The organism is Pseudomonas cuatrocienegasensis (genome assembly GCF_900110925.1).
Classification (GTDB): Bacteria; Pseudomonadota; Gammaproteobacteria; order Pseudomonadales; family Pseudomonadaceae; genus Aquipseudomonas; species Aquipseudomonas cuatrocienegasensis.
Window position 1 is genome coordinate 1 of the sequence record NZ_FOFP01000020.1, and the last position, 56,647, is coordinate 56,647.

Here is a 56,647-nt window from a genome sequence, read left to right on the forward strand (position 1 = left end):
CGCTGTGAGGCGTTGAGCTAACCAATACTAATTGCCCGTGAGGCTTGACCATATAACACCCAAACAATTTGATGTTTGCGTGTCTCTATGAAGACTGCAACAGCCGAAAATTTGCAAGACTACAAACCACGACATCACATACCCAATTCGAGGCAGCGTACTGCATCAGCAGCACGGTACCTCAGCTGAATTGCTTGACGACCATAGAGCATTGGAACCACCTGATCCCATCCCGAACTCAGTAGTGAAACGATGCATCGCCGATGGTAGTGTGGGGTTTCCCCATGTGAGAGTAGGTCATCGTCAAGCGCCTATACCGAAACCCCAGCACTTTACAGTGCTGGGGTTTCTTCTTTGTGCGCGGGAAAAGTGGTTTGGCTTCGTGCCTGCCTCGGCCTGGTACGGCCCTGATTGCTTGAAGGGGAGGTGCTTGCCTAGTCGGGTTCGCAGTGTGCAAGCTCAATTGCGTTGAAAGCAAAAAAGGCCCTGAGTCTACACTCAGGGCCTTTTGCTATGCGTCTGTTCAATCACGCAGGTGTTGGTATCAGGTGGCTATCTAAGTTAGCCACCTGATACTTGATCAATCTCCCCGGTACTCGCAACCACTGGTGCAGGTTTCATGGATGCGTATGCGAGAAAGCTCCGGCAGAAGCGGTTTTAGTTCCTTCCAGATCCACTTGGCCAGGACTTCGCTTGTGGGGTTTTCGAGGCCTGGCAGATCATTCAGGTAGTTATGGTCGAGCTGCTCATAAAGCGGTTTGAAGATCGCCTTTATCTCGGAGAAGTCGCGAATCCATCCGGTATGAGGGTCAACCTCTCCTTCGATATAAATCGCTACGCGGAAGGAATGCCCATGTAGGCGTCCGCACTTATGTCCGGCGGGGACATGAGGCAGCCGGTGGGCCGCCTCGAACATGAATTCTTTGAACAGTTCCAAAGCATCTCTCTCTGCTGAATCGACACGGTAAAGTCTGTCGGTTGCATGGTACCAGTGCCTTGCCCGCTTTGCCCTGATCAAGGATTACTGGGTTTGAGCTTGATTGCGCTCCTGCCGATAGATGCTGACTGCTTGATAAACGGCCTTGCGCAGGCGATTTATGCCTCCGATCGGGCGGTGTTCCGGCAGGGCATGCCAAGGGTTGAATGCCAGGTTGTCGCAGAAGAGATTTTGCTCGCTGCTATCGAAGTCTTGAGCAGGCAGTGTTATCAAGGCCACGGTCTGGAAGGGTGAGATGGACTCGTCCCACTCGACGCTTGGGTCTTCGATGGGCATGTAATATTGTGGATTCTGTTTTTGTACCTGAAGCGCGAAGCACGCCGGGCTTCGATCCAGGGAGAGTTGCTGGTACAGCGAGCTGCGCAGGAAGTTGGGCAGGTCGGTATTGGGTGCCGGTAAGCTGTAATTTGGGCAGTTTTCCGCTGCCGGAATCACCCGGTATTTGATGTTGTGTGGGCCCAGCTTGAACGGTGCGATGGAGTTATAAGTGGTCTGCACTGGCGTTTGCGGGGCGGGTGATAGTGTTTTCAACGCAATGATCAAGTGGCGAACTTCCCAACTGCGTGGGTCCCAGCTGGGAAAGAAGGCGAGTACTTTCTTGCCGTCTGCTTGGGCGGCGAAATTGCTCTGATATTCGGCGACATCTCGGACGAAGAATGCGGGATGGTTGAACATCACGAAGTCTTGTTCGTTTGCATGTTGTGGGCTGGCGAGAAGCTTGGTCCCCGGCACATCGAGCAATTTGATGGCCATCCCCCGTGCGTCGCGCGCGCGGTCGAATTGAGGGTAGGCATTGCCGTTGGATAGACGAACCCAGGCTTGCCAGGTCTTGCCAGGCTCCTGCAATACCCCGTGTCGCAAGTCAGGGGCGAGATCCTGGAGGACGCTGACCTCGGCTTTCAGGCAACCATGGGCTTTGGCGTGAGCGTCACGCAAGACACGAGTATTGTCGCGGTGCTGTTCAACAACACGAATCGCGTCCTCGATGATGGTCTGGGTATAGCGGTCTTCATCAAGTGGTATTTGTTCTTCGCTGGATACCGGCCCTGAGAACTTCCAGCTGTAGTACGCCGTACCCAGCCCCCAGCCCAATCCTGCAACTACTACGAGCGTCAGCGTGAGTTTTGCCAGCCAACGTCCGAGCCAGAGCCATAGTTTCTTGAGCATCGGTGATTCCTTGTATGAAAGGTCCTGATATCACTCAGTTCTGACAGCTGGGGCCTGGTGTCCAGGGGCGTGCCGGTACGACGTCGAGCCTGCTTTCCAGGTCAGGGTTTCCTAGTACCTTGAGGTATTCGATCAGCGCCCAGCGCTCATGGGGCTGCAGTGCCCGGCCGATGACGCCATCCTCACGGCAGCCACTGCGGAACTCATGGCCACGGTTACCGTTGCCGGTAATGCGGGTGTCGAAAAGAAAGCCACCTGGGAATTTCGTACTGTCGAAGCCGATATATTTCGGGTCGAATTCGAAGTTGCCTACCCAGAAGGTGGTCTGTCGTTCGGATACCGGCGAGAGCAGTTGGAACAGTGTGGGCACTGAGCCATTGTGTAGGAAAGGGGGCGTTGCCCAGATGCCATCGAGTGGGCGCGGTTTGTAACCGCGAATCTCCTGGACGCCGATTGGTAGGCCGTAACCGTCCATGCTTGCCCGCTCGGCACCGCTGATGCCTGCGTCGCGGTAAGCGCGATCTTCGACATAGGCGGTAATGTAAGCCAAGCCCTTGGCGCTGGAAATGCTGGCAAGGTCAAGATCCTTGCTTGATCCGTCGGGCAGCAGACGGACATCCAGGCGGCTCAGTTCTTCGGTGGTCCAGCCCAACTTGCGCAGGTCGAAACGGTGATCGGCGATATTGTCTGCGGTCGTAGGGTCAGTACCGACTTCTTGAGTGGAAATGACGCGCATGTGCCATTCTGGGTCGCGATCTGGTGCCATGCGCCTGTCAGCAGGGTTCACCGGGTGGGGGGCGTGGCAATAGGCGCAGTTTTCCTGGAACAGGGCCCGACCCTGACTGGCCATCGGTAAATCAACCGCCCCAAGAATGGCCTCTGGCCACGTCGGCGGTTTGAGCTGCTTGAGGGTTTCTTCCAGCGTATGCAGGTCGCGCAGGCGCACACTTGAGGCATAGCGATCCTCTACCGCAACCGGTGAGCCATCGGTGTTGAGTAAATGCAGAGTCGCCCCTACACCGAGTGCCTCGCCAACGTTGCGCGCCATAGGCTGCATAGCCGAACCATTCCATTGTACCCAGTCGAACTTCCAGATATCCCATAACTGCGGGTAGCTGACGGGGGCGTTCGCCACCCGGTAATTACTCGGGTCAATGGAATCGCCGAATACACTGTTGGCGATCCTCCCGAAAGCATCAGTGCGACCAAAGCCTTCTTCGGTGGGATAGAGTCCGCGATGCCAGTCGTTGTAGGCCGTGCCGAGCAGGCGGTCGAGTACAGTCTTGAACTCTGCCCGCAGTACGTCATACCCACTGTCGTACTCATCGCCCAGAACAACTCTGGCGAAGCGACGAAATTTGAGAGGGTTGTAATAGGTGAACGCCATGCTCATGCCAAGAGCCTGGCCAAAGCTGCCTCCGCGCAAGGTAGGTACGGTGGAGGCCAGCGAGTGCAGGGCGGCGCCACCATCAATGCGGATGGCCTGGCCCTGGTAGCGCAGCTCGCCGGTGTGGCAGGCGGCGCAACTGATATCCAGGTATTCGACACCGCTTTCGTCATCGGCATGTCGGGCGAAGCCAACAGGCAGGTTACCAGGGTTGACGGCACTCGGCTGTTGTTCTGGTTCGATAAGAAAACCAAAGCGCGCGAGATAGGCGGGGTCGGTGAAGCGTTCGCGACTAAAGGGTTTTTCCAGTGCCTGGAACCAAGCGTATTGCAGGCCTTTTACCTGGGTGCCTTGTGGCGTGTAGTAGTAGGTCTGGCGTTGTTCGGTGCTCCACTGTCCCAGATAGTGAAGTTTGGAAGGAGGCGCATACGCTGGCAGATTGGGATAGGCCACGAAGTACAAGGCGACGGCCAGGCCCGCGAGGATGAGCAGCAGGATGGCGTAAATGATCCGGCGCAGCGTACGCATACTCACATCCTTGTTGATAATGATGTTCGCTGACGTTATGCGAAGTTCGAGTAGCTGGCAAGCTGCCATGATTCTGGAAAGGTGCAGCGCTCTGCTCTGCGCTTGCTCAGTCTCTCAGGTACAGTGACAGCACAGTCACATCCTTCGGAGAGCTTAAAGAAGATGCATCCTTTCAATGCCACCACGCCACCTCGATTGGCAAGCCTGCTGGGCTATGCAGGCCTGGTTCCCTTCGTCAGCGGTGCCTTGGGGCTCTGGCTGACACCATTGGCGTGGCGTCCTTTCGTGCTTGATGCCTTGCTTGATTATGCGGCAGTAATTCTGGCGTTTATGGGGGCCATTCACTGGGGCTTGGCGATGCGTGCCGAGGCAAGCGATACCCGCGCGAATATGCAGCTCGGTCTATCTGTCCTGCCGCCATTGCTGGGCTGGTTGGCGGTCGCGGGGCTGCCGATAATGCTGGCGTTCCCCTTGATGCTCCTGGCCTTTATCGCGCTCTACCTGGCAGATCTGCGCGCCGTCAAACTGGGTTTGGCACCCTGCTGGTACCCGGCTTTACGCAGGCCCCTGACGGTGGTGGTCAGCCTTAGCCTGGTGCTTGCCTGGATAGGTGCGTTTGCAGCCTGAAAGCCTCAGATACGGAACTGGCCGAGTAAACGGTTGAGCTGCTCGGCCAGTTGCCCAAGTTGTCGGCTCGCCCCGTTCGACTGTTCTGCCGCTTCGGCACTTTGACGGGCCAGGCCGTGAGCCTGGGTGACGTTCTGGTTAATATCCTCGACTACATGGCTCTGCTGCAGGGTGGCGCTGGCGATAGACGCGTTTAGCCCGGTCAGATTACGCAGCGACTGTGCGATCTGCTCCAGGCTCTCGCCTGCCTGACGTGCCTGCTCGACTGTCAGTTGTGAGGCGCGACTGCTTTCGTTGATGATTTTTACTGCCGCCTCGGAGTTACCCTGCAGGCGCTCGATCATGCCCTGGATTTCGGCTGTCGATTGCTGAGTACGCTGGGCCAGTAGGCGTACTTCATCGGCGACCACGGCAAACCCACGTCCCTGCTCACCGGCACGCGCCGCCTCGATTGCCGCATTGAGCGCGAGCAGATTGGTTTGTTCGGCAATCGAACGAATTACCTCCAGTACGCCGCCGATTTGATTGCTCTCGTTGGCCAGGGTTTGAATGACCTCGACCGATTGGGCCACGGTTTCCGAAAGCTGGCCGATCTGTCGCAGGCTGGTAGAGATGTTGCGTTGACCAAGGTTCGCCTGGTCTTCAGCGCTGCGTACCTCGCTGGATGCATGTTCGGCATTGCGCGCCACATCCTGTACGCCATGGGTGACCTGATTGATGGCTGTCGCCACCAGTTCCATTTGCTGGGCCTGCTGCTGGCTGTAACTGTACGTCTGGTCGGCGAGGGTATCGAGCGAGCGGGCAGATCGCTCCAGGGCTCCAGAGGCCTCAAGGGATTGTTGGACCACGGCGCGCAGCTTTTGAGTAAAGCCGTTGAAGTGCCTGGCCAGCGCGCTGAGTTCGTCGCTGCCATTGGCGTCAAGCGAGCGGGTCAGGTCACCTTCGCCACTGGCAATGCTGGCCATGGCGTCCACGGCCTGTTTCAGCGGTCGGGCGATGCTGCGTGCGATCAAGAGCACCAGCAGCGCCAACACAAGCGCGATGCCTACGCCGATGGCAATGGCGTGGAGTGCCTGGTTACGAAATTCGGCCTGGACATCATCGACATAGACGCCGGAGCCGACGATCCAGCCCCAGGGCTTGAACAGCTCGACATAGGATATCTTGGGGACAGGCTCGCTAGCGCCAGGCTTTGGCCAGCGGTAATCGACCTGACCGCCGCCGTCATTGCGGCTTAAACGCACCATCTCGTTGAACAAGGCCTTGCCGTCTGGGTCCTTGTACTCAGACAAATTTTGCCCTTCGAGCTTTGGGTTGGTGGGGTGCATGACCATTATGGGGGTCTGGTCGTTGATCCAGAAGTAGTCCTGAGCGCCGTAGCGCATGCCGCGCAAGACGTCCTTGGCCTGGGTTTGAGCTTGCTCACGGGTCAGCGCGCCTGCTGTTTCCAGTCCGTGGTAATAAAGCAGTACACCGCTCGCAGACTGCACCACATGGCGTGTCTTTTCGCCCTTGGCGGCATACAACGCCTGGTGTATCTGTGTCAGCATGAATGCTCCAAGAAGGCTGAGCATAAGAATGGCAAGACTCAGTATCAGCAGCAGGCGGCGGCTAATCGGTAATTGGCGCAGGCTATTCATAGCCATCTCCCGGCGGCAGGGGGCGTAATAAGAGTACTGCCCGTTTTTCGATCACCGGCATGCCGGGTTTATTGGGGGCTGTTGCCATTTCCTTCGCGGCAACGCGGCTTGCTACGAAACGGCAACAGACTCTAGAGTGTGCCCCGCTTTGCCTCGCGGCGGCTACCGGTCATGCGTTGCACAAGCCGAAAGCTGGGCATTTTGAATGGTAATCATGACTTTGCGCTGCCAACTGGCGGCCTTCTAGGAGTTTAAATGGATCTGTGGTTGGCCTTTCAGGCCCTGATTCTGGGTGTTGTCGAGGGTATTACCGAATTTTTACCGATCTCCAGTACCGGCCACCAGATCATCGTGGCCGATCTCATCGGCTTTGGCGGTGAGCGGGCGATGGCGTTCAATATCATCATCCAACTGGGGGCGATCCTCGCGGTGGTGTGGGAGTATCGGAAAAAAGTGCTGGGTATCGTCATAGGGCTGCCGCGTGAGCCCGGCGCGCAACGCTTTACCCTCAATCTGTTAGTGGCTTTTTTGCCCGCAGTGGTGCTTGGCGTGCTGTTCGCCGATCTAATCCATACCTACCTGTTCAATCCCATTACCGTGGCGGCAGCCTTAATTGTCGGTGGTGTGGTAATGCTCTGGGCCGAACGCCGGTCGCACCAGGTTCATGCTGAAACGGTAGATGACATTGGTTGGCGCGATGCCCTGAAAATTGGTTTTGCCCAGTGCCTGGCGATGATCCCAGGCACCTCTCGTTCGGGGGCAACCATCATCGGCGGGCTGCTTTTCGGTCTGTCGCGCAAGGCGGCGACCGAGTTCTCGTTTTTCCTGGCGATGCCGACCATGGTTGGCGCGGCGGTGTACTCGGGCTACAAGTATCGCGATCTGTTTCAACCGGCGGATCTACCCGTATTTGCCATTGGTTTTGTCACCTCGTTCATTTTCGCCATGATTGCCGTGCGGGCGTTATTACGCTTTATCGGCAACCACAGTTATGCAGTGTTTGCCTGGTATCGGATCGTTTTCGGCTTGCTGATCCTGGCGACCTGGCAATTGCATCTGATCGACTGGAGTACGGCTCAAGGCTAAATGCGAGTGCCTGCATTCGCCGTATCGGCAAACGGCCTTTGCCATAGTGCGTGGAAAAGGAGATCGCCATGCTGACGCTCGACCATCAACTGCTGCCCATCAACGGTATTCAACTGAGCCTTTACCTGGCCGGCCCTGAAGATGGGCCGCCGGTGTGGCTTCTGCATGGTTTTCCGGAATGCTGGCAATCGTGGCGTCATCAGATTGAACCCCTGGCCGCCTCGGGCTATCGCGTATTGATCCCGGAAATGCGTGGCTATGGTCGCAGCAGTGCGCCTGAGGATATCGAGGCTTATGACCTGTTAACGGTCTGTAGCGATATACAGGCTGCCATGGCGCATTTTGGCCAGTCTCAGGTCTGTGTTGTCGGGCATGACTGGGGCGCGCCTGTGGCTTGGCACCTGGCATTGCTCGAGCCGCAGCGAGTGAAGGCCGTCGTTGGCATGGCGGTTCCCTATGGCGGGCGGCCCAGGCAGCCGGCCACGACACTTATGCGCCAGCTGTATGCCGAGCGTTTCCACTACATCCTGCATTTCCAAACGCCGGGGCTAGCTGAGGCCGAGATGGATGCCGATCCGGCACGCACTCTGCGGATGATGATGCACAACACCTCAGCCGCTGTGCCCAAGGATTTCTTTCTACAGGACAAACCGGCCAACGCTGGCCTGTTCGATGGGTTAGAGGACCCGGGCACGCACCCTCACTGGTGCAGTGATGCGGCCTTTGCCGTGTATGTGCAGACCTTCGCCACGCAGGGTTTTCGTGGTGCGCTGAATTGGTATCGCAACTTCGAGCGCAACTGGCAGCGCACCGAGGCATTGGCCGAACGGATTATCGAGCAGCCTGCTTTGTTTTTACTGGGCGATCTCGACCCGGTCGGCACATTGGAGGCCTACACGCTCAGGCAGATGCCGAGCCGCGTCCAGTATCTTGAGCAGCACCTGCTGAAAGCGTGCGGCCACTGGATACAGAATGAGCAGCCTGAGCGGGTTAATGAGCTGTTGCTGGCGTTTTTGCGACGCCACTATCCGGCGCAAGCCTGCTAGCGGGTTTTGGTTCTGAGGGGTGTAATGGAAGTTCGCGGGCACGTAACGCGCTGGGATGATGACAAGGGCTTCGGCTTTATTGCCCCAGAGCAGGGCGGTGCAGCTGTATTCGCGCATATTTCCGCCATGCGCGATGAGCGGCGGCCACGAGTGGGTGATCGGGTGCTGTTCGTGCCGGGCGCGGGCGAGGGTGGCCGGCCCCGTGCGCAGCATATTCGCATCGAAGGTGAGCTGAGCCTGGATCAACCGCTTATCCGTAAGCGCCCCGTTCGCGCTGCTCGAATCACCAGCGGCTCACCTCGTGGTCGGGGTAAGCCGCAACCCGTCGTGAGCGCATGCTGGTTGGTTGTGTTGGCCTGCCTGATTGTGCCGATTGCCGGGGTTTGGCACCTGGCAGGTAGCCTGGGAGGGCCTTGGTTGCTGGCCTGGTATCCGGCGATGAGTCTGATCAGCTATCTGCAATACGCCCACGACAAGCGGCAGGCGCAACGCAACGGTTCGCGCGTGGCCGAGCGTAGCCTGCACCTGATCGAATTGGCAGGCGGCTGGCCCGGGGCTCTGCTGGCCCAACAGCACCTGCGCCATAAGACACGCAAGTTGTCTTATCAGGTGACTTTCTGGCTGATTGTGCTGGTTCACCAGCTTGCCTGGCTGGATGCACGCTGGGGCGGGCAGTTGCTCTGGCGCTGGTTACAACCGCTGTTCGGCTGAGCCTTGATCGAGGAGCAAGCTGGCTTGCCGGTAGCGGGGCAGGCGCCTGACCACCAACTGATGTGCGGCCATGAGTAGCGCTCGCAGTTCGCTATCCGCCAGCGGCGGCTGACTGGCGGCCATACTGATCCAGTGCGCCCGGGCCAGGTATGGCGCCGGACGAATACCGGGGCGGTCGGTATGAGCGAGAAAGCTGGTGTGCTCGACCTTGAACGACAGGCTGTCACGGTAGGGATCGATCATCGCAAACATGCGGTTACCCGCTACTGAAAAGACGCGCATGCCGCGCCATTTGAGGTCCAGTTGCACGCCTGGGAGTGCCAGGCAGTAATGCTCGAGTTCATCTTTGGTCATGGCTATCTCTCAGATTAGGGGGGAGGCCACTGGCACCTTTCCATCGACTGCGGCGAAGGCCTCGCTCAAATGTTCGATCCAGGCACGTACCGCAGGCAGCATGCCGCGTCTGTGGGTATATACCGCCTGCAGGTGGCCGCCGGGCAGCGTCCACTCGGGGAGCAGCCGTAATAGGCGTCCGTCCGCGAGTTCCTGCGCACAGTCGAGCTGCGGCAGCATGGTAAAGCCCAGGCCCGCTATGGCGGCTGTCTTGCGGACGATGAAGTTGTCGATTCCCAGGCGAGCGTCGAAGGTCATGTCGCGTCGCTTGCCAGCGGCATTCACCAGGCGATGATGAATGCGCCGATCATTCTCCAGGGCGCCAAGTGCGGGCAATTGCAGCAGGTCATCCGGGCTGCGGATATCACGCCCTGCCAGTAACGCCGGTGCTGCGACCAGAAAGGCCTGTGCCGGCATCAGCCGGCGGGCGATCAGGTTTGGATCTTCATCGTCCTGGTTACGCACTCGGATGGCGACATCGACCCCCTCGTTGATCAGGTCCACGGGGCGATTGACCAGCAGCATGTCCAACTGCACTTGCGGGTAGGCGGCGAAAAAACGGCTGATGATCGTCGGCATCATGTACTGCGCCAAACCCACGGGGCAGGAAACCCGCAGGCGTCCACGGGGCGCGGCTGTCAGGTTGGCCACACTGTCTTCGGCCTGCTCGGCTGCCTGCAGCATGGCCTGGCAGTGACGTAGGTAGCCGGCGCCGACATCGGTCAGGGCCAGGGTGCGGGTGGTGCGCTGCAGCAGGCGTGCGCCCAGGCGGTCTTCAAGTTCGGCGATCCGCCGTGACAGGCGCGATTTGGGAACCCCCAAGATCCGACCGGCCGCAGCAAAACCTCCTGCTTCGACGACTTTGGCGAAATAGAACAGATCGTTGAGGTCGTGCATGGCTATTGTCCTGCCGGTAGGACGAACTATCGCATTTGTGAGGACTAATCGGCCATTGGATTCATGCGTAGTCTTTATCCATCGTCATCGCCGCCCGGCGATTCCTGTTCGGAGACTTCCATGAAACTTCTGCACCTCGACACCAGCATCCTGGGTGATGCATCCGCTTCCCGTCAGCTTGGCGCTGCCGTAGTGAGCGCCTGGCAGGCCGCTGAGCCACAGGTACAGGTCAGCTACAAAGATCTGACCGCAAGCCCGTTTCTGCATTTGTCCGGTGCCAGCCTGGCTGCTACCGGTACGCCCGAAAGCGAACGGGATGCTGCTCAGCAACTCGAAGCCAACCACTCGAGTGACGCCTTGGAAGCCTTTCTGGCAGCCGATGCCCTGGTTATTGGCGCGCCCATGTACAACTTCACCATTCCCTCACAGCTCAAGGCATGGATCGACCGTATTGCCGTTGCCGGCAAGACCTTTAGCTATACCGAGAATGGCCCGGTAGGCCTGGCTGGTGGCAAGCGGGTAGTGATTGTCGCCACCTCCGGCGGTGTACATACCGGCCAGCCGAGTGGCGCGGCCCATGTCGATTACCTGAAGCTGCTGTTAGGCTTTCTGGGGATTACCGATATCCAGGTGGTCACGGCCGAAGGCCTGGCCTATGGTCCGGATGCGCGTACTGCCGCACTGCAAGGTGCTCACGCGCAGATCGACGCGCTGTTCAGCGCCTGAGTCGGCACGGCGCCTGGTCATCAGGCGCCGGGTTTACGGGCTGCAGGTCCGTTCCAGGGTCTGTAGCAGCACCTGCACCTTGGTGATCGACTCCTGATACTCGGCCTGCCAGTTGGAGTCGGCCACGATGCCGCCGCCGCCCCAACAACTGATTCGGCCGTCGCGTGCGAGCAGGCTGCGGATGGCGATCGAGCTGTCCATCTCGCCGCGCACATCCAGATACAGCAGTGAGCCGCAGTAAAGTGCGCGGCGTGTGGGCTCCAGTTCGTCGATGATCTGCATGGCGCGGATCTTCGGCGCACCGGTGATCGAGCCGCCTGGGAAACTGCCGGCGATCAGGTCCAGGGCATCCTTGTCTGGCGCCAGCTCGCCGGTCACGGCGCTGACCAGGTGATGCACATTGGGGTAGCTTTCCAGGGCGAACAGCTCCGGCACCTTGACCGAGCCGGTACGGCAGCTACGGCCCAGGTCGTTACGCAGCAGGTCGACGATCATCAGGTTTTCCGAGCGGTCCTTGAGGCTGGCGAGCAGGGCGCTGGCCTGGGCCGCGTCACGCTCACTGTCCGCATCACGCGGTCGGGTGCCCTTGATCGGACGGGTTTCCACCTGCCCTTGGGCGACGCGCAGAAAGCGCTCTGGCGACAGGCTGAGAATGGCTCCGCCATCGGCCAGCGCCTGAAAGCCGGCAAAGGGTGTGGGGCACGCCTGGCGCAGCAACCCATAGGCCACCCAAGGATCGCCCTGGTAACGTGCGCTGAAGCGCTGGGCGAAGTTGACCTGATAGCAATCACCCGCCTGGATATACGCCTGAATACGCTCGATGGCCCGGCGGTAGGCTGGCGCGTCGATGTCGGCAGCGAAAGGCGCCTGCAGGCGAAACTCGGCGTCAGCAGCCTCAGTCGGGGCTTCGAACAAACGGATAAGGCGTTCACGCTCGTTTGCCGGCAGTGCCGGGTGGAACATCAGCTGGCTGCAACTGTGCAGGTGATCGGTAATCAATGCCCAGGCATACAGGCCGAACTGTGCATCAGGCAGGTGTAGGTCATCCTGCGCCTGTTCCGGCATTTGCTCCAGGCGACGGCCAAAGTCATAGCCGAGGTAGCCGATCAAGCCGCCGAGAAACGGCAGTTCGCTGGCCGTGGGGGCCTGCGCCGGTCCCAGTTCAGCCAGACCCTGGCGCAAGCGCTGCAGAAAAGCCGGCCCTGACTCGTGTGGCAGTGGGGTCAGCGTTCTCTGCGGCCAGGCGCTGAGGATATCGAAACGACCGCGCAGCGCGGCGGGGCGTCCGGCATCGAGCAGGACCGCGCCGGGCGCATGGCGCACGCGATCAAAATAGGCGGCGGGGTCGCAGCGATAGGGCAGTGGGTGGACGTGGCAGCTAGGCATGCGGGAGGGTCGACCGGATACGGAACGCGATTGTAGAACGGCGTCTATCGGTAGCCTAGGTGGCCAACCTTGGCTATCGATTCAGGTGGCAGTAGCGGGCATGGCGCCCGATACTGCCGGTCAATCAGAGCGGCGCGGCTGGGATATGGCCGAACAGTTCCTGGGCAAAGCGCATGCGTTCCTCGGGCGTTTCCTGAATACCTTTGGCAGCCAGCTCTGCCAGACGGGCCTCGACGGCATGGGCGCGATGGGTCAGGCCGCAGTCGTTGGCAATCTGGATATTCAGGCCGGGACGGGCGTTGAGCTCCAGAATCAGCGGGCCTTTTTCCTGGTCCAGCACCATGTCCACGCCGATATAGCCCAGGCCACACAGCTCGTAGCAACCAGCGGCCAGGCGCATAAAACCATCCCAGTTCGGCAGTTGCACGCCGTCCACCGCGTTGGTGGTATCCGGATGCTTGGTGATCTTGTTGTTTAGCCAGGTACCGCGCAGGGTCACCCCAGTGGCCAGGTCCACGCCGACACCGATAGCGCCTTGGTGGAGGTTGGCCTTGCCGCCGGACTGACGTGTTGGCAGACGCAGCATGGCCATCACTGGGTAGCCCATCAGCACGATGATGCGGATGTCCGGTACGCCTTCGTAGCTGATGCTTTTGAAGATCTGGTCGGGGGTAACCCGGTACTCGATCAGCGCGCGATCACGATGGCCGCCCAGGGAATACAGGCCAGAGAGGATGCTGGAGATCTGCTGTTCGATTTCCTCATGGCTGATGATCTTGCCGGAGACTGTCCTGTAACGGTCCTCGAAGCGGTCGGCGATGACCAGAATACCGTCGCCACCGGCACCCTGCGCCGGCTTGACGACAAAGTCAGGGCGGTCGCCGATGATCTCACGCAGCTTGTCGATGCCTTTCTCGGTGTCGATCACGCCATACATTTCCGGCACATTGATGCCGGCCTGGATGGCGCGTTCCTTGGTGATGATCTTGTCATCCACAATGGGGTACAGGTGCCGTTTGTTGTACTTCAGCACGTAATCCGCATTGCGCCGGTTGATGCCCATGATGCCCTTGGCTTCAAGGGCCTTCCACGTCTTGATCAGGCCGAACATGGTCTTAGTCCTTGAGGAAGGCTTTGAAGCGGAACAGTTCGGTCAGGCGATAGCCGCGATAGCGACCCATGGCCAGCATGAACCCCACCAGAATCAGCAGAATCGCCGGGAAGGTGAAGACGAAGTAGACCAGTTCCGGCACGCTCATCAGCAGGTGGGCGAGGGTGGCCGCGAACAGGGTACCGACGGCGACCTTGAATGCATGGCTGCCGCCGCGCTCTTCCCAGGTGATCGACAGGCGCTCGATGGTCATGGTCAGAATCACCATCGGGAACAGTGCCACCGACAGACCGCGCTCCAGGCCAAGCTTGTGGCTGAACAGGCTGATCACCGCGATCAGCACCACAACGAAGGTCAGTACCACCGATAGGCGCGGCAACATCTGCAATTTCAGGTGTTCGAGGTAGGAGCGCAGTGACAGGCCCGCCGCCGTAATCACGGTAAACAGGATGATGCCGAAGCCCAGCTGGGTTTCGCGGAAGGCCAGGGCGATCAGCACCGGGGTAAAGGTACCCAGGGTCTGCAGGCCGCCAAGGTTGCGCAGAATAAGGATCACCAGCACGCCGATGGGGATCATCACCATGATCATAAAGGTCTGCTGGGTCTGCAGCGGCAGACCATACAGCGAGTATTCGAGGAAATCGGCGTCGGTGTTTTCGTCGGTCAGCTTGGCCAGGCGGATGGCATTCATCTCGCTGTTGTTCAGGCTAAAGCTGACCTGAGGCTGGCGGCCACCTTCGACACTGACCAGCGGTTCGTCGCCCGTCCACCAGACCATACGGTCAGTGGGCAGGCCCTGCTCGCCGGTTTCCGGGTTGAAGTACAGCCAGCGATCACCGTTGAAGCTGCGCAGCCACAACTCCGGGCTCTGCTGGATTTCTGCAGCCAGGCGAATGGTGTGCACGCGCTGCATCGGCACGTGGGCGATGGACAGCAACAATTCGATAGCCTGGGCCTTGTTGGCAGTCGAGGCATCGCCGCCCAACAGCAATTTGGCGTTGTCGTCGTTTTCGTTGTTAACGCGCTTGATGGTTTCGCTGATGAAGGTTTCGACGTCTGCCGAGTGCTGGCGGATCGGCGCGAGCAGTGCTTCAGCAGCGATCTTCTCGGCACCTTCCACAGGAATGCTGTCGCGGAAAATCGGGCCACTGGCCTTGGCCTGCTCGCCGCTGTAACGCTTGGTCAACACCAAACGGTAATAGAGAGTCTGTTTGCCGCTGGCGCGACGGGCCGACCAGGTCACCTTGCGGTTGCCTTCAGCGCGGTTGACGCTTACCCCGTAGTTGTTGGAGATGAAGCTCTCGTTGAGGCTGACGTAATCCTGGTTCAGGGGCGGCACGAACATCTGCAGCTTGACCGGTTCACGCGGGTTGGCCTGGAACTCGACTCTGGCATCGATGTTCCACAAATCGTCCGTCTCGTCCTCGGTCATGGGGATGCCAAGGATGAAGATTTGGTAGGCCGTAATCAGAATGCCCAGGCTCACCAGGAGCGTGATCAGGACTTTCAGATGCAGGTTAAGAGAGCGCATGGGAATTACTCGCCAGGGTTTGCGTCGGTGGTACAGGCAGGTTTCCCCGCTGCGTATTTAAGGCTTGGGTCGATCAGTGCGTCGAAACGTTGCAGCGCATCGGAGCCAATCAGAAGCGGGTATTGGAACGCGCTACGGTCGGTCAGGTTCAGTTCGATGGTGCGTAAGGCGCCACCCATGCAGACATCCATCTCGATTACCGGGCGAGCCGTGTAGCTCTTGTCCTCATCGGGATTGTAGTCGCCGGCACGCCGTTTGATCTTGCTGATACGCGCCAGGGGACGTTCGATAGGGTGGGCGTGGGCATCGTCGATGGCCAGATAGAAACGTACCCAGGTTTCCCCGTCGCGTTTGAAGCGCTTGATATCGCGAGCACTGAGAGAGGCAGTTTGTGCGCCGGTATCGAGCTTGGCGGCCACGCGCTGGTCGATATCGAGCAATTGCACGTATTCGTTGAGTCCGTAGACCGTCTTCTCGGAAGCGATGCTCGGAGTGGGCAGTAGCGCGAGGCTGAGCAGCAGGGCGAAGGGTTTAAGTCTCATAAATCCTGTTAGGTGCAGCGCATCAATCAAGCAAAGGCCCGCGAGGCCTGATATGCACCTGCGATCCCGACGTAAAGGAGTCTAGCAAGGTGCACCGAAAACGCGCGGCGGGCGGTGAAGTGGCGGCATCTTAACACGCAGTCCTCCCTGCCGGCAGGCGCTTAGGGCGTTTGTGCTGGCATTTATAACTTATTAGACGCTCCAGTTATTTAAGACGATTGTCGACACTGTGCGTTGCGCGATTGACCGTGTGGCGGCTTGAGCGTAGATTTTCTCTAATTGAAGTGGAAGGTGTCGACAATATGCTGGATGAGCATGTGGTAGAGGCTAGTCCGCAAGGTGAGTCGGAAACCTTGTCCGAGCACGTATTTCGGCGTATTCAGGCCGCGATCGTCAAAGGCGAGATTGCCCCGGGCAGTAAGATATCCGAGCCAGAGCTGGCGCGGACCTATGGCATTAGCCGCGGGCCGCTGCGTGAGGCAATCCATCGGCTCGAGGGTCAGCGTCTGCTGGTGCGCATCCCCCATGTAGGGGCGCGGGTGGTCTCGCTCAGCCATGCCGAACTGGTCGAACTCTATGAGATTCGTGAATCGCTGGAGGGCATGGCCTGTCGCCTGGCTGCCGAACGCATGACCCAGGCCGAGATCGACGAGCTGCGCCAGGTGCTCGACTTGCACGAGCAGGATGCGGCCTTCAAGGCAGGCGTTGGCTATTACCAGCAGGAAGGTGATTTCGACTTCCACTACCGGATCATTCAGGGCAGCGGCAATAAAACCCTGGCCCAGATGCTCTGCGGCGAGCTCTATCAACTGGTGCGCATGTACCGCCTACAGTTCTCCGCCACGCCCAATCGGCCGCGCCAGGCCTTTGCCGAACACCACCGTATTCTTGATGCCATCGCCGACCGAGACGGCGAGCTGGCCGAATTATTGATGCGCCGCCACATCGGCGCCTCCAAGCGCAATATCGAGCGCCATTTCTCCCTAAGCATGGGGTTGAACGCGCCTACCCAGACAGCCAAACCACGAGGTGAGTCATGAGTCAGCTTTCCCCAGGCCAGCGTTTCCGTCAGGCGCTTGCCGAAGAGCAGCCACTGCAGGTGATTGGCGCGATCAATGCCAACCATGCCTTGCTGGCCAAGCGCGCGGGTTTCAGGGCCATCTACCTGTCCGGTGGCGGCGTGGCGGCGGGTTCCTTGGGGCTGCCTGACCTGGGCATCAACACCCTGGATGACGTGCTCACCGACGTACGCCGGATTACCGATGTCTGCGACCTGCCGCTGTTGGTCGACATCGACACCGGCTTTGGCCCCAGCGCGTTCAATATCGAGCGCACGGTCAAGAGCCTGATCAAGGCCGGCGCCGCGGCTGCGCATATCGAGGATCAGGTCGGCGCCAAGCGTTGCGGTCATCGTCCTGGCAAGGAGATTGTCAGCACCGAGGAAATGGCTGACCGGGTCAAGGCCGCTGCCGATGCCAAGACCGATGCGAGCTTTTTCCTGATCGCCCGCACCGACGCCATCCAGGCCGAGGGCGTGGATGCCGCGATCGAGCGCTGCCTGCGTTATGTCGAGGCCGGTGCCGACGGTATTTTCGCCGAGGCTGCCTATGACCTGCCGACCTACAAGCGCTTTGTCGATGCGCTGAACGTGCCGGTGTTGGCCAATATCACCGAATTCGGCGCCACCCCGCTGTTCACCCGCGACGAACTGGCCTCGGTCGGCGTGGCCATCCAGCTTTACCCGCTGTCGGCGTTTCGCGCCGCTAACAAAGCTGCGGAAAGTGTCTACATCACGATTCGTCAGCAGGGCCATCAGCAGGATGTCATCGAAATGATGCAGACCCGGGCTGAGCTGTACGACCGCATCGGCTATCACGCCTTTGAGCAGAAGCTCGATGCCCTGTTTGCCGCAAAAAAGTGATAGCGATCTAGAAGAACAACAAAGATCCGAGGAGATAAGCATGAGCGCCACCGACACCACCCCGGGCTTCAAGCCAAAAAAATCCGTCGCCCTGAGCGGTACCACTGCCGGCAACACCGCCCTGTGCACCGTCGGCCGCAGCGGCAATGACCTGCATTACCGTGGCTATGACATCCTTGATGTCGCCACCACCTGTGAGTTCGAGGAAATCGCCCACTTGCTGGTGCACGGCAAGCTGCCCAATGCCGCCGAACTGGCCGGCTACAAGGCCAAGCTCAAAGCCCTGCGCGGCTTGCCCGCGGCACTGAAAATCGCCCTGGAGCAACTGCCGCCCTCGGCCCACCCGATGGATGTGATGCGCACCGGCGTTTCGGTGCTCGGCTGCCTGCAGCCGGAGAAGGATGACCACAACCATCCCGGCGCCCGCGATATTGCCGACAAGTTGATGGCCTCGCTGGGCTCCATGCTGCTGTACTGGTATCACTTCAGCCACAATGGCAAACGCATCGAGGTGGAAACCGACGATGACTCCATCGGTGGCCACTTTCTGCATCTGTTGCACGGCGAGGCGCCCCGTGAGTCCTGGGTGCGCGCCATGCACACCTCGCTGATCCTCTATGCCGAGCACGAATTCAACGCCTCCACCTTCACCTCGCGGGTGATCGCCGGCACCGGTTCGGACCTGTTCAGTTGCATCGCTGGCGGCATCGGCGCATTGCGCGGGTCGAAGCACGGCGGCGCCAACGAAGTGGCCTTCGAGATCCAGAAGCGTTATGACAATGCCGATGAGGCCGAGGCCGATATTCGCGCCCGGGTGGAGAAGAAGGAAGTGGTGATCGGCTTCGGTCACCCGGTCTACACCGTGGCGGACCCACGCAACAAAGTGATCAAGGAGGTCGCGCAGGAGCTGTCGGCGGAGCAGGGCAATACCAAGATGTATGACATCGCCGAGCGCCTGGAGAGCACCATGTGGGAGATCAAGAAGATGTTCCCCAACCTCGACTGGTTCAGCGCGGTCAGCTACCACATGATGGGCGTGCCCACCGCCATGTTCACCCCGCTGTTCGTGATTGCCCGCACCTCGGGCTGGTCCAGCCATGTGATCGAGCAGCGTATTGACGGCAAGATCATCCGCCCCAGCGCCAACTATGTCGGCCCGGAAGACCTGACCTTTGTGCCGCTCAAGGATCGCCCATGAGCATGAACAGTCAATACCGCAAGCCGCTGGCCGGCACCGTGCTGGATTACTTTGACACCCGCGAGGCGGTCGATGCCATCAGCCCAGGCGCTTACGCCAAGCTGCCCTATACCTCACGGGTGCTGGCTGAGCAGTTGGTGCGCCGCTGCGACCCGGCCATGCTCAACGATGCGCTCAGGCAGCTGATCGAGCGCAAGCAGGATCTGGATTTCCCCTGGTACCCGGCTCGCGTTGTCTGCCACGACATTCTTGGCCAGACCGCCCTGGTCGACCTGGCCGGCTTGCGTGACGCCATCGCCGAGCAGGGCGGTGACCCGGCCAAGGTCAATCCGGTAGTGCCGACCCAATTGATCGTCGATCACTCCCTGGCCGTGGAATTCGCCGGCTTCGACCCCGATGCGTTCGAGAAGAACCGCGCGGTGGAGGAGCGCCGCAACGAGGACCGCTTCCACTTTATCGAGTGGACCAAGACCGCGTTCAAGAACGTCGATGTGATCCCTGCCGGCAACGGCATCATGCACCAGATCAATCTGGAAAAAATGAGCCCGGTGATCCAGGCGCGTGGTGGCATTGCGTTCCCGGATACCTGCGTCGGCACCGACTCGCACACCCCACACGTCGATGCCCTCGGCGTGATCGCCATTGGTGTCGGCGGCCTGGAAGCCGAGACCGTGATGCTCGGCCTGCCTTCGATGATGCGTCTGCCCGATATCGTCGGCGTCAAACTGGCCGGCAAGCGCCAATCCGGGATTACCGCCACCGATATCGTCCTGGCGCTGACCGAGTTTCTGCGCAAGGAGCGCGTGGTTGGTGCCTGGGTCGAGTTCTTCGGTGAAGGGGCAGACAGCCTGTCCATCGGTGACCGTGCAACCATCTCCAATATGTGCCCGGAATACGGCGCTACGGCGGCGATGTTCTATATCGACCAGCAGACCATCGACTACCTCAAGCTCACCGGGCGTGAACCGGAGCAGGTGGCGCTGGTGGAGCACTACGCCAAGACCACCGGTCTATGGGCGACCGCGCTTGAAACAGCCGAATACGAGCGCGTGCTGAGCTTCGACCTGTCGACCGTGGTGCGCAACATGGCCGGCCCGAGCAATCCGCACAAGCGTCTGCCGACCTCGGCACTGCATGAGCGTGGCATTGCCGACGAGGCCAAACTGGCCGCCGGCAAGCTGGAAGAGGGCGAGGGTCTAATGCCGGACGGCGCGGTGATCATCGCCGCCATCACCAGTTGCACCAACACCTCCAACCCGCGCAACGTGGTCGCCGCCGGCCTGCTGGCGAAGAAGGCCAATCAGTTGGGCCTGTTGCGCAAGCCGTGGGTCAAGACGTCCTTCGCGCCGGGTTCGAAAGTCGCCAAGCTGTACCTGGAAGAGGCTGGCCTGCTAAGCGAGCTGGAACAGCTGGGTTTTGGCATCGTCGCCTACGCCTGCACCACCTGTAACGGCATGTCCGGTGCGCTGGACCCGGTGATTCAGCAGGAGATCATCGACCGCGACCTCTACGCCACTGCTGTATTGAGCGGCAACCGCAACTTTGACGGGCGCATCCACCCTTACGCCAAGCAGGCGTTCCTGGCCTCGCCGCCGCTGGTGGTGGCCTACGCCATTGCCGGTACCGTACGTTTTGATATCGAGCAGGATGTGCTCGGTCACGATCCGAGCGGCAACCCGATCACCCTCAAAGACCTGTGGCCGAGCGACGAAGAAATCGACGCCATCGTCGCCTCCTCGGTGAAGCCTGAGCAGTTCCGGCAGATCTACATCCCGATGTTCGATTTGGGCACCGTCACCGAAGCCGAGAGCCCGCTGTACGACTGGAGCCCGATGAGCACCTATATCCGCCGTCCGCCATACTGGGAAGGCGCGCTGGCCGGTGAGCGCACGCTCAAAGGCATGCTGGCGCTGGCGATCCTGCCGGACAACATCACCACCGATCACTTGTCGCCGTCCAACGCCATCCTGCTGGACTCGGCGGCGGGTGAGTACCTGCACAAAATGGGTTTGCCGGAAGAAGACTTCAACTCCTACGCCACCCACCGCGGTGACCACCTGACCGCGCAACGCGCCACCTTCGCCAACCCGCAGCTGGTCAACGAAATGGCTGTAGTTGATGGTGTGGTGAAGAAGGGCTCGCTGGCCCGTGTCGAGCCGCAAGGCCAGGTGATGCGCATGTGGGAGGCGATCGAAACCTACATGAACCGTAAGCAGAACCTGATCATCGTCGCCGGTGCCGACTACGGCCAGGGCAGCTCGCGTGACTGGGCGGCCAAGGGCGTGCGCCTGGCGGGTGTGGAGGTGATCGCGGCCGAAGGTTTCGAACGTATTCACCGCACCAACCTGGTGGGCATGGGCGTGCTGCCGGTCGAGTTCAAGCCGGGCACCACTCGCCTGACCCTTGGCCTCGACGGCACCGAGACTTACGACATCCAGGGCGATGTGTCGCCACGTTGCGACCTGACCCTGGTGGTCAATCGCCGCAATGGCGAGGTGCTCAAGGTGCCAGTGATCTGCCGCTTGGACACTGCAGCCGAGGTCCATGTGTACAAAGCAGGTGGTGTGCTGCAGCGTTTTGCCCAGGACTTTCTCGAAGGCGCCGTCGCCTGACTCCGTAGGGTGGATGGCGCTTTTCCATCCACCGTTCTCGCGCACCGACGGTGGATTGGTGAAGCGTGATCCACCCTGCGGCAATTTCACTCTTCAGCCAGGACCAAGCCATGGCTCATCCATCCCAGACTAGAATCCCCGCTACCTATATGCGTGGTGGCACCAGCAAAGGCGTGTTCTTTCGCCTGCAGGACCTGCCTGAGCGCTGCCAGGTGCCGGGCGCCGAGCGCGACAAGCTGTTTATGCGCGTTATCGGCAGCCCTGACCCCTATGCTGCGCAAATCGACGGTATGGGCGGCGCCACCTCCAGTACCAGCAAGTGCGTGATTCTGTCGGCAAGCAGCCAGCCGAATCATGACGTCGATTACCTCTACGGTCAGGTCTCCATCGACAAACCCTTTGTCGACTGGAGCGGCAATTGCGGCAACCTGTCCACCGCGGCCGGTGCTTTTGCCATTCACGCCGGGCTGGTCGATCCGGCGCGCATTCCTGAAAACGGTGTATGCGCGGTGCGGATCTGGCAGGCCAATATCAACAAGACCATCATCGCCCACGTTCCGGTCAGCAATGGCCAGGTGCAGGAAACCGGCGATTTCGAGCTGGATGGCGTGACATTCCCGGCGGCCGAGATCGTACTGGAGTTCCTCGATCCGTCTGACGATGGCGAGGAGGGCGGTTCGATGTTTCCCACCGGCAACCTGGTCGATGACCTTGAGGTGCCGGGTGTCGGCACCTTCAAGGCAACCCTGATCAGCGCCGGTATCCCCACCGTGTTCGTCAATGCCGAAGAGATCGGCTACAGCGGCACCGAGTTGCGCGAGCAGATCAATGGCGACCCCGAGCAATTAGCCCGTTTCGAGAAAATCCGCGTGGCCGGTGCCCTGCGCATGGGGCTGATCAAAAGCGCGGAAGAAGCCGCGACCCGCCAGCACACGCCGAAGCTCGCCTTTGTCGCTAAACCCAAGGATTACCTGTCATCCAGCGGCAAAACGGTGCACGCCAGTGAGGTCGATCTGCTGGTGCGGGCCCTGTCCATGGGTAAGCTGCACCACGCGATGATGGGCACCTGTGCGGTGGCCATCGGCACTGCAGCGGCTATCCCTGGGACCCTGGTCAACCTGGCCGCCGGTGACGGCGCACGCGAGGCGGTAAGCTTTGGCCACCCCTCCGGCACCTTGCGAGTGGGTGCCCAAGCGACACTGGTCGGCGGTCAATGGGCGGTGACCAAGGCGATCATGAGCCGCAGCGCGCGGATTTTGATGGAGGGGAGTGTGCGCGTGCCGGGCGATTCGTTCTGAGGGGAGATTAGAAAAGACTCGATGTTTTCGAGTCTTTTCTTTTTATATCAGTAGCTTGTTGGGATTACTTGAGACGCCGTTCCACGCCCTTTTCCACCAGAATCTTCGCGGAGATCTCTTCCACCGAAAAATGCGTGGAGTTGATGAAGTTGATGTTCTCGCGGCGGAACAGGCCTTCGACCTCGCGCACCTCGAACTCGCACTGGGCGAAACTCGAATACCGGCTGTTGGGCTTGCGTTCGTGGCGGATGGCGGTCAGGCGGTCGGGGTCGATGGTCAGGCCGAACAGCTTCTCCTTGTACTTTTTCAGGGCCGCCGGCAGTTGCAGGCGCTCCATGTCATCTTCGGTCAGCGGGTAGTTGGCGGCGCGAATGCCATACTGCATGGCCATGTACAGGCAGGTCGGGGTCTTGCCGCAGCGCGAAACACCGACCAGGATCAGGTCCGCCTTGTCGTAGTAATGGGTGCGAGCACCATCGTCGTTGTCCAGGGCAAAGTTCACCGCATCGATGCGTTCCATGTAATTGGCGTTGTGGGCGATGGAGTGGGACTTGCCGACCGAGTAAGACGAGTGCGAGCTGAGCTCCTGCTCTAGGGGGGAGAGGAACGAGGAAAAGATGTCGATCATGAAGCCTTCGGATTGTGCGAGAACTTCACGGATCTCCTGGTTGACGATGGTGTCGAAAATGATCGGGCGCGATCCGTCTTTCTCGGCAGCATTATTGATTTGTTGTACCATGGCGCGCGCTTTTTCAACGCTATCGATATAAGGGCGCGTGAGCTTGGTGAAGGTGATGGTTTCGAACTGCGCCAACAGACTCTGACCCAGGGTTTCGGCGGTGATACCGGTGCCATCGGAGATGAAGAAAGCGGTTCGTTTCATTTGCGCCATGGGCCTTAAGCTGGGAGTCTTTCTTGGCTATGATAGGCCCGCGTTCGCCGGCCTGTATGGGTCGGCATTGTTACTCATTTTCCAGGGCCAAGCCATAATCGTGCGGGCATGTTCCGCGAAGTACAACGGTCCTTCGAGCTTTTCCAACACCTCAGTGGAGAGATCACCTTGGTAGAGTACGTAGTTTCCCTCGATAAGCTCGGCAATCACGATGTCGAGCACGTAGGGGGCAAGAACGCCTCCCTGGGCGAGATGATCAGTAACCTCGCTGGCGCCGGTGTATCGGTACCTGGCGGTTTCGCTACCACTGCCCAGGCCTACCGCGATTTTCTTGAGCAGAGCGGCCTGAATGCGCAGATTCATGCGGCTTTGGATGCCCTGGATGTCGACGATGTCAACGCCCTGGCCAAGACCGGGGCGCAGATCCGTCAGTGGGTCATGGATGCCGAGTTCCCCCATGAGCTCAATGAGCAGATCCGCACCGCTTTCGCGGCCATGGCCAATGGCAACGACAATATGGCCGTCGCCGTGCGCTCCTCGGCTACCGCCGAAGACCTGCCGGATGCCTCCTTCGCCGGTCAGCAGGAAACCTTCCTCAACATCCGTGGTGTGGAAAACGTCATCCGCGCCGCCAAGGAAGTCTTCGCCTCGCTGTTCAATGACCGCGCAATTGCCTACCGCGTGCACCAGGGCTTCGACCACAAACTGGTCGCTCTGTCTGCCGGGGTGCAGCGCATGGTACGTTCGGAAACCGGCACTGCCGGTGTGATGTTCACCCTGGATACCGAATCGGGTTTCCGTGACGTGGTGTTTATCACCGGCGCTTACGGCCTGGGCGAAACCGTGGTGCAGGGCGCGGTCAACCCGGACGAGTTCTACGTCCACAAGCAAACCCTGGAAGCGGGCCGCCCGGCGATCCTGCGCCGCAACCTGGGTAGCAAAGCGATCAAGATGATCTATGGCGAAGAAGCCAAGGCCGGTAAATCGGTCAAGGTGGTCGACGTCGAGCGCGCCGAGCGTGCGCGCTTCTGCCTGAGCGATGCCGAGGTCAGCGAGCTGGCCAAGCAGGCCATGATCATCGAGAAGCACTACGGCCGACCGATGGACATCGAGTGGGCCAAAGATGGCGACGACAACAAGCTGTATATCGTCCAGGCCCGTCCCGAGACGGTGAAAAGCCGTTCCAGTGCCAATGTCATGGAACGCTACCTGCTCAAGGAGACGGGTACCGTGCTGGTCGAAGGTCGCGCCATTGGTCAGAAGATCGGTGCCGGCAAGGTGCGGGTGATCAACGACGTATCGGAAATGGACAAGGTCCAGCCGGGCGACGTACTGGTCTCCGACATGACCGACCCGGACTGGGAGCCGGTGATGAAGCGCGCCAGCGCCATTGTTACCAACCGTGGCGGGCGTACTTGCCACGCGGCAATCATCGCCCGCGAACTGGGGATTCCGGCCGTAGTCGGTTGCGGCAACGCCACCCATGTACTGAAAGACGGTATGGGCGTGACGGTTTCCTGTGCCGAGGGCGACACCGGTTTTATCTTTGAAGGCGAACTGGGTTTCGATATCCGCAAGAACTCGGTCGATGCCATGCCCGATCTGCCGTTCAAGATCATGATGAACGTCGGCAACCCGGACCGTGCTTTCGACTTCGCTCAACTGCCGAACGAAGGCGTGGGCCTGGCCCGTCTGGAATTCATCATCAACCGCATGATCGGCGTGCACCCCAAGGCGCTGCTGAACTTCGCCGGCCTGCCGCCGGAAATCAAGGACAGCGTCGAGAAGCGCATTGCCGGCTACGACGATCCGGTCAATTTCTACGTCGAGAAGCTGGTCGAGGGCATCAGCACCCTGGCTGCGGCGTTCTGGCCGAAGAAGGTCATCGTGCGCTTGTCGGACTTCAAGTCCAACGAATATGCCAACCTGATCGGCGGCAAGCTCTACGAGCCGGAAGAAGAAAACCCGATGCTCGGCTTCCGTGGCGCCTCGCGCTATATCAGCGAGGCCTTCCGCGATTGCTTCGAGCTGGAGTGTCGGGCGCTGAAGAAAGTGCGCAACGAGATGGGCCTGACCAACGTCGAGATCATGGTGCCGTTCGTGCGTACCCTGGGTGAGGCCAGCCAGGTGGTCGACCTGTTGGCGGCCAACGGTCTTGCCCGCGGTCAGGATGGCCTGAAAATCATCATGATGTGCGAGCTGCCGTCCAACGCCATCCTGGCCGATGAGTTCCTTGAGTTCTTCGACGGTTTCTCCATCGGTTCCAACGACCTGACCCAGCTGACCCTGGGCCTGGACCGTGACTCGGGAATCATCGCGCACCTGTTCGATGAGCGAAATCCTGCAGTGAAGAAGCTGCTGAGCAACGCCATTCAGGCCTGTAACAAGGCCGGCAAGTACATTGGTATCTGTGGCCAAGGCCCGTCGGACCATCCGGACCTGGCCAAATGGCTGATGGAGCAGGGCATCGAAAGCGTGTCGTTGAACCCGGATTCGGTGCTCGACACCTGGTTCTTCCTGGCCGAAGGCCAGCAGAGCTGATCGGTTCGCTGTCTCCTTAATCCAAGGGCAGGGTCGAACCTGCCCTTTTTTGTGGTCTGCCTTTGCTGGCCTGATCCTTAAGACCGTCTCAGTGCGGCCTGGAAAATTGCCCGTGGCGATTTTTTGTACCCGAGTCGAAGAAGATGCTAAGCAGCAGTGAGCTTTTCCCCGTCGCCCTGATCAGTGCCGAGCTGCGGGGTGATCTGAGCGAGGACGTCTATCGGCTCAAGCCTGGCAACAGCCCCGACCCCAGTGTCGAGCTGGCGCTTACGCGTCTTGGGCTCGCTAGCGCCGAGTTGACGGGGGGTGTGGTGGCGCGGGGCATGCCTGTGGTGCTGATCCCAGGCAGCTTTTCCAACCGGCGTTTCTGGTATTCGCCCAAAGGTATCGGCCTGGGGGCGTTCCTGGCGCGGGCGGGTTTCGATGTGTGGATCGCCGAGATGCGAGGGCATGGACTGTCACCGCGTAACCTGGATTATCGGCGCAATCGCGTGAGCGACTACGTGCGCTACGACCTGCCTGCCATTAGCGCTTTCGTGCATGAGCAAAATCCGCAGCCGGCTCACTGGTTGGGGCATTCGCTGGGCGGCATCATCCTCGCGGGTGCGCTGGGTGGTCAGCACCTGGATCAGGCGAAAGTCGCCTCGGTAGCACTATTTGGTAGCCAGATCAGTCGTACTTACTGGCCGCTGAAAATACCACCGCTGGAGTGGGGCGCTAGGCTGGTGCTCAAGCGCTTTGCCGCGCTGTCCGGGCCGCGCTTGAGGCGTGGGCCGGAAGATGAGCCGATTGGTCTGGCGTTGGAGAGTCTGCGCTGGCACGGTCTGTTCGGCCGCTTTGGCGAGCGCGAGCATGACTGGTGGGCTGGCCTGGGGCAGGTGCAGGTGCCGGTACTGGCCGTCGCGGCCGAGGGGGATTTGCAGGACCCGCCCTGGGCTTGCCAGCGTCTGCTGGAGCAGTTTGGCGCAGCACAGGCTCGCTATCTCTGTCTGGGGCGTAAACAGGGTTTCAGCGAGGATTTCGGGCATGTCGAGATGCTGGTCAGCAAGGCCGCACAGCATGAGGTCTGGCCGCTGGTGCAGCGCTGGTTGCTGGCTCCGGGTAATGATGCGCTGTGCTTGACCGAAGGCGGTTCCACGGTCACGGCGAGCGTTTCATCCGGGAACTGATGCCGCTAAGATGACGCGCTGTTCCGTTTCAGTCATTTTGCGTTTTGCTTACCGTCTTTTCTGAATTGAGGAGCTTCCCATGCACTACAGCACCCCTGATCTCTGCGATGCCTACCCGGAGCTTGTGCAGGTCGTCGAGCCGATGTTCAGCAATTTTGGTGGGCGCGACTCATTTGGCGGGGAGATTGTCACGGTCAAATGTTTCGAAGACAACTCGCTGGTCAAGGAGCAGGTCGAGCTGCCGGGTCACGGCAAGGTGATGGTGGTCGATGGTGGCGCTTCCATGCGCCGTGCGCTGCTCGGCGACATGCTGGCGGAGAAGGCGGCGAAGAATGGCTGGGAAGGCATTCTGGTGTACGGCTGCGTGCGCGACGTCGATGTGCTGGCGCAGACCCATCTGGGTATACAGGCGCTGGCCAGTCACCCGATGAAAACCGACAAGCGTGGGATTGGCGACCTCAACGTAGCGGTTACCTTTGGCGGCGTGACCTTTCGCCCAGGCGAATACCTGTATGCCGATAACAACGGTGTGATTGTTTCCCCCTCAGTGCTGACGATGCCGGAATAAACCCGTGCAAGATTTACCAACCCCGGAACAGAGCACGCCCCCACGCGGCCTGGTGCATGCCTATATTCTCGACGGCCTGGGTGGGGGACGTCCGGTCACCCGTGAACAGCTCAATGCTCTGGTCCTGCGAGAGGGGCAGAGCCTCTGGTTGCACTGGGACCGCGGCCATCCGCAAACCCAGGCCTGGCTGAGGGCCGAAAGTGGCTTGAGCGAGTTCGCCTGCGATCTGCTGCTAGAGGAAAATACCCGCCCGCGCAGTCTGAGCGTGCCGGATGACGCCATGCTGCTGTTCTTGCGCGGGGTCAACCTCAATCCGGGGGCCGAGCCTGAAGACATGGTGTCGCTGCGTATCTTCGCGGATGAGCAGCGGGTTATCTCTCTGCGCCTACGGCCCTTGCGCGCGACCGAGGAACTGATTGCCGACCTGCTGGCCGGAGTGGGGCCGAAAACCGCGTCCGAACTGCTGCTGAGCCTGGCGCATTACCTGACGGACAAGGTCGAGTCGCTGGTCGCTGAACTCTCCGAGCAAGTCGATGAGCAGGAGGAGTTGATCGATTCCGATGCCCAGGCCCAGCCCGACCATGATCGTTTGCTGCACATGCGTCGGCGCGCTGCCGGCTTGCGGCGGTTTCTTGCGCCACAGCGGGAAATATTCGCCCAGCTCGCGCGGAACGGGCGCGCCTGGTTTGTCGCAGATGACAGCGATTACTGGAACGAACTGCACAACCGGCTCACCCGTTACCTCGAAGAATTGGACCTTAGCCGGGAGCGGGTAAGCCTGGTGCTGGAGGTCGAGAATCGGCGCATGGATGTGCGTATGAACCGCATCATGTACCGCTTCGGGGTGATCACTGGGGTCTTCCTGCCAATGAGTTTTCTCACCGGGTTGCTGGGGATCAATGTCGGCGGCATGCCGGGTTCGGATAGCCCCTACGGTTTCCTCGTGGCGTGTCTGTTGATGCTCGTTCTGGGGCTCGGCCAATGGTGGCTGTTCCGCCGCTTGCGCTGGCTCTGATGTGACTTGCCCAGCCCTGGTTTCGTCTAGCCGAGACGTCTAGTGAGGTACCTGATGCACGATCCATTCGAAGAATCCCTGCGCGATTTGCTCAAGGCGCCATCGTCCCAGCACGATGACGATGCCTGTCTGCATCGGGTATTGAAGACCGCCAACCGGCAGGTGGGCGTGGGCGATCTGTTCGGCTTGCTGGGCAATTGCCTGGGGGCCGTAATGATTGCCCTGAATAGCGGTTCTGCACACATCGCTCCGGTTTCGCGCCGCGCTACCTCCCGTTTTACTGATAAGGCCGACTGAAATGGAACTCGATCCCTGGACTCAAAGCCTGATTACTGCCATGACTGCGTTGTGGACCAAGGTGGCGAGTTTCATCCCCAACCTGTTTGTTGCATTGATTCTGGTGCTTCTGGGCTTCGTCGTGGCCAAGCTGCTCGATACCCTGCTGTCCAAGTTACTGGGCAAAGTCGGTCTGGATCGGCTGATGGCGGGGACTGGGATGACCAAGTTGCTGGGGCGTGCGGGCATCCAGGTGCCGGTCTCCACCCTGATCGGCAAGATTGTCTACTGGTTTGTCCTGCTGGTGTTTCTCGTCTCGGCGGCTGAGTCGCTGGGGCTTGAGCGCGTATCGGCCACACTTGATGTACTGGCGTTGTACTTGCCCAAGGTCTTTGGGGCGGCGCTGGTGTTGTTGGCCGGTGTGCTGCTGGCGCAGTTGGTCAGCGGGCTGGTGCGTGGTGCTGCCGAAGGCGTAGGGCTGGATTATGCCCATGGCTTGGGCCGCATTGCCCAAGGGCTGGTGATCATCATCAGCATCTCCGTGGCCATTGGTCAGTTGGAAATCAAGACCGATCTGCTCAATAACGTCATTGCCATCGTGCTGATTTCTGTCGGCCTGGCAGTCGCTTTGGCGCTGGGTCTGGGCAGCCGCGAAATCGCCGGGCAGATTCTCGCAGGGATTTATGTGCGAGAAATCTATCAGGTTGGCCAGCATGTCCAGGTTGGCGAAGCCGAAGGCCAGATCGAGGAAATCGGCACGGTCAAGACCATCCTCCTGACCGAGGAGGGCGAGCTGATTTCGGTGGCCAACCGTACCTTGCTTGAGCAACGGGTAAGCAGTCGCTGAGGGTCAATCCCTGTTAATGTATGCCGCCTGCTGACACCCGCCCTGGGTGTCAGCCGTTTTCGTTCAGTCTGTCGGCCCGACCTGCTTTGAATACAACCCAACCGCTGTCCTTGCGCTACGACCCTAGAGAGCTCTCCGACGAGGAGCTGGTGGCGCGTGCGCACGACGAGCTGTTTCACATTACTCGTGCATACGAAGAACTGATGCGCCGCTACCAGCGCACGTTATTCAACGTTTGTTCGCGTTATTTAGGGAACGAACGTGACGCGGACGATGTCTGTCAAGAAGTCATGCTTAAAGTGCTTTATGGGTTGAAGAACTTCGAGGGTAAATCGAAGTTCAAAACTTGGCTTTACAGCATTACTTATAACGAGTGCATTACTCAGTACCGTAAGGAGCGACGCAAGCGTCGACTGATGGATGCGCTCAGTCTGGATCCGCTGGAGGAAGCCTTTGAAGAAAAGGCTCCCACCGTGGAGGAGCGTGGTGGCCTGGATCGCTGGCTGGTGCATGTGAACCCGATTGATCGGGAAATTCTGGTGTTACGTTTTGTCGCAGAACTGGAGTTTCAAGAGATCGCCGACATCATGCACATGGGTCTGAGTGCCACCAAAATGCGCTACAAACGGGCATTGGACCGTTTACGCGAAAAGTTCTCAGGTGTTACCGAAAGTTAACCTCCAATAAATAAACCGGGGGTGAAGGGTAACTTCTGTTAAACTAATCGCCGATTTACGGGTCTACTGATCCGCAAGTCATCAATCATGAAGTGGGGATTTAACGGAATGAAACTGAAAAACACCTTAGGCGTTGTCATTGGCTCGATCGTAGCCGCTACTTCCATGGGCGCGCTGGCTCAGGGCCAAGGCGCTGTCGAGGTGGAAGGCTTTGCTAAGCGTTATTTCACCGACAGCTCGCGTGACCTGTCCAACGGCAACCTGTTCGGTGCCTCTGTTGGCTATTACCTGACTGACGATGTTGAACTGGCTCTGTCCTACGGCGAGTACCACGATATTCGTTCGGAAAACAACACCGGCAACAAGAACATCAAGGGCAGCATGACTGGCCTGGATGCCATCTATCACTTCGGCACCCCGGGTGTAGGCCTGCGTCCTTATGTTTCCGGTGGCTTCGCTCACCAGAGCATCAGCAACGTACCGCCGCGCACTGGTCGTGACCACACCACCTTCGCCAACATCGGTACCGGTGTGAAGTACTACTTCACTGAAAACCTGTACGCACGTGCTGGCCTGGATGGCATGTACAACATCGACGACGGCGAAGCTGAGTGGGCTGCTGGCGTGGGTGTCGGCATGAACTTCGGTGGCAGCACTCGTCGTGTTGCTGAAGTCGTCGAAAGCGCTCCTGAGCCGATGCCAGAGCCGGTTGCCGCTGTTGAAGAGCCTGCCCAGGTTGTTCGCGTTGAGCTGGACGTCAAATTCGACTTCGACCGTTCGCAGGTTAAAGAAGAAAGCTACAGCGACATCAAGAACCTGGCTGATTTCATGAATCAGTACCCGCAGACTTCCACCACCGTTGAAGGTCATACCGACTCCGTTGGTACCGACGCCTACAACCAGAAACTGTCCGAGCAGCGTGCAACCGCCGTTCGTAACGTGCTGGTTAACCAGTACGGTGTTGATGGTCAGCGCGTGAACGCTGTTGGCTACGGCGAGTCCCGCCCGGTTGCCGATAACGCCACCGAAGCTGGTCGCGCGGTTAACCGTCGCGTAGAAGCTGAAGTAGAAGCCCAAGCCCAGTAAGGTCTTTGGTGGATGGAAAAACCCGGCCTCGGCCGGGTTTTTCTTTGCCTGAAGAAAAGTGCTTCAGGCGCTTGCAGCCATTACCTGAGGCTGCCTAGCGCTTGCCACTTCGCCGATCACCAGAACGGCGGGGCTTTTAAGCTGGAAGTCCAGGGCATCCTGTTGCATGGCGTGCAGGGAGCTGCGGCATTCGCGTTGCTGTGGCAGGGAGGCGTTTTCGATCAGCGCCACCGGCATATCGGCGCGCATACCGCCGGCCAGCAGGCTTTCGCGGATTTGCGCCAGTTTCGCCACGCCCATATACACCACCAGCGTGGTGCCGCCCTGGGCCAGAGCGGCCCAGTTGAGCGTGCTGTCGTCCTGGGTGTGCGCAGTGACCAGGGTTACGCCGCGGGCCACACCGCGCAGGGTCAGGGGAATCCCGCACTGGGTCGCGCCGGCTAATCCAGCGGTTATGCCGTTGACCATTTCCACTTCAATGCCGTGGGCGCTGAGCCAGTCGACTTCTTCACTGCCGCGGCCGAAGATGCAAGGGTCGCCGCCTTTCAGGCGTACCACACACTTGCCTTGGCGGGCGTAGCGCAGCATCAGGCGATGGATAAAGGCCTGGGGCGTGGAGCGGCAACCTCCGCGCTTGCCCACCGGCACCACCCGGGCATTCGGGCAGTGCTCCAGCACGGCCGGGTTGACCAGGTCGTCGATCATCACGATATCGGCCCGATTGAGGGCTTTTACCGCCTTGAGGGTCAGCAGTTCCGGATCACCGGGCCCTGCGCCTACCAGCCAGACTTTTGCGCTCATACGGCATTCCTCGCGTAGGGTGCGCTGTGCGCACCAAATTGTTGGGGTTGGTACGCATGGCCTAGGCGGCCCCGCGCACCCTACGGTTATGCATTGACCGCTATTGGCGCAGTGGCCAGCAGCCGCTTGATTTCCGGGACGCAGGAGCCGCAACTGGTGCCGCACTTGAGTTCCTGCTTGAGGCCGTCGAGGTCGAGGCCGCTTGCGATTCCGGCGCATACCGCGTCCTGGCTGACATTCAGGCAATTGCACAGGGTCTTGCTGGCTTTCCTGCCGCTGGTTGCACCCGGTGGGGTGGACAGCGGTGCGAGCAGCCAGCGGCGCAGGTCGGCATCGGCCTGACCTTCGCTCCACAGGCTTTTCAGCCAGTCGCGGGCGGCAGTTTCCCCGGCCAGGCGGATGGCGGTGATGCGACCGTCCTCGATGCGCACGCGCTTGCCGACCGCTTTACGCGGGTCGTCATAGGCCAGCACCGGGCCTTCGTGCACACCAAGCAGACGATCAATCTGCGCCAGCAGCTCTGGCTCGGGAGCCACGGCGCAGGCGGCGCGGATCAGCAGAGCGGGGCGCTCGCGTCCGGTCAGGTTGAGGTTGGCGTAGGCAAAACCTTCGAACAGCGGGCGCAGGGCTTCGAAACGCGTCTGCACCTGGTCTTCGGCCAGGGCAAAGAAGGTCCAGGGTAGCTCGACCTTTTCCACCTCGACCCCGGCGTGCTTGAGTTCCGGCTGCTTGGACAACGGATCGAATGCCGGCTGGGTCAGCACATTGGTGCCCAGACCTTTGAGAAAACGGTTGCCCCAGTGCATCGGCAGGTAGGCCTGGCCGGCACGTATGCTGTCGTCGGCCTGTACCGGCAGAATCAGGCTGCCGCGACGGCTGCGGACCTTGATCAGGTCGCCGCTTTGCAGGCGACGGCGGCGCATCTCTTCCGGGTGCAGGCTGAGCACGGCCTCTTCAACATGACCGAACAGACGCGCGGCGGTGCCGGTGCGGCTCATGCCGTGCCACTGGTCGCGCAGGCGGCCGGTGTTAAGGGTCAGGGTAAAGCGCGCCTCACGTTTTTCCTTGGGCGCACGGTAAGAGTCGGCATGAAACTGCGCGCGACCATTGGCAGTGGGGTAGCGACCGTCGCCGTAGAGGCGTGGCGTACCCTGGGTGGCGCCGGCCGGGAACGGCCATTGCTGGGGACCTTGGTTATCCAGAATCGCGTAGCTGAGCCCCGAGAGGTCGAGGTCACGCTGGGCGGTCAGGTGTTTGTACTCCTCGAACAGCCCTTGCGGGTGGTCGAAGTCGAACAGGCTGGGCAGGCCGGGGCGGAGCAGTTTTTCTAAACGACGGGCGAAATCTGTGGTGATCGCCCAATCCGGCCGCGCCTCAGCGGGCGCTGGCACGGCGCTGCGTACATGACTGACGCGGCGTTCGGAGTTGGTCACCGTGCCTTCCTTCTCGCCCCAGCTGGCGGCGGGCAGCAGCAGGTCGGCGTAGTGGCAGGTCTCGGTGGTGAAAAAGGCTTCCTGCACCACCACGAATGGGCAGGCGGCCAGGGCTTCATGCACCTTGTTCTGATCCGGCATGGACTGCGCCGGGTTGGTGCAGGCGATCCACAGGGCCTTGACCTTGCCGACGCGCACTGCTTCGAACAGTTCGATGGCGCTCAGCCCGGCACTGGCCGGCAGCGCGTCGACGCCCCAGTACTGCGCGACTTCGGCGCGGTGCTCGGCACTACCGGCCTCGCGATGGCCGGGCAGCAGGTTGCTCAGGCTGCCGGTTTCGCGACCGCCCATGGCATTCGGTTGGCCGGTAAGGGAAAAGGGGCCAGCACCGGGTTTGCCGATCTGCCCGGTGGCCAGATGCAGGTTGATCAGCGCGCTGTTTTTGGCGCTGCCGCTGCTCGACTGGTTAAGGCCCATGCACCACAGCGAGAGGAAGCTCGGCGCGCTGCCAATCATCCGCGCGCATTGCTGCAGGCTGTCCTGGCTAATGCCGCATATCTCGCTGACCATCTGCGGGCTGTAATCGCGTACCAGGGTCTTGAGGGCGTCGAAACCTTCGGTGTGGGCTTCGATATAGGCGCGGTCGATCCAGCCTTCCCACATCAGGATATGCAGGATGCCGTGGAACAGGGCGACATCGCTGCCCGGGATGATCGGCAGGTGCAGGTCGGCCAGCTCGCAGGTGTCGGTGCGCCGTGGGTCGACGACGATGATCTGCATGTCCGGGCGCTTGGCCTTGGCTTCTTCCAGGCGGCGAAACAGCACCGGGTGGGCGTAGGCCATATTGCTGCCGGCGATCAGCAGGCAATCGCTCTGCTCGATGTCCTCATAGTTGCACGGCGGCGCATCGGCTCCCAGGCTGCGCTTGTAGCCGACCACAGCCGACGACATGCACAGGCGCGAGTTGCTGTCGATATTGTTGGTGCCCACCAAGGCTCTCGCCAGCTTGTTGAAGGCGTAGTAGTCCTCGGTCAGCAATTGGCCGGAGATGTAGAAGGCGACGCTGTCCGGACCGTGTTCGCGGATGGTTTCGGCGAACACGTTGGCGGCGTGATCCAGGGCGCTGTCCCAGTCGCTGCGGGTACGGGCCAGGCCTTTGCCCAGACGCAGTTCGGGGTAGAGCGCGCGGGCGTCGAGGTCGCCGGTCAGGTGCAGGGTCGAGCCCTTGCTGCACAGCTTGCCGAAATTGGCCGGATGCGCGGGATCGCCCTGGACGCCGAGGATCTTCTCGTCGTCGTGTTCGATCAGCACGCCACAGCCCACGCCGCAATAGCAGCAGGTGGAGGCGGTGATTTGCGTGGGACTGGCCATGTTCGCAATTCCTGGAGCAAGCGGGGAAAGGGTGGGAGGGCTTTAGCTCGGGCGTCCTGCCATCCATGCAGGCGTCGCCGCGACAGTCGCCGCTGAAGCGCCTCCCACAAGGTGGGCTAGTTGTGTGGCGCGAGTGCCAGCAGCACCCGGCCGTTTTCCACCTTGGTCGGGTGCCGGTGGGCGCAACCCTGGTCCGGGGCCACGGCTTTGCCGGACTCCAGCTCTATCTGCCAGTTGTGCAGCGGGCAGGCCACGCGCTTGCCGTAGATGATGCCTTGCGACAGCGGGCCGCCCTTGTGCGGGCAGCGGTCGTCGAGGGCGAAGACTTCATCTGCGGAAGTCCTGAAAAGCGCGATATCGCCTTTCGGACCGCTGACAATTCGTGAGCCCAGTACGTTGATTTCTTCCAGGTCGCAGATATCCAGCCAGTTCATGCGTGCGCCTCCAGTTGCTGCAGCGCGATACGGTCGAATTCTTTCTTCAACTGCGGTTTGGCCAGCTGCTCCTTCCACGGGTCCTGCTCGAACGACAGGGAGAACAGCAGGCGCTCGTGCAGGGCCTTGCGCCGTTCGGCATCTTCCAGCACGCCTTGCTTGATGTGTTCCATGCCGACGCGCTGCAGGTAGTGCACGGTGCGCTCGAGGTAGAAGGCTTCCTCGCGGTAGAGCTGGAGGAAGGCCAGGCTGTATTCCATGACTTCTTCGGCGGTCTTGAGCTTGACGAAGAACTCGCCGGCCTCGGTCTTGATCCCGCCGTTGCCACCGATATACAGCTCCCAGCCGGAGTCGACGCCGATGATGCCAACGTCCTTGATGCCGGATTCGGCGCAGTTGCGCGGGCAGCCGGAGACCGCCAGCTTGACCTTGTGCGGCGACCACATGTTGAACAACGCGTGTTCCAGGTCGATGCCCATCTGCGTGCTGTTTTGTGTGCCGAAGCGGCAGAACTCACTGCCGACGCAGGTCTTCACGGTGCGAATGGATTTGCCATAGGCGTGGCCGGACGGCATATCGAGGTCTTTCCATACGCCCGGCAGGTCGTCTTTCTTGATCCCCAGCAGGTCGATGCGCTGCCCGCCGGTGACCTTGACCATGGGCACGTTGTACTTGTCGGCTACATCGGCGATGCGGCGCAGCTCCGAAGCATTGGTCACGCCGCCCCACATCCGCGGAATCACCGAGTAGGTGCCGTCTTTCTGGATATTGGCGTGGGCGCGTTCGTTGATAAAGCGCGACTGTGGGTCGTCCTTGGCCTCGCCCGGCCAGGTGGAAATCAGGTAGTAGTTCAGCGCCGGGCGGCAGGTGGCGCAGCCGTTTGGCGTGCTCCAGTTGAGGAAGGCCATGGCCGCCGGGATGCTGGTCAGGTGCTCGTCACGGATGGCTTTGCGGATCTGCCCGTGGTTAAGGTCGCTGCAGCCGCAGATGGCTTTTTCGCTCTTCGGCTTCACATCCGCCGCGCCGCCCACGGTGTTGATCAAGATCTGCTCGACCAGGCCGGCGCAGGAGCCGCAGGAACTGGCGGCCTTGGTCTGCTTTTTGACCTCATCGACCGAGAACAGGCCGTGCTCCTGGATGGCCTTGACGATGGTGCCTTTGCACACGCCGTTACAGCCGCACACTTCCATGTCATCGGGCATCGACATGGCCTTGCTCTGGCCCTGGTGGCCGGTGTCGCCGATGGCGTTTTCGCCGAACATCAGGTGGTCGCGGATCTCGCTGACATTGTAGTTTTCGCGGATCTGCCGGAAGTACCAGCCGCCGTCGGCGGTGTCGCCATACAGGCAGGCGCCGACCAGCACGTCGTCCTTGATTACCAGCTTCTTGTACACGCCGCCGATGGGGTCGGAGAGGGTGATGGTCTCCGTGCCTTCGCCGCCCATAAATTCACCGGCGGAAAACAAGTCGATGCCGGTGACTTTCAGCTTGGTTGAGGTCACCGAGCCCTGGTAGCGGGCGAAACCGAGCTGGGCCAGGTGGTTGGCGCAAACCTTGGCCTGTTCAAACAGCGGCGCGACCAGGCCGTAGGCGATGCCGCGGTGGCTGGCACATTCGCCGATGGCGTAAACCCGCGGGTCGAAGGTCTGCAGGGTGTCGTTGACCAGGATGCCGCGGTTGCAGGCGATACCGGCTTGTTCCGCCAGGTCGCTGTTGGGGCGGATGCCGGCGGCCATCACCACCAGGTCGGCGGGGATCACCTCGCCGTCCTTGAACTTCACCGCGCAGACCCGACCTTCGCCGTTGTCGAGCAGTTCGGCGGTATGTTTGGGCAGCAAAAACTTCAGGCCGCGATCTTCCAGGGATTGCTGCAGCAAGCGCCCGGCGGTGACATCGAGCTGGCGCTCCAGCAGCCAGTCGCCGATATGTACCACGGTCACGTCCATGCCGCGTAGTTTGAGGCCGTTGGCCGCTTCCAGGCCGAGCAGGCCGCCGCCGATGACGACCGCGTGCTTATGGGTCTTGGCGGTTGCCATCATCATCTGGGTGTCGGCAATGTCGCGATAGCCGATCACGCCCTGTAGATCCTTGCCGGGAATCGGCAGGATAAAGGGGTTGGAACCGGTGGCGATAAGCAGGCGATCGTACTCGGCCTGGCTGCCATCATCTGCGACGACCACGCGGGCCTTGCGGTCGATCTTCACCACCTTGCGCCCGAGCAGTAACTTGATGCCGTTGTCCGCATACCAGTTGAGGTCGTTGAGCACGATCTCCTCGAAGGTCTGCTCGCCGGCCAGTACTGGCGAGAGCAGAATGCGGTTGTAGTTGGGGTGTGGCTCGGCACCGAACACCGTAATGTCGTAGAGGTCGGGGGCGAGCTTGATCAGCTCTTCGAGGGTGCGAACACCTGCCATGCCATTGCCGATCATTACCAGCTTGAGTTTCTGCATGCCGGCCATCTCCTGGTTAAAACGCGCGCAAACAAAAAAGGCGTCCCGCTAGTCACCTAGCGAGGACGCCTTTGTCCAGGCCCCGTTCTCTCGGGGCGTGCGAGGCTCATCGTTGAGCACCGCACTGTGTAATACCTTGTCAGCTGGTTAATGCAGACTGTGTGCCAAGTCGCCAGGCCCCGTGCTGCCGCTAGTGGGCCTGTCTGCTTCGTGGGTTTTGCTGATGGTCCTGCACCCGATTAAGGCGCGCTGTCCCCGCTTTGGTGCGTATCTGAATACTTGGGCAGGTTCATGCCGGGGGCGCAGTACGCTGTTTCGGCCTGGGCCTGAGTGGGTAGCGGCAAGCTGAAGAGCACAAGGGCAAGCAGACTGCTGCACAAGCTGGCAGGGCGGTTGGCGTTGGGTGTAGACATGGGCGACTCCCGCTCGATGAGAGAACGGCGGGAGCGATGCAGTGAACGTGCCGCGTGCTCAGTCGAGCCAGTTTGCCTTGGGGAATTTGTCACTGAATGCCGTTGGCATGGCGACGACCTTGGCTGTTTTGTAGTTGAAGAAGACGAAGCCAGACTTGGCCATGGCGACGAGGGCACCATCGGCCGGGCGGCTGATGCGGAAGGTGATGTCGCCGCCGTAGCGGTTGAAGTCCATCACGCCGACCTCGAACAGCAACTGATCACGGGCATGGGCCTCGGCGCGGTAAGTCGTTGCCAGGTCGGTGACGATAATGCCCGTGCCATCCTCGCGGGTTTCCTCGATGCCAAACTCGAAAAGAAAGCGCGCGCGGGCCTCGGAAATCATCGAGATCATCGAGTCGTTACCGAGGTGGTTGGCCGCATTGATATCGGTCACCCGCACGGTCAGGTGGGTGTTGTAGCAGAACTGGTCTTCGGGAAACTTCAGCGTCAGGCGGGCCATGGGCGTCATCCGGCTAAAAGAGTGCGAGTGTACAACTCGGCCAATCAGCGGTGCAGGCTATTGAGCCAGTAGAAGGTGACCCGGCCTCCCTCATTGGAGGGGCCGCTGTTGTCCTGAATATAAGCCCCGGCCTTGAAGTACAGCTGTTGCTTGCTCCAGTAACCGCTCAGTTGCTGGTAGAAGCCACCCTTGTCGCCCTGGGTGCTCTGCACACTGACACCCAAACGGCCGCTAGGCGTCAGGCGCAGGTCGTAGCCGAAACGTTCGTTGAGCTGGATGTTCTGCGCCAACAGGATGTTCTGCACTTCCTTATCGCCAGGTCGCTTGCGTAACAACAGTTCGAGGCGGCCGACACCGCGCAGGTAGTGATACTGCAGCTTGATCAGCGGATCGTTGTCGCTGCCCGGCTCGTCCTTGCTGTGTATCTGGCCGATGACGATCTTGTTGTTGCTCGGTACCTGGGCAACGCTGAGCACGGCGCTCAGGTAGTTGTCAGCGCTGGCGTGATACCAGTAACTCAGGCTGCCATCGGCCTGGGTTTCGCGCAGCTCGCTGCGTGGGTAGCGAGCGTCTTCGGTGGGCGCGCCGGTGACAGGTACCCAGAAGGTGACGCTGCCATCGCCATGACGGCGAAAATACCCGCTCTCATAGCCATTGTTCAGACGGGCCGTTTCGACCGTGAGAGTGGCGGGCGAAACAGGAACGGACAGGTTCCAGGTAGTGAGATCAATCACGAGAGCCTCGGGTCAGAGCAGGAGCGCTCCCGTTCGGTTGCGGCTTTGCGTATTGGTTCCGCAGCGGCCGACAGACGGAGCAGCCCTTGCTCAGGACGCTGGGCGTGCCTGGGCCTCTTCGACAAAGTCCTTGAGCCAGCGCAGCACATCGACCGCCTGCCAGCGGCTGGGATCGAACATGGCATACGCCTGGCCTTGGTACCCCACCACATCCAGAGGGCGGTGGTAACCCGCGCGCTGCAGCAGGGCCTCAATCTCGGCAAAACAGGTATTGAAATGCACGCGGTTGAAGGGGGTTTTGCCTTCGGTGACGATGCCTTCGAGGTGCAACTCCTCGACTGTGGCGCGAACCTTGTCCAGGGGCGTGCGGTTGACTGTGTGTTTGAGCTGCAGGACGTCCAGCATGGGATTGCTCCTGATGATGACTGTGCGAAAGGCCAGTTACGCGATTGCGTTGGCCGGTTTGAATAGGGTGAAGACAGGGTAATCGAAAAGTACTGTACAAATAAACAGTATTCGATAATAGTGTGCCCAGACCCATTCACTGACGTGTGGTGGCGGGTAGGCCGGCTTTCGCTCCGGGCCCGCCACAGAGGAGCCGATACCAATGCAACAGATCCTGATGACACTGGTGTTACTGTGCCTGCTTGGCGGATGTGCCCAGCCGCAGCTCGATCAGCCCAAGGCCAATGGCTCCTACCTGGTGATCGAAAATGACCAGGCCTGGGCTGTGCTAGTGGCCGACGGGCGGCGTACCGAGGTTCACGGTACGGTGATCGACGCCATCCGGCTTCCCAGCCAGCGTTCGGCAGTGGCAGCCAGTTATGTCATCGAGACGGCTAATTGCGGGCGGGTGCAGTGGCTGACCGAACGTGCCGACGCCGCTGAGGGCACCACCACGCTGATGTCGGTGCACCATAACGCGCAGCTGGATGCTACGGACTGCATGATCCGTGATGGCATCAGCCGGGTATGGACGGTGCTCGATTATTCGGGCTGAACAATAGTGCGGGTTGCCTGCCCGGCGCATGGCCGGGCAGGGCAGAGGTCACTCGGAAGCGGCAGGCGATTTGCGCGGTTTAACCGGTGCGGCAGGCTGGATCAGGCCGTCGGCTCGGAACATCGCGCGGATACCCCGCACGGCCTGGCGGATACGATCCTGATTTTCGATCAGGGCAAAGCGCACATGGTCATCGCCGTAATCGCCAAAGCCCAGGCCGGGTGACACGCAAACCTTGGCCTCAAGCAGCAGCTTCTTGGCGAACTCCAGCGAGCCCATGGCCGCATAGGGTTCGGGAATCTTCGCCCAGACATACATCGAAGCCTTGGGGTTTTCGACCATCCAGCCGCACTCATGCAGGCCCTTGACCAGCACATTGCGACGCTGCCGATATTGCTCGGCAATATCGCGCACGCACTGCTGGTCACCTTCCAGCGCCGCGATAGCCGCGACCTGCAGCGGCGTGAAGGTGCCGTAGTCGTGATAGCTCTTGATCCTGGCCAAGGCGTTGACCAGTTCAGGGTTGCCGACCATAAAGCCAATGCGCCAGCCGGCCATGTTGTAGCTTTTCGACAGGGTGAAAAACTCCACCGCGATGTCCTTGGCCCCAGGTATCTGCATGATCGAGGGCGCGGTCCAGCCGTCATAGACAATGTCGGCGTACGCCAGGTCGTGCACCACCAGCACATCGTACTGCTTGGCCAGGGCTACCACGCGCTCGAAGAAATCCAGCTCCACGCATTGTGCGGTGGGGTTGGAAGGGAAGCCGAGAATCATCATTTTCGGCTTGGGGATCGACTCGCGGATTGCCCGCTCCAGCTCGGCGAAGAAGTCCACGCCAGGCACCAGGGGCACCGAGCGTACCTGAGCGCCGGCGATCACCGCACCGTAGATATGAATGGGGTAACTCGGGTTGGGTACCAACACGGTATCGCCATGGTCCAGGGTTGCCAGCATCAGGTGCGCCAGGCCTTCCTTGGAGCCGATGGTGACGATGGCTTCGCTTTCCGGGTCGATGTCCACGGCATAGCGATCCTTGTACCAGCGCGAGATGGCGCGACGCAGGCGCGGAATACCCCGTGAGGTGGAGTAGCCATGGGTGTCTTCACGCTGGGCGACCTGCACCAGCTTCTCGACGATATGTGGTGGCGTTGGCCCATCCGGGTTGCCCATGCTGAAGTCGATGATGTCCTCGCCGCGTCGGCGAGCCGCCATCTTCAGTTCGGCAGTGATGTTGAAAACGTAGGGGGGGAGTCGATCGATGCGCGCAAAACGGCGCTTGGCGGTATCAGCCATGTTGTCCTCGAAGTACGTAAGCGCCCGGAACCGTCCGAGCGACGCTGGCCACTGTGGTGGCCTGTCGCGGAACATAGCGGGGCTGCAGGTATTTGTCGAGGGCTCGGCGCTGTACTCGGGGAAAAATCAGCGGGCAAAGAAAACCCCGCACTGGGCGGGGTTTCTCTGATGCGTTGACGCTTAGGCTTGAACGACCGGGATCTGGGCGTTCGCAGCTGCCTCGCGGAACTCGGCAATCTGGTCGAAGCTCAGGTAGCGGTAAACGTCGGCAGCCATGCTGTCGATGTTCTTCGCGTACTCCATGTACTCCTCGACGGTCGGCAGTTTGCCGAGAATCGAAGCGACAGCTGCCAGTTCGGCAGAGGCCAGGTACACGTTGGCGCCGTCACCCAGACGGTTCGGGAAGTTACGGGTCGAGGTCGAAACGACCGTCGAGTTCGGCTCAACTCGTGCCTGGTTACCCATGCACAGCGAGCAGCCCGGCATTTCCATGCGCGCGCCAGCCTTGCCGTAGATGCCGTAGTAGCCTTCTTCGGTCAGCTGGTGAGCGTCCATCTTGGTCGGCGGCGACAGCCACAGACGCGTCGGCAGTTGGCCCTTGACCTGCTCCAGCAACTTGCCGGCAGCGCGGAAATGACCGATGTTGGTCATGCACGAACCGATAAACACTTCGTCGATCTTCTCGCCCTGAACGGTCGAGAGCAGGCGGGCGTCATCCGGGTCGTTCGGTGCGCACAGCACCGGCTCGTTGATGTCGGCCAGGTCGATTTCGATGATTTCGGCGTACTCGGCGTCCTTGTCGGCTGCCATCAGCTTCGGATCGGCCAACCAGGCTTCCATCGCTTGAGCGCGACGTTCCATGGTGCGTGCATCGCCGTAGCCTTCGCTGATCATCCAGCGCAGCAGGGTGATGTTCGAACGCAGGTACTCGGCGATGGCCTTTTCCGGCAGCTTGATGGTGCAACCAGCAGCGGAACGCTCGGCGGAGGCGTCGGACAGCTCGAATGCCTGCTCAACGGTCAGCTCGTCCAGGCCTTCGATCTCGAGGATGCGGCCGGAGAAGATGTTCTTCTTGCCTTTCTTCTCGACGGTCAGCAGGCCTTTCTGGATGGCCACGTAAGGGATTGCATGGACCAGGTCACGCAGGGTGATGCCCGGTTGCAGTTTGCCCTTGAAGCGCACCAGTACCGACTCCGGCATATCTAGCGGCATGACGCCAGTGGCAGCGGCGAAGGCAACCAGACCGGAACCGGCCGGGAAGGAGATACCGATCGGGAAGCGGGTGTGCGAGTCACCACCGGTGCCGACGGTGTCCGGCAGCAGCATGCGGTTCAGCCAGCTGTGGATGATGCCGTCGCCAGGACGCAGGGACACGCCGCCACGGGTGCGGATGAAATCCGGCAAGGTGTGGTGGGTGGTGACGTCGATTGGCTTCGGATAAGCGGCGGTGTGGCAGAACGACTGCATCACCAGATCGGCGGAGAAGCCCAGGCATGCCAGGTCTTTCAGCTCGTCGCGGGTCATCGGGCCAGTGGTGTCCTGGGAGCCGACGGTGGTCATCTTCGGTTCGCAGTAGGTGCCAGGGCGTACGCCTTTGCCTTCCGGCAGGCCGCAGGCCTTGCCGACCATCTTCTGGGCCAGGGTGTAGCCCTTGCCGGTGTCGACCGGGGCTTCCGGCAGTTTGAACAGGTCGGTTGGGCCCAGGCCCAGCTCTGCACGGGCCTTGTCGGTCAGACCACGGCCGATGATCAGCGGGATACGGCCGCCAGCGCGAACTTCGTCGAGCAGAACCGGGGTTTTCAGTTCAAAGGTGGTGATGACTTCATCGGTACCGTGCTTGCAGACCTTGCCGGCATGCGGGTACAGGTCGATCACGTCACCCATGTTGATGTTCGACACATCGAATTCGATCGGCAGGGCGCCGGCGTCTTCCATGGTGTTGTAGAAAATCGGTGCGATCTTGGTGCCGAAGCAGAAGCCGCCAGCGCGCTTGTTCGGTACGAACGGAATGTCGTCGCCGAAGAACCACAGCACCGAGTTGGTGGCGGATTTACGCGAGGAGCCGGTACCAACCACGTCGCCAACGTAGGCAACCGGGAAGCCGTCGCCGTACATCTGGGCGATCTGCTTCATCGGGCCGATGGAGCCTTGCACGTCAGGCACGATGCCTTCGCGGGCCATTTTCAGCATGGCCAGGGCGTGCAACGGGATGTCAGGGCGCGACCAGGCGTCTGGGGCAGGGGACAGGTCGTCGGTGTTGGTTTCGCCGGTGACCTTGAACACGCGCAGGCTGATCTTGTCAGCCAGGGTCGGGCGCTTCTTGAACCACTCGCCATCGGCCCAGGACTGCAGCACGCCTTGAGCGTGGGCATTGCCCGCTTTGGCTTTTTCGGCAACGTCGTGGAAGGCGTCGAACATCAGCAGGGTGTGCTTGAGCTGTTCGGCGGCGGTGGCAGCCAGCTCGGTGTCATCCAGCAACTCGACCAGGGTGGCGATGTTGTAGCCGCCCTGCATGGTGCCGAGCAGTTCGGTGGCGCGTTGCTTGCTGATCAGTGGGGAAGCGACTTCGCCCTTGGCAACGGCGGAGAGGAAACCAGCCTTGACGTAGGCGGCTTCGTCAACGCCTGGCGGTACACGGTTGGTGATCAGGTCGACGAGGAATTCTTCTTCGCCAGCAGGCGGGTTTTTCAGCAGCTCGATCAGGCCTGCGGTTTGTTCGGCGTTCAGCGGCTGGGGCACGATACCCTGAGCGGCACGCTCTGCTACGTGTTTGCGATAGGCTTCAAGCACAGTTATTACCCTCATCAGTGGTCCCAAAGGGTTGTCCGGGACGCGATCCAGAAAACCCTGAACGACGCGCAGTGTGGCGTTTTGCACCACGTTGCCGAGGTCTCAGGGATTTCTTCCAGAAGCTGTTTTCAAAGTTTTACGCCGGCAGGACGGGGTAGATGAGGGGCCGATACCCACACTCCGAGCTTGCGAGAGGTTGGTATCGGCATCGTACCTGCAGGATTAACTGTGCTCGTGACGCTTTGAAAACAGCTTCCAACGGACATTGGCGCCTATTAAAGGCGGGCCGATTCTACTGGAAAGCTTTGATAAAGTTAAGCTAAAGCCCCCGCCCATGCGGGGGTGATCTGCCTTAGACAAAGGGCTAAGATGCCACTCCGTTGTCCATCTGTAGTGCGTCCTCATGTCCAATCAGCGCATCAAGACTCCCTGTGTCGGCCTCTGCTCCACGGTCTACGGCGATCTGGTATGCCGTGGGTGCAAGCGTTTTCACCATGAAGTCATCGATTGGAATGCCTACGATGAGGCGCAGAAACGCGCGGTCTGGCTGCGCCTGGAAGTCTTGCTGGTGCAGGTGATGACCGCCAAGCTGGAAGTCTTCGACGCTGAGCGGCTGCGCCAGCAGTTGGAGCTGCGCAAGATTCGTTTTGTGCCTCAGCAGTCGCCGTACTGCTGGGCCTATCAGCTGATTGCGCGTGGTGCGCGTGTCATCAACCAGTTGGAAGCCTACGGCATGGTGCTGTTGCCGGAGTTTCGCGGCTGGCAGTTACCGGAGCTGCGCGACGCCATCGACCGCGAGTTCTTTCTGCTGTCCGAAGCCCACTACCACCGCTATATCGCCCCTCGTTTCCTGCGCGAGGGGCTGGATGCAGAGCGCTAGCGCTGCGCCACCAGGGTTTCCAGATGGTCGATGATGTCGTCGGGCTTGAGCACCAGTACATCGCTGTGCAGGCTGTCGAGGATCACTTCGGCCGTATTGCCGATCAGCGCACCTGATAGACCGGTGCGGGCGACTGTGCCGATCACCGTCACTACGGCATCGAGTTCATGGGCGACCTTGGGGATTAGCGTGTCGGCCGGCCCTTCGACCAGGTGCAGGCACGCATCGCTGATCGCGTATTCGGCCTGGAAGGCCTGGCAATGTGAGCGGTAGCGCGCCTCGATGGTGTCGCGCAGTTGGAAGGTGGGGTCGGCGGCGGAGAGCATGGGCGCCGGGTAAGCCGAGATCACATGCAGTTCAGCCTTGGCCAGGGCTGCGATGTCAAAGCCATGGCTGACAATGCTGGAGTGCAGCGTGCGGTGCTCGCTGTCGGCATTGCCGACATCCACGGCGGCCAGGATGGTGCCGCCTTGCCAGGAGCGCTCGGTCTTGACCATTAGTACGGGGCAGGGGCAGTAACGCAGGAGTTTCCAGTCATCCGGGGTGAGCAGGGCGCGTTTCAGCGGGTTGTCCGGCAGGTGCTGCTTGACCACCAGGCCACAGCCCTCGGCCTGTTGCACGCGGATCAGGGTGTCGTTCAAGGAGTCATGCCAGGCTTGTTCGGCTGACACGCTGTAGCCTTCCTGCTGCAGTGTCACGCGCAGTTCGTCCAGATAGGCGGTGTGATCATGCCGCGGGTCGCAGGCGAGCAGGTGCAGGTGGGAGCCGGTGACGCCGGCAATCAGCTTGGCGCGTTTGAGCGCCAGCGCCTCAGGGTGTTGCGGCGTGACCAGCACCAGAATGCTGCGAATGGCTTGCATGGCTGTTCTCCTTGTCAGTGACAGGCGGGTGTACTGACACTATAGAGGGCGCTGGTGGTGGTGTTCGTTGACCGGTATCAACGGTCATGGCTGGCCGTGCAGGCTGTCATTCGTATAATGGGCGCCCGACCCAGGGTCGCCGACACCCTGACATCCTTGAGCCGATACCTGTGCACGCCGAAATCGCCCCTGCTGTAGCCCGTCCTTCTCGCTCCCGCGCTCTGCCCCTGCCCGAGATCCACGCCTTTCTCGGCTGCCGTACGCCGGCTGCCTGGGTCGAGGCGGCGCTGGCCAATCCCGAGATCATGCTGATTGATCATAAGAACTGCGAATTCAAGGCCGCCAGTACTGCGCTGAGCCTGATGGCCAAGTACAGCACGCACCTGGACCTGATCAATATGATGTCGCGTCTGGCCCGCGAGGAGCTGGTGCATCACGAGCAGGTGCTACGCCTTATGAAACGCCGCAATATTGGCCTGCGCCCGGTCTCGGCGGCACGTTATGCGTCTGGCCTGCGTAAGTTGGTGCGTCCCCATGAGCCGCACCGGCTGGTCGACACCCTGGTGGTGGGCGCATTTATCGAGGCGCGTAGCTGTGAGCGTTTCGAGGCGCTGGTGCCGCACCTGGACGAGGAGCTGGGGGGTTTCTACTTCGGCTTGCTGAAGAGTGAAGCGCGGCACTTTCAGGGCTACCTGAAATTGGCCTATCAGTATGGCGAGCAGCAGGATGTGGATCAGGCTATCGAGCGGGTGCGCGAGGCGGAGCGCCTGTTGATCGAGTCGAGCGACAGTGAGTTTCGCTTTCACAGCGGTGTACCTGCAGCCTGAAGCGCTTAGCGCGCGTCAGTCGAGCCTCCCGCCCTCAGGGTGCGAAGGCGAAGGGAGCCAGGTGAAAACCCTGTTGATCGATCTGCAAGGCCCAGCCTTGCTGGTCCCAGTCGCCCAGCACGATGCGCTGCGCGGGCTGATCATTGACCTCCAGACGGTGCACGGCCGGGCGGTGGGTATGGCCGTGAATCAGGGTCAGCACACCATGCTGCGCCATGACTTCGGGCACCACCGAAGGTGTTACGTCGACAATCGCGCTGGCTTTCATGCGCGTCTGTTGCTGGCTTTGCTCACGCAGTTTGCGGGCCAGGCGCTGGCGTGTGGCCAGGGGCAGGTTGCGTAGCACGAACAGGCTCAGCGGGTTGCGTAGCCAGCGGCGCAGCTTCATATAGCCGACGTCCAGGGTGCACAGGCTGTCACCATGCATCAGCAACACCTTGTGGCCCTCAAGCTCGACCACGCTTGGGTCGCGTAGCAGGGTGCAGCCAGCCTCCCGACAAAAACGCTTGCCCAGCATGAAGTCGCGGTTGCCGTGCATCAGGTACAGGCGTGTGCCTGCGTCGCTGAGTTTGCGCAGGGCCGTGGCGATCTCTCGCTGGAACGGGCTGATGGCGTCATCGCCGACCCACACCTCAAAGAAATCGCCGAGGATATACAGCGCATCGGCGGCCGGCGCGCGGTGTTGCAGGAAGTCTAAAAACGCCCGGGTAATATCCGGGCGTTGTTCTTCAAGGTGCAGATCGGAGATCAGTAGAATCACTCAACGATCTCGGCACGCTCGATGATCACGTCGTCGACTGGCACGTCCTGGTGGCCCGACTTCATGGTGGTGGCGACGCCCTTGATTTTCTCGACCACGTCCATGCCTTCGACCACTTCGCCGAATACCGCGTAGCCCCAGCCCTGCACGGTGGGTGCAGTGTGGTTGAGGAAGCTGTTGTCACTGACGTTGATAAAGAACTGCGCCGAGGCCGAGTGTGGCTCCATGGTGCGCGCCATAGCCACGGTGCCGACCTTGTTGGCGACGCCGTTGTTGGCTTCGTTCTTGATCGGTGCGCGGGTGGTTTTCTGCTTCATGCCCGGCTCGAAGCCGCCGCCCTGGATCATGAAATTGCTGATGACGCGGTGGAACACGGTGCCGTCGTAATGTCCGCTCTTCACGTATTCCTTGAAGTTGGCCACGGTTTCCGGGGCTTTGTCTTCGAACAGGTTGAGGGTGATGACGCCGTGGTTGGTGTGCAGCTTGATCATGTGAGTAGTCACTCTGTCGAAATAACCGGTGGCTGGTCGCGTTGCCAGCCAATGGGGAGGCGGGCAATGGTTAACGAGCCGGCTCATGGGCCTGTCAGGGGGTTGACAGCTTCGGCTATGATAAGCGCTTTGTATAAGTCGGCCTACCCTGAGAGCCTGTTCAAGCGTTGCCTTGTGCACGCGAACCGGTTCTGAGCCGCGCCTCGCACTCGCTAAGGACACCATGAGCAAGCCAGAAACCGTCGCCGCTGCCAACTTTCTTCGCCCCATCGTCCAGGCTGATCTGGATGCCGGCAAGCACAGCAAGATCATTACGCGCTTCCCGCCGGAGCCCAACGGCTATCTGCATATCGGCCACGCCAAGTCGATCTGCCTGAACTTTGGCCTGGCCAAGGAATTCGGTGGCGAGTGCAACCTGCGTTTCGACGACACCAACCCGGCCAAGGAAGACCAGGAATACATCGACGCGATCAAGAGCGACGTGCAATGGCTGGGCTTCCAGTGGGCGGGCGAAGAGCGCTATGCCTCCAACTATTTCGAGCAGCTTCATGACTGGGCCGTGGAGCTGATCAAGGCCGGCAAGGCCTATGTCTGCGATCTGTCGCCAGAGCAGGCCCGTGAATACCGCGGCAACCTCACCGAGCCGGGCAAGAACAGCCCGTTTCGTGAGCGCAGTGTCGAAGAAAACCTCGACCTGTTCGCCCGCATGAAGGCCGGCGAGTTCGCCGATGGCGCCCGTGCCCTGCGCGCGAAGATCGACATGGCCTCGCCGAACATGAACCTGCGCGACCCGATTCTCTATCGCATTCGCCATGCTCACCACCATCAGACCGGCGATAAGTGGTGCATCTACCCCAGCTACGACTTCACCCACGGTCAGTCGGACGCCATCGAAGGCGTTACCCATTCGATCTGCACCCTGGAGTTCGAGGACCATCGTCCGCTGTACGAGTGGTTCCTGGCGCAACTGCCGGTACCAGCGCAGCCGCGTCAGTACGAATTCGCCCGACTTAACCTGAACTACACCATCACCAGCAAGCGCAAGCTCAAGCAACTGGTCGATGAGAAGCATGTCAACGGTTGGGATGACCCGCGCATGTCGACCCTGTCGGGCTTCCGTCGCCGTGGTTACACCCCGGCCTCAATCCGCACCTTCTGCGACATGATCGGTGTAAACCGCGCCGGTGGTGTGGTGGATATTGGCATGCTCGAGTTCGCCATTCGTGAGGACTTGGACGCCAACGCCGCTCGCGCCATGTGCGTACTCAAGCCGCTGAAAGTGGTGATTACCAATTACCCGGAAGGCCAGGTCGAAAACCTGGAGCTGCCGCGACACCCGAAACAGGATATGGGCGTGCGTGTGCTGCCGTTCAGCCGCGAGATCTATATCGATGCCAGCGACTTTGAAGAAGTCCCGCCGGCCGGCTTTAAGCGCCTGATTCCCGGTGGCGAAGCGCGTCTGCGCGGCAGCTACGTGATTCGCGCCGATGAGGCGATCAAGGATGCCGACGGCAACATCATCGAACTGCGCTGCAGCTACGACGAAAACACCCTGGGCAAGAACCCCGAGGGTCGCAAGGTCAAAGGCGTGATTCACTGGGTGCCGGCCGCTGAAAGCGTTGAGTGCGAAGTGCGCCTGTACGACCGCCTGTTCCGTTCCGCCAACCCGGAAAAGGACGAAGACGGCGGCAGCTTCCTCGACAATATCAACCCCGCATCGCTGGTGGTGCTCAAGGGCTGTCGCGCCGAACCGTCGCTTGGCGAGGCACTGCCTGAAGAGCGCTTCCAGTTCGAGCGTGAAGGCTACTTCTGCGCCGATATGAAGGACAGCAAGCCGGGTGCGCCGGTATTCAACCGTACCGTAACGCTGCGCGATTCCTGGGCCTAAGGCTCAGTCGCTCTGATTAGAACCGGGTCGGTACGCTGGCCCGTGGTTTCCAAGGAACTGCAATGCTCTCGATCTACAACACGCTGACCAAAAGCAAAGACGTCTTCAAACCGCTGGTGGGTAACCAGGTGCGCATGTATGTGTGCGGCATGACGGTTTATGACTTCTGTCATATCGGTCATGCGCGGGTGATGGTGGCATTCGATGTGGTCACCCGCTGGCTGCGCCATCGCGGCTATGACGTGACCTACGTACGCAATATCACCGACATCGACGACAAGATCATCAAGCGCGCCAATGACAATGGTGAACCGTTCGAGGCGCTGGTCGAGCGCATGATTGCGGCCATGCACGAAGACGAGGCGCGCCTCAATGTCCTGCGTCCCGATCAGGAGCCGCGTGCCACCGGGCATATCGCCGGTATGCACGAGATGATCCAGACCCTGATCGACAAGGGCTTTGCCTATGCACCTGGCAATGGCGACGTGTATTACCGTGTCGGCAAGTTTGTCGGCTACGGCAAGCTGTCACGCAAGAAGATCGAAGACCTGAAGATCGGTGCGCGTATCGAGGTGGATGAAGCCAAGCAGGACCCGCTGGATTTCGTCCTGTGGAAAGGCGTCAAGCCGGGCGAGCCGAGCTGGGAATCGCCCTGGGGCGCGGGTCGTCCGGGCTGGCATATCGAGTGCTCGGTGATGTCGACCTGCTGCCTGGGCGAGACCTTCGACATTCACGGCGGCGGCCCGGACCTGGTGTTCCCGCACCACGAAAACGAAATCGCCCAGAGCGAGGCCGCTACCGGCAAGCTCTACGCCAACGCCTGGATGCATGCCGGTGCGGTGCGTGTGGACGGCGAGAAGATGTCCAAGAGCCTGGGCAACTTCTTCACCATTCGTGAGGTGCTGGAAAAGTATCACCCGGAAGTGGTGCGTTACCTGCTGGTGTCCAGTCACTACCGCAGTGCGATCAATTACTCCGAGGACAGCCTGCGTGAAGCCAAGGGCGCGCTGGAGCGCTTCTATAACGGCCTCAAGGGGCTGCCGGATGCTCCTGCTGCCGGTGGCGACGCCTTCGTCGAGCGGTTCAGTGCGGCGATGGACGATGACTTCAACTCCCCGGAAGCCTGCGCGGTGTTGTTCGAGATGATTCGCGAGGTCAACCGCCTACGTGAGTCTGACCTGCACGCTGCAGCCGGCTTGGCGTCCCAGCTCAAACAGCTGGCCAGTGTGCTGGGTGTGTTGCAGCTTGAGCCCGACGCCTTTCTGCAGGCGGGTGCTGCCGGCAAGGTCGATGCATTCGAGGTTGAGGCGCTGATCGCCGCGCGCCTGCAAGCGCGAACCGAGAAGAACTGGGCGCAGTCTGACCGTATCCGTGACCAGCTCGCAGCCATGGGTGTGGTGCTTGAGGACAGTAAAGGGGCCACGACCTGGCGCCTGGCTGAGTAAGGCCTTAATTCAGGGTGTAGGGCGGGTTATCGGTATCCGCTACCTGCACCCTGTTGCGTCCGGCGGCCTTGGCGGCATAGAGCGCCGTGTCAGCCTGGGTCAGCAAGCTTGCCACGCTGTCGTAAGGGCCGGGTATGCCACACCACACGCCAGCACTGAACTGCACGTCGATGCTCAGGTTGCCAAAATGCGCTGGAGCGGCGGCCATGGAGCTGCGTAATGCTTCCAGTGCCGCATACGCACCTTGTGGTGTGGTGTCGGTCAATAGCAGCAGAAACTCTTCCCCGCCATAGCGGCCGACGCTATCGGCCTGGCGCAGACGCTGTCTGAGGTGTTGTACGCAGTGGCAAAGTACTTCATCGCCGGCTAAGTGCCCGTACACATCGTTAATGCGCTTGAAATGGTCGATGTCGAGCATGGCAACGGCCAGGTAGGTATGCGCGCGACGCGCACGCTCCAGTTCTGCGCTTAGCTGCTCGAGAATTGCCCGGCGGTTGAGTGTGCCAGTCAGTGCATCGCGCAAGGCCATCTGTTGCAGGCTGGCCTCGCTGCGCTCCTTGGCGATCAGTACCAGGCCGAGGGAGAACATCATGACCGTAACCGTGCCAATGCTGACTGATAGGGTCTGCTTGAAGTTGCTCGCGTCATATTGCAGTTCGGCGGCGCCCCCGGTCAGTATCGCGCCGACGCGCATCAGCAGGCCGACGAGGCTGATGCCACCGCCGATAACCAGCAGGATGTGCGCCCGCCCGCCTGGCGCTGCATGTCGATAGGCGCAGCCGATGAGCAGCAAGCATTGCACGATCAGTACCAAACAGGCTGCCAGCATGCGTGGTTCTCGGGTGTTGATCAGGGAAATCATCAGGATGAGCATCAGCGCTGGTAGGCTCAGCAGTCTGCGCCAGGGGATGCTCATCCCCTGGATGCGTAGCAGGCCTACCAGATAGAAGGTCAGCGCCGTGGCCAGGAGCACGTTGGCTGCTCCGTAGGTCAGCCAGAGAGGTGCCTGGCCGTGCAGGGTGTAGCAGACATAGGCCAGTGCGTGGAGGGCCAAGCCGCAGCCTGTTGCGAATAGGCCGTCGCGGCGATTGAGCTGCCCAACCAGTATCAGGCAGAAAGCCATGATGGTGGCCACCAGGGCGACAGAGGCGAATAGCGTCGGAGTGTGAGCAATCATCAGTGGCTGGCCAGTCGAAGGTATTACCCGCGTTGTCGGCTCAGCCGGCGGGGCATGCACTCAATAGTAGCGGACGGCGTGATGGCCATGCGGCTCAGCAGCAGGTGCTTGCAAATAGAGTTGAGCGCCTTGCCCGAGAGGCAGGCCGTGATCGGTGCTTGTGCTTGAGTAGCTTGCGAGTAAGCGCCTGGCATTTTTACTGCCCAGGTCTTAGCTATCCCGGAACAGGTCGTGGGCGTCCAGCAGGCGATAAGCGATTTCCGGGCGTTTTTCCAAGCCTCGGCGGATGGCGGCGGGAATGGCCTGGCGGGTTTTGCGGCACAGGCCGGGCAGCTCGCCCAGTTCGATGGCGATGCCGCGCATGCTGCGTACTTCGTTGCTGCCGGGCAGGGTTGTCACGCGCAGGCCGAGCTGCGCGAAGATGCGCTGCTGCATGTTTTCCAGGTCTTGCAGACTTTGCAGGTTTTCCAGGCGCTCAAGCAGGCGTTTTTCTTCCTGGCGTGTGAGCAGCAGAATGCGCGTGTCGACGCCTGGCGTTTCGAGCAGGCGTTCGCGCTCACAGGTGCAGGCGCCAGGCGGGCAGGGTGAGCGAAGTGGGGCTTGAGTCGTCATGAGTGGCGATCATAGCCAGAGCCGACAAGGCTTGCCTATATGGTCTGGCACGAAAACGGCACCCGAAGGTGCCGTTTTGCTAAGCCGGAAGCGGTGCCGTTTTAGGCGTGCAGGTGCTCGGCAGCATGCAGGGTGTTTTCCAGCAGTCCGGCGCGGGTCATTGGACCGACGCCGCCTGGTACCGGGGTGATCCAGCCGGCGCGGGGCAGGGCGGTCTCATAGACCACATCGCCAATCAGCTTGCCGTCGTCCTGGCGGTTGATGCCCACGTCGATGACGATGGCGCCTTCCTTGACCCACTCGCCTTTTACCAGGCCCGGCTTGCCTGCTGCGACTACCACGATATCGGCTTGGCCGACGTGCATTGCCAGATCGCGGGTGAAGCGGTGGGTGACGGTCACGGTGCAGCCGGCCAGCAGCAGCTCCATGGCCATGGGGCGGCCAACGATATTCGATGCACCCACCACCACGGCATGCAGGCCGTACAGGTCAACGCCGGTGCTTTGCAGCAGGGTCATGATGCCCTTGGGGGTGCAGGGGCGCAGCAGCGGCATGCGCTGTGCGAGGCGGCCGATGTTGTAGGGGTGAAAGCCGTCTACATCCTTGTCCGGGCGAATGCGCTCAAGTAGCAGAGAAGCGTCGAGATTCTGCGGAAGCGGCAGCTGCACCAGAATGCCATCGATGGCCGGGTCTTCGTTCAAGCGGTCGATCAAGGCCATCAGCTCGTCCTGAGCCGTAGTGGCTGGCAGGTCGTAGGCCTGGGAGACGAAACCGACTTCTTCACAGTCTTTACGCTTGTGGGAAACGTAAACCTGGGAGGCGGGGTCGCTGCCCACCAGGATCACAGCCAGGCCGGGCGCGCGCAGGCCCTGCTGGCGACGTTCGGTGACGCGTTGGGCAATCTGCTGGCGCAGGCTGGCGGCGATCGCCTTGCCATCGATCAGTTGTGCGGTCATTGCGCGTGATTAACCATAAAGAAAGGATTGAAAAAGAGCGCGTATTCTCGCACGGCACTGCCTGTGGGCAAAGGCGGCGTCCGGTCTTTTCGCGTAACCCCTTTAAATAACTGAATTTTTTTTGCCAGGCCTGTTGACGACCTAGTGTCGCCTCTATAACATTCGCCCCGCTTGTCGAGCACAGCCAGTCGCTGGGTAAGACGGCAGCAGCATCCTCTCGATGTGTGAGAGTTGCCAAGCCGAAGCTTTAAATCTGCAATTGCAGATGGATAGGCGCCCGTAGCTCAGCTGGATAGAGCATCCGCCTTCTAAGCGGATGGTCGCAGGTTCGAGTCCTGCCGGGCGTGCCATTTGGCAGTCTTGGCACAAGTAGCATGCAATATGGTGGGCGTAGCTCAGTTGGTAGAGCACAGGATTGTGACTCCTGGTGTCGTGGGTTCGATCCCCATCGTCCACCCCATATTCCAAAGCGCCAGGTGAATACCTGGCGTTTTTGTATTAAAAGCTTTACCACGCGGACGTGGTGGAATTGGTAGACACACTGGATTTAGGTTCCAGCGCCGCAAGGCGTGAGAGTTCGAGTCTCTCCGTCCGCACCATCTTTTACTCCCTCCCGATTGCCGCCTGCATCTAGGGTGACTTCTGCAAATCGACCCTCTAGAATGCATGCCCTTGAATTAGGGGCCGGTAATCGGCGGCTTATGTCTGTGCAACGAGGAAAATCCATGCAAGTTTCTGTTGAAAGCACTTCTGCTCTTGAGCGTCGTATGACTGTTGGCGTTTCTGTCGAGCGCATCGAGACCGAAGTCAACAAGCGTCTGCAGCAGACCGCCCGTCGTGCCAAGGTTCCAGGTTTCCGCCCCGGCAAAGTACCGATGAGCGTCATCCGCCAGCGTTATGAAGATGCGGCGCGCCAGGAAGCTCTGGGCGATCTGATTCAGGCCACATTCTATGAAGCTGTGGTCGAGCAGAAGTTGAACCCGGTCGGTTCGCCGGCCGTTGAGCCGAAGTCCTTCGAGAAGGGCAAGGATCTCGAGTACGTAGCCACCTTTGAAGTGTTCCCGGAATTTGAAGTGGGTGGTTTCGACGGTATCGCCATCGAGCGCCTGCAGGCTGAAGTTGCTGATGCCGATCTGGACAACATGCTGGATATCCTGCGCAAGCAGAACACCCGTTTTGAAGCGGCCGAGCGTGCTGCCGAGAATGGCGACCAGTTGACCATCGACTTCGTCGGTAAGATCGACGGCGAAGCTTTTGCCGGTGGCAGCGCCAAGGGCACTCAACTGGTGCTGGGCTCCGGCCGCATGATCCCGGGCTTTGAAGACGCGCTGGTAGGTGTGAAAGCAGGCGAAGAGCGTGTTATCACGCCCACCTTCCCTGAGGACTATCAGAACCTCGACCTGGCCGGCAAAACCGCCGAGTTCACCGTTAGCGTCAGTGCCGTGGCCGCGCCGCAACTGCCTGAGCTGAATGACGATTTCTTCGCCCTGTTCGGCGTCAAGGAAGGCGGGCTGGAAGGTTTCCGTGCAGAAGTGCGCAAGAACATGGAGCGCGAGTTGCGCCAGGCCATCAAATCCAAGGTCAAGAACCAGGTGATGGAAGGTCTGCTGGCCGCCAACCCGGTTGAAGTGCCGAAGGCGCTGATTGGTAAC

50 protein-coding genes, 3 tRNA genes and 1 rRNA gene (1 of these 54 cut by a window edge) are annotated in these 56,647 nt (G+C 60.6%); 28 read left to right on the top strand and 26 right to left on the bottom strand.

All coding sequences use genetic code 11. The annotated features are described in order from the left end of the window. Window positions 1-193: 193 nt before the first annotated feature. Window positions 194-309 (top strand): 5S ribosomal RNA (rrf, locus tag BMW49_RS20880). Window positions 310-580: 271 nt separating this feature from the next. Here the strand turns inward: rrf and queD are convergent. The 3 genes from queD to BMW49_RS20895 form a co-directional block, all read right to left on the bottom strand. After that, entirely contained in the window at window positions 581-937 is a 357-nt protein-coding gene (queD, locus tag BMW49_RS20885) for a 6-carboxytetrahydropterin synthase QueD (RefSeq protein ID WP_083251775.1), read from the bottom strand. Between the two features lie 84 nt (window positions 938-1,021). Next, window positions 1,022-2,164 carry a catalase family protein gene (locus BMW49_RS20890; RefSeq protein ID WP_069519743.1) on the bottom strand — a complete coding sequence of 381 codons (1,143 nt, stop codon included), beginning with the start codon at window positions 2,162-2,164 and terminating at the stop codon, window positions 1,022-1,024. A gap of 34 nt (window positions 2,165-2,198) precedes the next feature. Continuing rightward, window positions 2,199-4,079: a c-type cytochrome gene (locus BMW49_RS20895; protein WP_069519742.1), complete on the bottom strand. Its 1,881-nt coding sequence runs from the start codon at window positions 4,077-4,079 to the stop codon at window positions 2,199-2,201. A gap of 162 nt (window positions 4,080-4,241) precedes the next feature. Here BMW49_RS20895 and BMW49_RS20900 point away from each other — a divergent pair, with 162 nt between their 5' ends. Then, window positions 4,242-4,706, top strand: coding sequence for a DUF3429 domain-containing protein (locus BMW49_RS20900; RefSeq protein WP_069519741.1), 465 nt, complete (start codon window positions 4,242-4,244; stop codon window positions 4,704-4,706). Between the two features lie 5 nt (window positions 4,707-4,711). On the opposite strand, the gene BMW49_RS20905 is transcribed toward BMW49_RS20900, so the two are convergent. Continuing rightward, complete coding sequence (locus BMW49_RS20905; protein ID WP_482822338.1) at window positions 4,712-6,280, bottom strand: methyl-accepting chemotaxis protein; 1,569 nt, start codon at window positions 6,278-6,280, stop codon at window positions 4,712-4,714. Between the two features lie 321 nt (window positions 6,281-6,601). On the opposite strand from BMW49_RS20905, the gene BMW49_RS20910 reads away from it, so the two are divergent. From BMW49_RS20910 to BMW49_RS20920, 3 genes are all read left to right on the top strand, one after another. Beyond that, complete coding sequence (locus tag BMW49_RS20910) at window positions 6,602-7,432, top strand: undecaprenyl-diphosphate phosphatase (protein WP_069519739.1); 831 nt, start codon at window positions 6,602-6,604, stop codon at window positions 7,430-7,432. Between the two features lie 68 nt (window positions 7,433-7,500). Then, on the top strand, window positions 7,501-8,478 hold the full coding sequence (locus BMW49_RS20915) for an alpha/beta fold hydrolase (protein WP_069519738.1): 978 nt from the start codon (window positions 7,501-7,503) through the stop codon (window positions 8,476-8,478). Window positions 8,479-8,502: 24 nt separating this feature from the next. Next, complete coding sequence (locus BMW49_RS20920) at window positions 8,503-9,189, top strand: DUF1294 domain-containing protein (protein ID WP_069519737.1); 687 nt, start codon at window positions 8,503-8,505, stop codon at window positions 9,187-9,189. Here the strand turns inward: BMW49_RS20920 and BMW49_RS20925 are convergent. Next, window positions 9,169-9,543, bottom strand: a complete 375-nt coding sequence (locus tag BMW49_RS20925; protein WP_069519736.1) for an MmcQ/YjbR family DNA-binding protein — start codon at window positions 9,541-9,543, stop codon at window positions 9,169-9,171. The genes BMW49_RS20920 and BMW49_RS20925 overlap by 21 nt on opposite strands. A 9-nt stretch (window positions 9,544-9,552) precedes the next feature. Beyond that, window positions 9,553-10,479, bottom strand: coding sequence for a LysR substrate-binding domain-containing protein (locus BMW49_RS20930; protein WP_069519735.1), 927 nt, complete (start codon window positions 10,477-10,479; stop codon window positions 9,553-9,555). Between the two features lie 120 nt (window positions 10,480-10,599). On the opposite strand from BMW49_RS20930, the gene BMW49_RS20935 reads away from it, so the two are divergent. Beyond that, window positions 10,600-11,205 (top strand): FMN-dependent NADH-azoreductase, encoded by a 606-nt coding sequence (locus BMW49_RS20935; RefSeq protein WP_069519734.1) that lies wholly within the window; start codon window positions 10,600-10,602, stop codon window positions 11,203-11,205. A gap of 33 nt (window positions 11,206-11,238) precedes the next feature. On the opposite strand, the gene pabB is transcribed toward BMW49_RS20935, so the two are convergent. From pabB to rloA, 4 genes are all read right to left on the bottom strand, one after another. Next, window positions 11,239-12,591, bottom strand: coding sequence for an aminodeoxychorismate synthase component I (gene pabB / locus BMW49_RS20940; RefSeq protein ID WP_069519733.1), 1,353 nt, complete (start codon window positions 12,589-12,591; stop codon window positions 11,239-11,241). Window positions 12,592-12,715: 124 nt separating this feature from the next. Then, on the bottom strand, window positions 12,716-13,702 hold the full coding sequence (locus BMW49_RS20945; protein WP_069519732.1) for an alpha-L-glutamate ligase-like protein: 987 nt from the start codon (window positions 13,700-13,702) through the stop codon (window positions 12,716-12,718). A gap of 4 nt (window positions 13,703-13,706) precedes the next feature. Next, a complete protein-coding gene (gene rloB / locus BMW49_RS20950; protein WP_069519731.1) occupies window positions 13,707-15,233 on the bottom strand; it encodes an osmotic stress tolerance membrane protein RloB in 1,527 nt (508 codons plus the stop codon). A gap of 5 nt (window positions 15,234-15,238) precedes the next feature. After that, complete coding sequence (gene rloA / locus BMW49_RS20955; RefSeq protein ID WP_069519730.1) at window positions 15,239-15,775, bottom strand: retropepsin-like aspartic peptidase RloA; 537 nt, start codon at window positions 15,773-15,775, stop codon at window positions 15,239-15,241. 302 nt (window positions 15,776-16,077) lie between these two features. Here rloA and BMW49_RS20960 point away from each other — a divergent pair, with 302 nt between their 5' ends. The 5 genes from BMW49_RS20960 (at window position 16,078) to prpF (ending at window position 22,804) form a co-directional block, all read left to right on the top strand. Next, the gene (locus BMW49_RS20960) at window positions 16,078-16,815 is read left to right on the top strand and encodes a GntR family transcriptional regulator (protein ID WP_069519729.1); all 738 of its coding nucleotides are present in this window, start codon (window positions 16,078-16,080) and stop codon (window positions 16,813-16,815) included. Further along, window positions 16,812-17,696 (top strand): methylisocitrate lyase, encoded by an 885-nt coding sequence (gene prpB / locus BMW49_RS20965; RefSeq protein WP_069519728.1) that lies wholly within the window; start codon window positions 16,812-16,814, stop codon window positions 17,694-17,696. Before BMW49_RS20960 ends, prpB begins: the two co-directional genes overlap by 4 nt. A gap of 40 nt (window positions 17,697-17,736) precedes the next feature. Then, window positions 17,737-18,894 (top strand): bifunctional 2-methylcitrate synthase/citrate synthase, encoded by a 1,158-nt coding sequence (prpC, locus tag BMW49_RS20970; protein WP_069519727.1) that lies wholly within the window; start codon window positions 17,737-17,739, stop codon window positions 18,892-18,894. A gap of 2 nt (window positions 18,895-18,896) precedes the next feature. Next, window positions 18,897-21,506, top strand: a complete 2,610-nt coding sequence (gene acnD, locus BMW49_RS20975) for a Fe/S-dependent 2-methylisocitrate dehydratase AcnD (protein ID WP_069519751.1) — start codon at window positions 18,897-18,899, stop codon at window positions 21,504-21,506. A gap of 110 nt (window positions 21,507-21,616) precedes the next feature. Then, window positions 21,617-22,804 carry a 2-methylaconitate cis-trans isomerase PrpF gene (gene prpF / locus BMW49_RS20980; RefSeq protein ID WP_069519726.1) on the top strand — a complete coding sequence of 396 codons (1,188 nt, stop codon included), beginning with the start codon at window positions 21,617-21,619 and terminating at the stop codon, window positions 22,802-22,804. A 64-nt stretch (window positions 22,805-22,868) separates the two neighbouring features. On the opposite strand, the gene ppsR is transcribed toward prpF, so the two are convergent. Continuing rightward, a complete protein-coding gene (gene ppsR, locus BMW49_RS20985) occupies window positions 22,869-23,687 on the bottom strand; it encodes a posphoenolpyruvate synthetase regulatory kinase/phosphorylase PpsR (protein WP_069519748.1) in 819 nt (272 codons plus the stop codon). Between the two features lie 177 nt (window positions 23,688-23,864). Between ppsR and ppsA the strand changes: the two genes are divergently transcribed. The 8 genes from ppsA (at window position 23,865) to BMW49_RS21030 (ending at window position 31,875) form a co-directional block, all read left to right on the top strand. Then, window positions 23,865-26,237, top strand: coding sequence for a phosphoenolpyruvate synthase (gene ppsA, locus BMW49_RS20995; RefSeq protein ID WP_069519749.1), 2,373 nt, complete (start codon window positions 23,865-23,867; stop codon window positions 26,235-26,237). Between the two features lie 143 nt (window positions 26,238-26,380). Beyond that, window positions 26,381-27,406 (top strand): alpha/beta fold hydrolase, encoded by a 1,026-nt coding sequence (locus tag BMW49_RS21000; RefSeq protein WP_083251773.1) that lies wholly within the window; start codon window positions 26,381-26,383, stop codon window positions 27,404-27,406. A 79-nt stretch (window positions 27,407-27,485) separates the two neighbouring features. Further along, window positions 27,486-27,974, top strand: coding sequence for a ribonuclease E activity regulator RraA (gene rraA / locus BMW49_RS21005; protein WP_069519725.1), 489 nt, complete (start codon window positions 27,486-27,488; stop codon window positions 27,972-27,974). Window positions 27,975-27,978: 4 nt separating this feature from the next. Continuing rightward, on the top strand, window positions 27,979-28,989 hold the full coding sequence (locus BMW49_RS21010) for a zinc transporter ZntB (RefSeq protein WP_069519724.1): 1,011 nt from the start codon (window positions 27,979-27,981) through the stop codon (window positions 28,987-28,989). Window positions 28,990-29,043: 54 nt separating this feature from the next. After that, window positions 29,044-29,286 (top strand): CrfX protein, encoded by a 243-nt coding sequence (locus tag BMW49_RS21015; RefSeq protein ID WP_069519723.1) that lies wholly within the window; start codon window positions 29,044-29,046, stop codon window positions 29,284-29,286. A 1-nt stretch (window position 29,287) separates the two neighbouring features. Continuing rightward, window positions 29,288-30,112 carry a mechanosensitive ion channel family protein gene (locus tag BMW49_RS21020; protein WP_069519722.1) on the top strand — a complete coding sequence of 275 codons (825 nt, stop codon included), beginning with the start codon at window positions 29,288-29,290 and terminating at the stop codon, window positions 30,110-30,112. An 86-nt stretch (window positions 30,113-30,198) separates the two neighbouring features. Beyond that, window positions 30,199-30,789, top strand: a complete 591-nt coding sequence (gene sigX, locus BMW49_RS21025) for an RNA polymerase sigma factor SigX (RefSeq protein ID WP_083251774.1) — start codon at window positions 30,199-30,201, stop codon at window positions 30,787-30,789. Between the two features lie 108 nt (window positions 30,790-30,897). Beyond that, complete coding sequence (locus tag BMW49_RS21030) at window positions 30,898-31,875, top strand: OmpA family protein (protein ID WP_069519720.1); 978 nt, start codon at window positions 30,898-30,900, stop codon at window positions 31,873-31,875. A gap of 63 nt (window positions 31,876-31,938) precedes the next feature. Here BMW49_RS21030 and cobA read toward each other — a convergent pair whose 3' ends face one another. The 7 genes from cobA to BMW49_RS21065 all read right to left on the bottom strand — a co-directional run bounded on the left by cobA (window position 31,939) and on the right by BMW49_RS21065 (window position 40,418). Continuing rightward, window positions 31,939-32,676: a uroporphyrinogen-III C-methyltransferase gene (gene cobA, locus BMW49_RS21035; RefSeq protein ID WP_069519719.1), complete on the bottom strand. Its 738-nt coding sequence runs from the start codon at window positions 32,674-32,676 to the stop codon at window positions 31,939-31,941. A gap of 86 nt (window positions 32,677-32,762) precedes the next feature. Then, window positions 32,763-35,480, bottom strand: a complete 2,718-nt coding sequence (locus BMW49_RS21040) for a nitrate reductase (protein ID WP_069519718.1) — start codon at window positions 35,478-35,480, stop codon at window positions 32,763-32,765. Window positions 35,481-35,596: 116 nt separating this feature from the next. Continuing rightward, a complete protein-coding gene (gene nirD / locus BMW49_RS21045) occupies window positions 35,597-35,914 on the bottom strand; it encodes a nitrite reductase small subunit NirD (RefSeq protein ID WP_069519717.1) in 318 nt (105 codons plus the stop codon). Beyond that, window positions 35,911-38,364, bottom strand: coding sequence for a nitrite reductase large subunit NirB (gene nirB, locus BMW49_RS21050; protein WP_069519716.1), 2,454 nt, complete (start codon window positions 38,362-38,364; stop codon window positions 35,911-35,913). Before nirB ends, nirD begins: the two co-directional genes overlap by 4 nt. Window positions 38,365-38,835: 471 nt before the next feature. Continuing rightward, window positions 38,836-39,279, bottom strand: a complete 444-nt coding sequence (locus BMW49_RS21055) for a thioesterase family protein (protein WP_069519715.1) — start codon at window positions 39,277-39,279, stop codon at window positions 38,836-38,838. A gap of 44 nt (window positions 39,280-39,323) precedes the next feature. Next, complete coding sequence (locus BMW49_RS21060) at window positions 39,324-40,013, bottom strand: polysaccharide lyase family 7 protein (RefSeq protein WP_069519714.1); 690 nt, start codon at window positions 40,011-40,013, stop codon at window positions 39,324-39,326. Between the two features lie 90 nt (window positions 40,014-40,103). Further along, window positions 40,104-40,418, bottom strand: a complete 315-nt coding sequence (locus BMW49_RS21065; RefSeq protein WP_069519713.1) for a transcriptional regulator — start codon at window positions 40,416-40,418, stop codon at window positions 40,104-40,106. 202 nt (window positions 40,419-40,620) lie between these two features. Here BMW49_RS21065 and BMW49_RS21070 point away from each other — a divergent pair, with 202 nt between their 5' ends. Further along, a complete protein-coding gene (locus BMW49_RS21070; RefSeq protein WP_069519712.1) occupies window positions 40,621-41,013 on the top strand; it encodes a hypothetical protein in 393 nt (130 codons plus the stop codon). 48 nt (window positions 41,014-41,061) lie between these two features. On the opposite strand, the gene alaC is transcribed toward BMW49_RS21070, so the two are convergent. After that, window positions 41,062-42,309, bottom strand: a complete 1,248-nt coding sequence (gene alaC / locus BMW49_RS21075; protein ID WP_069519711.1) for an alanine transaminase — start codon at window positions 42,307-42,309, stop codon at window positions 41,062-41,064. Between the two features lie 180 nt (window positions 42,310-42,489). Continuing rightward, a complete protein-coding gene (acnB, locus tag BMW49_RS21080) occupies window positions 42,490-45,099 on the bottom strand; it encodes a bifunctional aconitate hydratase 2/2-methylisocitrate dehydratase (RefSeq protein ID WP_069519710.1) in 2,610 nt (869 codons plus the stop codon). A 403-nt stretch (window positions 45,100-45,502) separates the two neighbouring features. Between acnB and BMW49_RS21085 the strand changes: the two genes are divergently transcribed. Beyond that, window positions 45,503-45,979, top strand: a complete 477-nt coding sequence (locus BMW49_RS21085) for a DUF1289 domain-containing protein (RefSeq protein WP_069519709.1) — start codon at window positions 45,503-45,505, stop codon at window positions 45,977-45,979. Here BMW49_RS21085 and BMW49_RS21090 read toward each other — a convergent pair. Continuing rightward, window positions 45,976-46,839 carry a universal stress protein gene (locus BMW49_RS21090; RefSeq protein WP_069519708.1) on the bottom strand — a complete coding sequence of 288 codons (864 nt, stop codon included), beginning with the start codon at window positions 46,837-46,839 and terminating at the stop codon, window positions 45,976-45,978. The two genes, BMW49_RS21085 and BMW49_RS21090, sit on opposite strands and share 4 nt — an antisense overlap. A gap of 221 nt (window positions 46,840-47,060) precedes the next feature. On the opposite strand from BMW49_RS21090, the gene BMW49_RS21095 reads away from it, so the two are divergent. Beyond that, window positions 47,061-47,666 (top strand): MiaE family protein, encoded by a 606-nt coding sequence (locus tag BMW49_RS21095; RefSeq protein ID WP_069519747.1) that lies wholly within the window; start codon window positions 47,061-47,063, stop codon window positions 47,664-47,666. A 34-nt stretch (window positions 47,667-47,700) separates the two neighbouring features. On the opposite strand, the gene lpxH is transcribed toward BMW49_RS21095, so the two are convergent. Together lpxH and BMW49_RS21105 are read right to left on the bottom strand one after the other, a co-directional pair. Beyond that, window positions 47,701-48,426, bottom strand: coding sequence for a UDP-2,3-diacylglucosamine diphosphatase (lpxH, locus tag BMW49_RS21100; protein ID WP_069519707.1), 726 nt, complete (start codon window positions 48,424-48,426; stop codon window positions 47,701-47,703). After that, a complete protein-coding gene (locus BMW49_RS21105; protein WP_069519706.1) occupies window positions 48,423-48,917 on the bottom strand; it encodes a peptidylprolyl isomerase in 495 nt (164 codons plus the stop codon). Before BMW49_RS21105 ends, lpxH begins: the two co-directional genes overlap by 4 nt. 223 nt (window positions 48,918-49,140) lie before the next feature. Here BMW49_RS21105 and BMW49_RS21110 point away from each other — a divergent pair, with 223 nt between their 5' ends. Next, a complete protein-coding gene (locus BMW49_RS21110; protein ID WP_069519705.1) occupies window positions 49,141-50,805 on the top strand; it encodes a glutamine--tRNA ligase/YqeY domain fusion protein in 1,665 nt (554 codons plus the stop codon). Window positions 50,806-50,867: 62 nt separating this feature from the next. Further along, window positions 50,868-52,250 carry a cysteine--tRNA ligase gene (gene cysS, locus BMW49_RS21115; protein ID WP_069519704.1) on the top strand — a complete coding sequence of 461 codons (1,383 nt, stop codon included), beginning with the start codon at window positions 50,868-50,870 and terminating at the stop codon, window positions 52,248-52,250. Window positions 52,251-52,254: 4 nt separating this feature from the next. On the opposite strand, the gene BMW49_RS21120 is transcribed toward cysS, so the two are convergent. The 3 genes from BMW49_RS21120 to folD form a co-directional block, all read right to left on the bottom strand. Next, the gene (locus BMW49_RS21120) at window positions 52,255-53,427 is read right to left on the bottom strand and encodes a GGDEF domain-containing protein (RefSeq protein ID WP_069519703.1); all 1,173 of its coding nucleotides are present in this window, start codon (window positions 53,425-53,427) and stop codon (window positions 52,255-52,257) included. A gap of 210 nt (window positions 53,428-53,637) precedes the next feature. After that, a complete protein-coding gene (locus tag BMW49_RS21125) occupies window positions 53,638-54,039 on the bottom strand; it encodes a hypothetical protein (protein WP_069519702.1) in 402 nt (133 codons plus the stop codon). Window positions 54,040-54,140: 101 nt separating this feature from the next. Continuing rightward, complete coding sequence (gene folD, locus BMW49_RS21130) at window positions 54,141-54,995, bottom strand: bifunctional methylenetetrahydrofolate dehydrogenase/methenyltetrahydrofolate cyclohydrolase FolD (RefSeq protein ID WP_069519701.1); 855 nt, start codon at window positions 54,993-54,995, stop codon at window positions 54,141-54,143. A 273-nt stretch (window positions 54,996-55,268) separates the two neighbouring features. Between folD and BMW49_RS21135 the strand changes: the two genes are divergently transcribed. The 4 genes from BMW49_RS21135 to tig form a co-directional block, all read left to right on the top strand. Next, window positions 55,269-55,345 (top strand) — tRNA-Arg (locus BMW49_RS21135). Between the two features lie 34 nt (window positions 55,346-55,379). Then, window positions 55,380-55,455: transfer RNA gene (locus tag BMW49_RS21140), tRNA-His, on the top strand. 54 nt (window positions 55,456-55,509) lie between these two features. Next, window positions 55,510-55,594 (top strand) — tRNA-Leu (locus BMW49_RS21145). A gap of 126 nt (window positions 55,595-55,720) precedes the next feature. Continuing rightward, on the top strand, window positions 55,721-56,647 hold the 5' portion of the coding sequence (gene tig / locus BMW49_RS21150) for a trigger factor (RefSeq protein WP_069519700.1). The gene runs 384 nt beyond the window's last position; 927 of the gene's 1,311 nt are visible here — the first part of the coding sequence; its start codon is at window positions 55,721-55,723; the stop codon falls past the right edge of the window.

Excerpts from the sequence above, each read along its gene's own strand:
- BMW49_RS20890 (WP_069519743.1), bottom strand. The coding sequence starts at position 2,164 with ATGCTCAAGAAACTATGGCTCTGGCTCGGACGTTGGCTGGCAAAACTC.
- BMW49_RS20895 (WP_069519742.1), bottom strand. The coding sequence starts at position 4,079 with ATGCGTACGCTGCGCCGGATCATTTACGCCATCCTGCTGCTCATCCTC.
- BMW49_RS20900 (WP_069519741.1), top strand. The coding sequence starts at position 4,242 with ATGCATCCTTTCAATGCCACCACGCCACCTCGATTGGCAAGCCTGCTG.
- BMW49_RS20905 (WP_482822338.1), bottom strand. The coding sequence starts at position 6,280 with ATGCTCAGCCTTCTTGGAGCATTCATGCTGACACAGATACACCAGGCG.
- BMW49_RS20910 (WP_069519739.1), top strand. The coding sequence starts at position 6,602 with ATGGATCTGTGGTTGGCCTTTCAGGCCCTGATTCTGGGTGTTGTCGAG.
- BMW49_RS20915 (WP_069519738.1), top strand. The coding sequence starts at position 7,501 with ATGCTGACGCTCGACCATCAACTGCTGCCCATCAACGGTATTCAACTG.
- BMW49_RS20920 (WP_069519737.1), top strand. The coding sequence starts at position 8,503 with ATGGAAGTTCGCGGGCACGTAACGCGCTGGGATGATGACAAGGGCTTC.
- BMW49_RS20925 (WP_069519736.1), bottom strand. The coding sequence starts at position 9,543 with ATGACCAAAGATGAACTCGAGCATTACTGCCTGGCACTCCCAGGCGTG.
- BMW49_RS20930 (WP_069519735.1), bottom strand. The coding sequence starts at position 10,479 with ATGCACGACCTCAACGATCTGTTCTATTTCGCCAAAGTCGTCGAAGCA.
- BMW49_RS20935 (WP_069519734.1), top strand. The coding sequence starts at position 10,600 with ATGAAACTTCTGCACCTCGACACCAGCATCCTGGGTGATGCATCCGCT.
- pabB (WP_069519733.1), bottom strand. The coding sequence starts at position 12,591 with ATGCCTAGCTGCCACGTCCACCCACTGCCCTATCGCTGCGACCCCGCC.
- BMW49_RS20945 (WP_069519732.1), bottom strand. The coding sequence starts at position 13,702 with ATGTTCGGCCTGATCAAGACGTGGAAGGCCCTTGAAGCCAAGGGCATC.
- rloB (WP_069519731.1), bottom strand. The coding sequence starts at position 15,233 with ATGCGCTCTCTTAACCTGCATCTGAAAGTCCTGATCACGCTCCTGGTG.
- rloA (WP_069519730.1), bottom strand. The coding sequence starts at position 15,775 with ATGAGACTTAAACCCTTCGCCCTGCTGCTCAGCCTCGCGCTACTGCCC.
- BMW49_RS20960 (WP_069519729.1), top strand. The coding sequence starts at position 16,078 with ATGCTGGATGAGCATGTGGTAGAGGCTAGTCCGCAAGGTGAGTCGGAA.
- prpB (WP_069519728.1), top strand. The coding sequence starts at position 16,812 with ATGAGTCAGCTTTCCCCAGGCCAGCGTTTCCGTCAGGCGCTTGCCGAA.
- prpC (WP_069519727.1), top strand. The coding sequence starts at position 17,737 with ATGAGCGCCACCGACACCACCCCGGGCTTCAAGCCAAAAAAATCCGTC.
- acnD (WP_069519751.1), top strand. The coding sequence starts at position 18,897 with ATGAACAGTCAATACCGCAAGCCGCTGGCCGGCACCGTGCTGGATTAC.
- prpF (WP_069519726.1), top strand. The coding sequence starts at position 21,617 with ATGGCTCATCCATCCCAGACTAGAATCCCCGCTACCTATATGCGTGGT.
- ppsR (WP_069519748.1), bottom strand. The coding sequence starts at position 23,687 with ATGAAACGAACCGCTTTCTTCATCTCCGATGGCACCGGTATCACCGCC.
- BMW49_RS21000 (WP_083251773.1), top strand. The coding sequence starts at position 26,381 with ATGCTAAGCAGCAGTGAGCTTTTCCCCGTCGCCCTGATCAGTGCCGAG.
- rraA (WP_069519725.1), top strand. The coding sequence starts at position 27,486 with ATGCACTACAGCACCCCTGATCTCTGCGATGCCTACCCGGAGCTTGTG.
- BMW49_RS21015 (WP_069519723.1), top strand. The coding sequence starts at position 29,044 with ATGCACGATCCATTCGAAGAATCCCTGCGCGATTTGCTCAAGGCGCCA.
- BMW49_RS21020 (WP_069519722.1), top strand. The coding sequence starts at position 29,288 with ATGGAACTCGATCCCTGGACTCAAAGCCTGATTACTGCCATGACTGCG.
- BMW49_RS21030 (WP_069519720.1), top strand. The coding sequence starts at position 30,898 with ATGAAACTGAAAAACACCTTAGGCGTTGTCATTGGCTCGATCGTAGCC.
- cobA (WP_069519719.1), bottom strand. The coding sequence starts at position 32,676 with ATGAGCGCAAAAGTCTGGCTGGTAGGCGCAGGGCCCGGTGATCCGGAA.
- BMW49_RS21040 (WP_069519718.1), bottom strand. The coding sequence starts at position 35,480 with ATGGCCAGTCCCACGCAAATCACCGCCTCCACCTGCTGCTATTGCGGC.
- nirD (WP_069519717.1), bottom strand. The coding sequence starts at position 35,914 with ATGAACTGGCTGGATATCTGCGACCTGGAAGAAATCAACGTACTGGGC.
- nirB (WP_069519716.1), bottom strand. The coding sequence starts at position 38,364 with ATGCAGAAACTCAAGCTGGTAATGATCGGCAATGGCATGGCAGGTGTT.
- BMW49_RS21055 (WP_069519715.1), bottom strand. The coding sequence starts at position 39,279 with ATGGCCCGCCTGACGCTGAAGTTTCCCGAAGACCAGTTCTGCTACAAC.
- BMW49_RS21065 (WP_069519713.1), bottom strand. The coding sequence starts at position 40,418 with ATGCTGGACGTCCTGCAGCTCAAACACACAGTCAACCGCACGCCCCTG.
- BMW49_RS21070 (WP_069519712.1), top strand. The coding sequence starts at position 40,621 with ATGCAACAGATCCTGATGACACTGGTGTTACTGTGCCTGCTTGGCGGA.
- alaC (WP_069519711.1), bottom strand. The coding sequence starts at position 42,309 with ATGGCTGATACCGCCAAGCGCCGTTTTGCGCGCATCGATCGACTCCCC.
- BMW49_RS21085 (WP_069519709.1), top strand. The coding sequence starts at position 45,503 with ATGTCCAATCAGCGCATCAAGACTCCCTGTGTCGGCCTCTGCTCCACG.
- BMW49_RS21090 (WP_069519708.1), bottom strand. The coding sequence starts at position 46,839 with ATGCAAGCCATTCGCAGCATTCTGGTGCTGGTCACGCCGCAACACCCT.
- BMW49_RS21105 (WP_069519706.1), bottom strand. The coding sequence starts at position 48,917 with ATGATCAAGCTGCACACCAACCACGGCGTCATCACCCTCAACCTGTTC.
- BMW49_RS21110 (WP_069519705.1), top strand. The coding sequence starts at position 49,141 with ATGAGCAAGCCAGAAACCGTCGCCGCTGCCAACTTTCTTCGCCCCATC.
- cysS (WP_069519704.1), top strand. The coding sequence starts at position 50,868 with ATGCTCTCGATCTACAACACGCTGACCAAAAGCAAAGACGTCTTCAAA.
- BMW49_RS21120 (WP_069519703.1), bottom strand. The coding sequence starts at position 53,427 with ATGATTGCTCACACTCCGACGCTATTCGCCTCTGTCGCCCTGGTGGCC.
- BMW49_RS21125 (WP_069519702.1), bottom strand. The coding sequence starts at position 54,039 with ATGACGACTCAAGCCCCACTTCGCTCACCCTGCCCGCCTGGCGCCTGC.
- folD (WP_069519701.1), bottom strand. The coding sequence starts at position 54,995 with ATGACCGCACAACTGATCGATGGCAAGGCGATCGCCGCCAGCCTGCGC.